Raw genomic sequence first — 53,998 nt, 5'->3', positions numbered from 1 at the left:
CTCACCGCCCCTAGTGGGTTGTTCTGCCACCTCTGCCTACCTCGGTACAGAGGACAGCTCATTCTCGCCGACAATCGGGCCCGCGCATGTCGCCTTGGCGCCATTCGTTGGCTGACTTCGTGCGTTTCCTCGCACGTGACGTCCGGTGACTCTGTGTATCACGCGGTACGACGCCGGGCAATGACGGCCCGGCGTGCCCCTGACCAGGTGTTAAGTAAGCCCGAGCCCGGCGGCCCCGCGGGTCACGAAGGAGCAGTCGGTGTAGCGGTAGGCGGTGCTGAGCCGCGCACCGTCGGCTCGATCGCGTACGGTGGCCCGCTTGTAGAGGAAGTGGTACTCGCCCGCCGGCAGCCTGAGCGTGGTCCTGGGGTACTTCCCGACGCCCGCCCGGCACGCGGCGTCGCCCTCGGTCTTGGTGGCGTAGATGCGGCACGACGGGCAGTCCTTGAGGTGGAGGGTGCCGGTGGTGGGGCCGGTGTAGAGGACCTCCAGGGCGCCGGGGCCGAGGTTGGCCACGACGAAGTCGACGGTTGCGCCGCCGCGGGTGGGGTGGGCCGGAGGCAGCCCGCGGCCGGCGGCGGGGCGTTCCTCGGCGATCTCCGCGGCGATGGCGATGTCCCTGGCCCGGTCGTGGTGCGCGTTGTCCGGGTACTTCCCGGCGAAGCCGTTCAGGGTCGCGGCCGCCTTCGCGAAGTCGGCGTCCTCGAACTGGTCCACGCCACAGGCGTACACGCCGCGTTCCACGGCGCGGTCGGCCGCGGCGCGCAGGCTCCGCGCGTCCACCCCGCCGCCCGGCAGGGCGTCCGCGGTACCGCCGAGGGCGCGCAGCGCGTCGACGTGGGGGCACGGGTCGGAGCCCGCGAGCGCGGCCGAGCGGGTGTCGACGGCGGCGCGCAGGGCGGGACCCACCCGCGCGGCCTGGTCCGACTCGGGGAAGGTGCGGAGGAGTTCGCTCAGCGGGGCGTTCGCGTCGGCGCTGCCGAGCGCGTCGGTCCCGCACCTGTACAGCGAGGCGGCGAGGCGGTCGTCCGGCCAGGTGGCGAGCTTGCCGAGGTGGCTTCTGCCAAGGATGCGCGGGACGGTCCGCAGGTGTTCGAGCGGGGCGACGGCCTCGCAGTACCGCTTGTCGGCGTAGGGCGCGGCGACGGACTCGTAGTACGCCTCGAGGCTGTCGGGCAAACGGGCCGCGGCCTTCGAGCCGCCGTGGTCCTCGGCGAGGCCGCGGTAGATGGCGAGGGCCTTCTCGTACCGGCGTTCGGCCGCGCCGCCGAAGGGCCGGCCGTCGAGCTCCGCGACGATGCGGTCGGCCTTGTCGAGGCGTGCGAGGAGCATGCGCTCGACCGCCTCGTCGTGCGCCGCCTCGTACGCGAACGCGCCCCCCACGGGTACGGCCAGCAGGACGACCCCGAGCCCGACCGCGACGGGCGCCCGCAGCGGGCGCGGCCACCGGTCCCGGTCCCGGCGGGCCCGGTGGGCGCCGTGCGCGGCGGCGAGGAGCAGCACGGCCGCGTAGGCGACGAGGACACCGACGGGGACGCGGTCGACATCGGCGGGCAGCGCGACGACGAGCAGGGCGGCGGTGGCCGCGCAACAGAGCGCGGCGAACGGGACCCGCCGCAGGACCAGGTAGCCGAGGCCGAGTCCGGTGAGGTTGAGGAGGGCTATGGCTGTGGGGTGGAGGGGGGTGGGGGCTGGGGGTGGGGATGGGGCGTACGGGGGTGGGGGAGGTGCTGTGGTCGGTCGTGAGGCTGGGGGTGGGGGCGCGGCTGATGGGGGTGTGGTGGGTGGCGGGGGTACGGGTGGGGGTGGGCCGAACTCGCCGGGCCGTTCGTCGGCCGGCTCCGCGGCGTGCTGATCCCTGGGCCCCATCTCCGGCTCCCCCCGGCCAATGACGTCGTCGCCGTCCCGTGACGCTCGGTCCACCCACCATCGAGGGTGGCCGAGGGTGCGTCAATTGGGCGTCGAGGAACCGCTCGAACCCCTGTGACCAGTACCTTTCTCCGGTCACAGGGGTCCCTGGGCCACCTCAGCCCGCGGGGGAGTCGCTGACCGCGGCGACCGGACCGATGGACAGCTTCGTGCCGCCGCCGTCCTCGCTCACCGGGAGGGTGCCGGCGGGCCAGGCGATGGTGACCGTCTTCGTCTCGTTGGGCGGGGTCACGAGGATTTTGGCGATGCGGACGCCGGAGCCGCCGGTGTTGTTGACGGGGAACGTGATGTTGAAGGCGGCGGAGTCGCCGTCCTTGAGGATCTCGGAGTGGGAGGGCTCGCCGTTGCGGTCCACGGAGATGGTGTCGCCGGTGGCCGCCTTCAGGTCGACGCCCGCGTAGCCGTTGATGGAGCAGTCACGGCCGCCGCCGTTCTTGAAGACGACGGTGACGACGCCTTCCGTCTTGTCGGTGGAGTTGTCGACGGCGGTCACCTCCAGCTCGTCGCTGCGGCACATGCCGACCTTGCCGCCCTTGTTCGAGCCGGTGCCGGCGGAGGTGCCCTGGCCGTTGCCGGCGTCGTCGCTGCTGCTGTTGCCGCTGCTGCCGCCGCTGGCGCCGCTGGCGCCCTGGTCGGACGAGCCGGTGGATCCGCCGGAACCGGTGGAGCCGCCGTCGGAACTGCCGCTCCCGCCGGTCGAGCCACTGGAGGAACCCGCGGAGGCCGCGTCAGCGCCGCTGCCGTCGTCCCCGTTGCAGGCGGTCAGGCCGAGGGTGCTGATCAGGGCGAGGCCGGCGAGAAGGGTCTTGGTGGCGTGGGCGTGCTTCATGAGGTCCCCGTGACTGAGTGGAGTGAAGTGAGGTGAGGTGGTTGCTGAAGGTGGTTGTGCCGGGCCGGGCTGTCCGGCCTGGTGAACAGCGAAGCGGGCGGTACTCGGAGGGGGCAAGGAGCACCGGACGATCAGGGACGCTGGAATGCGCGAAGGGGCTCTGACCTGCGGAAATGCCACCCGCCTGGAATGCCGCCATGGGACGCGACGATCACGCACAGGGCCGCCACGATCATGAACATGCCCTGCTGGGCCTGCCGGAGACGTCTCGACGGCGCCCGCCCTGTGGATGGCTGCATTCCGACGGGCGAGTTCGTGGGGTAGGGCCCCGGGGGGCAGGGGTTACGCGGACGGGGGCGAGGGTGGTGGTGAGCCGATGCCCTCCACGAAATGGTCGAACTCGCCGGCCTGCACGCCGAGCACGAAGGCGTCCCACTTCTCGCGGGTGGTCGTGACGACGTTGTCCGGGTCACTGGTCTCCCGGAGGTGGACGGCGTCTCCCTCCCCGAAGGCGATCTCGATCCAAGGGCCGGGGCCCTGCTCGCCCTCAGGGGCGGCCCGGATCCAGTCGAGGCCGGCGGGGACGGCAGCGGGTCGCGGGCTGCAGGACTCGTTCACGGCAGGGTCAGCGCCCTTTCTGCGTCGTGGGTCGGAGCTTGGCGCTCCGGATGAGCGCCGCGAAGGCTTCGGGGGCGGTGTGGAGTATCGCTTCGGTGGGGTCACTGCTCTCGGTGAGCCGGATCTGCCCTCCGGGGGCCGCGGACGCGTATACGCAGGAGTTGCCCTCCGAGCAGTAGGAGGACTTCTGCCAGTCGGTGTTCATCGAGGCTCCTTCACAGATCCTGCATGGCGGCGTGGATGAGGTCTCGGCTCTTGGCCGGGTCGAGGGCAACCGCGCCCAGGCGGTCGAAGAGGATGCGGTACTTGTGCAGTTGGGCTTCGGCGTCGAGGAACACCAAGCCGTGCGACTGGTCCAGGTGCACGGTGTCCAGCTGGGGTACGGGGCCGCGCGCGAAGTAGATCGACTGGCCCGACCCCGGATAGGCGCCGGCGTCGAAGGTGATGGCCCGCACGGAGACGTGGTCGCGTTCGCTCATGTCGAGCAGGTGCTGAAGCTGTCGCCGTGCGACGGCGGAACCGCCGACCTTCATGCGCAGGGCGGCCTCGTGAATGATCGCCTCGTACGGCATGGGGTCGTCGCGGTAGAGGACCGCTTGGCGCTTGATGCGGAACGAGACGCGGTGTTCGATGTCGGGCGGCGAAAGCTCGGTGACCGCTTGGCGGAAAATCTCTCTCGCGTACTCAGGGGTCTGGAGCAGGCCGGGGACGCGGGCGGTCGTGCTGTCGCGCAGCGACAGGGCGTGGTGCTCCAGCTCGGCCAGGTCGAGCAGGAGCCCGGGCAGCAGCTCTCGGTACTCCTCCCACCAGCCACGCCTGCGGTCGCCCGTCATACGGGCCAGGGCGTCGACGAGGGCCTTGTCCGGACAGTCGTAGTGGCAGGCCAGCATCCGTACGCGTTCGGGGCTCACCCCCATGCGCCCCGACTCCATGTTGCTGACCTGGTTCTGCTTCACGCCCAGCAGTTGACCCGCCTCGGTGGAGGTGAGTCCCGCCCGTTCGCGGAGTTTGCGCAGCTCTGCGCCCAAACGGAACTGACGGCCCGTTGGGTTGGATCTCACGGTTCGCTCGCCTCTCGCCCGCGATCGGTCACCCACATGAGTGGCAGACCAGCCCTTTTACGCGATATCGATAACGCTTTATCCGAGCCCCGCTACGTTATGGCTCAGGGCCCTCGCCCGGAAGAACCCCGCTCGACGGAGCGGCATCGTCACCGGGCATCATCCGGCAACTCCCCGCTCACCACGGAGACTTCCATGCGCCCAACCGTAGCCCCGCCCTGGACCTACACCCTCCACCTCCCGCATGATCCCCGGGCTCCCCGCATCGCCCGCGCCACCCTCCGCGCGGTCCTGGAGACCTACGGGCTCAGCGAACTCACGCCTACGGCTGAGCTGTTGGCGGGAGAATTGCTCAACAACGCGCACTGCCACACCGACGGCCCGTACGCACTGCGTCTCCGCGCCTCCTCCCCGGAGGGGGTCCGCGTCGCCGTGTGGGACTCCGACCCGCAGATCCCGCCCGGATTCACCGAAGACCGCGCCCCCGGCCACCACCCGTCGGAAACGGCGGAGAGCGGTCGGGGGCTGCACCTCGTGCGGGCCTGTGCCGACCGGTGGGGAGCCGCTCCCGAGCAGGCCGCGGGGAAACTGTTGTGGGCCGAGGTCACGCCCGCTTCCCCGTGGCGGTCGCGTACGTGCCGGTGATCCACCGCGGGCCGGGGGCCGGCGACTCGGGCGGCCCGGAGATTCGCCTCAGTCGGGGGTCGTTCCGGGGGCTCGGCGAGGGGTTCGGGCTCTACACTTGGCGCCGGTGGGCTACCGGTGGGTGAGGGGTGGTTGACGGTGCGTAAGGCGTGGCTGGTCGCGTCCGTCGGGATCGGCGGTGCCCTCAGTTTCATCGCGCTGCTCGTCGTCGGGACCTACATGGCCGCGGGGAACCTCGCCAACGGAGTGGGCGGTGGCTCCGTCGGGCTGGCCAAGGGGGCCGTGCCCGCGACCTATCAGCCCCTCGTGCAGAAGTGGGGCAATCTCTGCAAGGCGATCAACCCCGCGCTGCTCGCCGCCCAGCTCTATCAGGAGAGCGGCTTCAATCCGCGTGCCAAGAGCCCCGCGCAGGCGCTGGGGATAGCGCAGTTCATCCCGGGCACCTGGGCCACGCACGGCGTCGACGGGGACGGCGACGGGGACCGGGACATCTGGGACCCGCAGGACGCCATCCCCTCCGCCGCCTCGTACGACTGCAAGCTCGCCAAGTATGTGAAGGACGCTCCCGGCAGCCCTACGGAGAACATGCTCGCCGCGTACAACGCGGGCGCCTACGCCGTCATCAAGTACGGCGGCGTCCCGCCCTACCGCGAGACCCAGAACTACGTGAAGACCATCACGAACCTCTCCAAGAGCTTCGCGCGCCCCGTCGGCCGGGTCGCGCCCTCGCAACAGGCGGCCGGTGCCATCTACTACGCGCAGAAGAAGCTCGGCACCGAGTACCTGTGGGGCGGCAACGGCACCGCCGAGCAGAACGGGCGGTTCGACTGCTCCGGACTCACCCTCGCCGCCTACCGCACCGTCGGCATCACGCTGCCGCGCGTCGCCAACGACCAGTACAACGCGGGACCGCACCCCAAGAGGGACGAGCTGCTCCCCGGTGACCTGGTCTTCTTCTCGGACGATTTGACCAACTCCCGCGCCATCCGGCACGTCGGGATCTACGTCGGAGGCGGCTACATGATCGACGCCCCGCGGCCCGGCGCCGTGATCCGGTTCGACCCGATCGACACCCCGGATTATTTTGGCGCGACTCGTGTCACCGAGGACGGGGCCAAGGCCTTGCCGGAGAAGCCGTCAGAGGTCTGACGGTGCGGCGTGCGGAAGCAGGCGCGCGGCGTGATGTGGCTTGAACTCTCCGTTAAAAAACTCCCCTGAGCTGCGGCGACGAGTCTCTCTTCGGTAACGTCTCAGTGATCTTTCGGTGGAGAGTGGAACGTAGTGCGGGGGACTGGGCGTTCCCTTGACTGGACCGACCACGGGGGTTGATGGACAGGGCGCACAGAAAGGTGCGCCCGAGGGCTAGGAGACAAGGGGCCGCAGCGCCATGGCTGGACTCGATGAATCCGGGTCGAACCCCGACGTCAGCCTGCTCTACGACATCAACGGCCTGGCGAAGGACTCCCCGTCGTGGTTCGACGGCGCCATGGCGTTCGTCGGGGAGTACGGCCTGCTGCTCGCCCTGGTGCTGCTCGTCGTCTGGTGCTGGTGGGGCCAGCGCAAGCGCGCCACCCTCGACGACGCCGCCTCCTCGGTCGCCGCCGTCGTCTGGGCACCGCTCGCCGCCGGGATCGCGGTCCTGGTCAACATCCCCATCCGCGGCTTCGTGGAACGGCCGCGTCCGTTCCGCGTCCACCACGGCCTCGAACTCCTGGTGGACGGCAAGAACGACTACTCCTTCGTCAGCGATCACGCGACGCTCGCCATGGCCGTCGGCGCCGGGCTCTTCGTGGCCAACCGGAAGTTCGGGCTCATCGGTCTCGGCCTCGCCGCCCTGGAGGGCTTCTGCCGGGTCTTCATGGGCGTGCACTACCCCACGGACGTCGTCGGCGGCTTCGCGCTCGGCACCGCCGTCGCCCTGCTCCTCTCGCCGCTCGCCATGGCGCTGCTCACGCCGCTCACCAAGGTGATCGGGCGGACCCGGCGCGCGGGATGGCTGGTCTGGGACCGGAAAGTCGCCCCCGTCACGGCTCCCCTGAACGGGACCTCGTCGTCGGCCTCCCCGTCGGGCGCCACGGCCGACCCGGACGAGCGCGACCTCGCCGCCTAGCGGTTCTCGCCGCCCGGCGGAGCGGTTCCTGTGGCCCGCGCGGGTACGTGAGTACGTGCGCGCCTAGCGGTAGCGCTAGCGGTCCGTCCGGTCGGCGTCGGGCTCGCGGGACGGGCGGCGGCGCAGCAGCCAGACGCCGGCGCCCGCCGCGGCCCCGGTGACGGCCGCGGAGACGAGCGCAAGAGGGCCCGCCTCGGGATGCCGCGCCGCAGCCTCCGATGGGGCGGCGGCGCGTGGGGTGGCGTGGGCCGTCTCCAAGGCCGCCGCGGGGCCCGTGACGGCCAGTGTGAGGGCCGCCGCCGTCGCGGTGACGGCGGCTATTCGGGGGCGCTGCCCGCCGCGAGGGCGTGGGGTGTTGCGGGGTGTGGTCATGCCCTCAGCGCACGCCTGTCCAGCCGGGTGGGCCAGCCGAGGGCGTGTCGGGCGGGGCCGTTCGGGTCGCGGCGCCCGCCGGACGGGTGACGGGGCGTGGCCCCACGGCCCGGCGAGGACTACAGCGCCTGCGGGAAGTCGAAGAAGCGCTCCGGGTCGTACTGCTTCTTCAGCTTCTTCAGACGCGGCGCCGCGTCCCCGTAGTACGCCTCGCGCCAGTTCGTCAGGGTGGCGTCGGTGTAGTTCTGGTACGCCGCTCCCGACGCGTACCGCCCCATCGCCCCATGCGCCTTTTTCAGCCACGCCTGTGCGGGCTTGCCGGAGGTGCCCGCGCGCCACGACGCGATGTACTGCGCCAGCATCCGCGAGCGCCGGTGCACGAAGGCCGTCGCCGTCGGGTCGACGCGGTTGATGGCGCCGCCGAGCGCGGTGAGCGCGATGCTGCCCGCGCTCGCGCCCGTCACGTTCTCGATCTGGGAGAGCAGCGCGCGGATGCCCGCCGCCGACAGCGAGCGGTCGAAGAAGTCCGAACTCGCCGCGTACGTCTCGCGGTTGAGCGCGCCCGTAGAGGTACGGCCGGGCGTCGTGCCGGGCAGGTGGCACTGGGCGTCCGAGACGAAGGACGAGCAGCCCGCGTACACCTCCATCGCCTCCTTGTACGTACGCCGCTTCAACGAGACGCTGCGGGCGGGCGAGCCGATCTTGTCGGCGAGGCGGTCGACGGCGTTCTGGAGCTCGCCGTACGTGCCGAGGGAGAAGCACGCCACGGAGACGGTGGGCGTGCCGCCGGGGGAGTTCGCCAGGTGCGCCGAGGACCAGATCTCGTCCGGCTGCCCGGGGCCCCACTCCTGCCACGCCTTGATGACCGCGGCCGCCTTCGACCAGGGCCAGGTCATGTACGCGGAGACGCCCTGGGGCGCGGCGTGCGTACGGTACGTCAGCTCGGTGACGACGCCGAAGTTGCCGTTGCCCGCGCCGCGCAGCGCCCAGAAGAGGTCCTTGTGCTCGGACTTGGAGGCGGTCAGCTGCTTGCCGTCGGCCGTGATGAGCGTGGCGGAGGTGAGGCTGTCGCAGGTCAGCCCGTACGCGCGGGAGACCACGCCGTGGCCGCCGCCCAGGGTCAGTCCGGAGATGCCGACGGTCGGGCAGGAGCCGGCGGGGATGGTCACGCCCTTCGCGGCGAGCCCGCGGTAGACGTCGATGAGCTTGGCGCCGCCGCCGATCGTGGCGGTGCCCCCGCTCGTCCGTATCTTGCTCAGCTTCGACACGTCGATGATCAGCCGCCCGTTGCCGGACGACCAACCGGCGTACGAATGGCCGCCGTTGCGGATCGCGACCGGGGTGTGGTGGCTGCGGGCGTACGAGAGGGCCGTGCGGATGTCGTCGGGGTGCGCGACGTACGCGACGGCGGTGGGCCGCAGGTCGTCGTAGCGCGTGTTGTACAGCTGCCTGGCCGCCGCCCACTTGCCCTCGCCGGGCCGGACGAGGGTGCCGTCCAGATCGCGGGCGAGGGCCTTGAGGGTGGCGGGGGAGGAGGCGGCGGCGCTGGCCGTCCGCAGGGCGGTGGTGCCGCCACCGGTGCGTGACGCGGTACCGCCCGTGCCGGCGGCGGCGCCCTCGCCGCCCGCTCCCTCGCCCGTGCAGCCCGCGACCGTGGCCGCGGCCAGCGCGGCCGCCGTCGTGCCGATGAACGTACGTCGTTCCATGACGCCTCCCGTTGCTTCCCGAGGACGAGACGGTGTGCGGGGCTCCGGGGTTCCGTACGGGGGGCGGGGGTTGGCGGGTGGGCGGTGGTTCGTGGGACGGGGGGTGGTGGTTCGTGGGACGGGTGGGCTGTGAGGGGCGGGGGTGGGGGCCGGGGTCAGGGGGAGTCGGCGCGCACTTCGTGTTCGGTCGCGTCCGTGCGGGCCTTGCTGCGCGCCCTGCGGGCGGGTCCGCGCCAGCCGCAGACGCAGTGGGCCGCGACGAAACGGCCGTTCTCGACCGTCGTCGCGCGGTGGGGCGCGGGGGCTTCGGGGGCTGTGGGGCTGACGGGGCTTACAGGGCTTACGGGGTTTACGGGGTCTTCCTGGGCGGCCACCCGGCCACCGTACCGAGCCCGGGTGAACGGCCGGCGACGGTCGACGACGGCCGCCGCCACCGGCCGGTGCGCGTGACGGCTCCACGTACCGGTCGTTATGTGAAAGACGGGGGAACGGGCACGACAGGCGCGGGACGCTTGGGGGTAGGAAGGCGATGGTGCAGCGGCACAGGCGGCGCGCGGGCGGGCCGGACGCGGTGGTCGTCGCCGTGGTCGCGGCGGCGGGACTCGTGGCCGTCACGACCGGATGCGCGAACACCGGCGCCGCCGCCGACGGCAGCGGCGGCATCGACCCCGGCCACGCGGTGCGGCGGGCCGCCGACTCCCTGGTCCGGGCGGGCAGTTCGAAGGCGAACACCGCCATGGAGATGGCCAGCGGCGGCACGCGCGTCACCATCCGGGGCACCGGCTCCTACGACTTCCGGCACCAGCTCGGACGGTTCGAGGTGGTCCTGCCGCAGGATCCCGCGGGCAAGGCCGAGCACCGGCCCATCACCGAACTCCTGGCCGCCGGCGCGCTCTACATGAAGAACCGCGGGGCCGGGGTGCCGGCCGACAAGTGGGTGCGGATCGAGACACGTTCGCTCTCCGACGGGAACCTCGTCACCGGCGGCGCCACGGACCCCCTCGCGGCGGCGGAACTGCTGCGCGGGGCGCGCGAGGTGGGGTACGTGGGGGAGGAGCGCGTCGGTGGGGCGGATGTACGGCACTACCGCGGGGTCATCGACCTGCGCGCCGCCGCCCGGGCCGCCTCCGCAGGTCAGCGCGGTGCGCTGGGGGTCGCGGCGGCGAAAGGGTTCAGCAGGGGAAAGGTGCCGTTCGACGTCTACCTCGACGACCGGGGACGGGTGCGGAAGCTGCGCCAGCGGTTCACCGTGGCCGACGCGAACGTGGCGTCGACCATGCTGCTCTACGGTTTCGGGGCGCCCGTGAAGGTACGACTTCCGGCCGAGAAGGACATCTTCGCCGGGAAGATTGCCGAGCAGTAGTCGCGTACGGCTGGTGGAAATGGTCCGTCTGTGCCATGCGCGGTGCGCGACCCGCTCCCTACCCTAGGAAGTCGGTACCGGCGGGGAACGGGTACGCGGGTCGATGCGGCTGCTGCTCGGCACGGCGGGTCGATACGCGAGTCAGGAAGAGGTGATGAACGTGGCTCCGATGCGTGGCGGTTTGGCGGTTCAGGACCACGTCGCCCTCGCCGAGATCGAACTGTGCGGGGAGCTCATCATTGCGGCGAGCGCGGCGGCGGAGCGGTTGAGCGTCGACCGTATCGACGAGGTTCTGCGGGTCGCGGATGCGCGGGAGGCGGATGCGTACGTGGAGGACGTCCGCTAGGCGGGGGCCCGGCTCGGCCGTGACGCGGCTCACGGGCTGCGCCCGGGGGGTCCCCTGTCCGCCGCTTCGCGGCGATCTTTCCCACCCACCCACCCGTTTACCCCGCACCGGGGCGAAAAGCGCGGGCTGAGGGCCCGGTGCGGGTGACGGGAGCGCCGTCGGTGCGCAACAGCACAGGCCGGTGTTACCGACGGGCGGGCGGGCGGGGAAAAGCCCGCGAAGCGGGCACGCGGACACTTGCCGTGCCGGGGCGGGTGGGTGCTTGCGGTCAGGATGATCGAGCGGCCGGGCTGAAAGGGCGGGCGGGCGGGGAAAAGCCCGCGGAGCGGGCACGCGGGACCTTGCCGTGCCGGGGCAGGTGGGTTGCCGGTCCGCGGAGCGTAGGGGCGCGTCGTCCCGGCCCGCCCCGGCACGGGGCAACTCACCCCCCCACCCCGCGCGGCAGCGCTCACGTGCGGAGCATCCGCCCGATCGCCTTCGTCGCCTCCTCGACCTTCGCGTCGATCTCCGTACCGCCCTTGACCGCCGCGTCGGCCACGCAGTGCCTCAGGTGCTCCTCAAGGAGCTGCAGCGCGAAGGACTGCAGGGCCTTCGTGCCGGCGGAGACCTGCGTGAGTATGTCGATGCAGTACACGTCCTCCTCGACCATGCGCTGCAGGCCGCGGATCTGGCCCTCGATGCGGCGCAGTCGCTTGAGGTGTTCGTCCTTCTGCTTGTGGTAGCCGTGCACCCCGTGGTCGTGGTCGGAGGGCGCTGCGGGCTCTCCCGGGGTCGGCACGGCCGCGTCGGCCGCCTCGGTGGTCGTCATCGCGTCCTCCTCCTGGACTTGGTTGACCTGCTGACTGAACTCGCTGACCGGACCTGCTGAGCCTGGTGGGCCCGCCGGCCTTCGTGCGGGGCACCCCCGTCACGCGTACTCGTCACACGTACCCGCATTTCTGCGGTTTCGCATACCCCTACAGGGTATACGATAGCCGATTTCCCGGGGGGTGTGCTGATCACTGTGCCTGATGGGCGACACTGGGGGGCGGCCGGTTAGCCGTGGCCGGATGATGCGCCTAGCATCAGCCTGACCGCATCCAGAGCACCCCGAGGACCCCACGTGCGCTTTCGTCTGACCCCCAGGGAGACGAGCTTCTACGACATGTTCGCCGCATCCGCGGACAACATCGTCACGGGCTCGAAGCTCCTGATGGAACTGCTCGGAGCGGACTCTTCCGCGCGGGCCGAGATCGCAGAGCGAATGCGGGCCGCGGAACACGCGGGAGACGACGCGACGCATGCGATCTTCCACCAGCTGAACTCCTCGTTCATCACGCCGTTCGACCGCGAGGACATCTACAACCTCGCGTCGTCCCTGGACGACATCATGGACTTCATGGAGGAGGCCGTCGACCTGGTCGTCCTGTACCAGGTCGAAGAGCTTCCCAAGGGCGTCGAGCAGCAGATCGAGGTCCTCTCCCGGGCCGCCGAGCTGACCGCCGAGGCCATGCCGAACCTGCGGACCATGGAGAACCTCACCGAGTACTGGATCGAGGTCAACCGTCTGGAGAACCAGGCCGACCAGATCCACCGCAAGCTCCTGGCCCAGCTCTTCAACGGCAAGTACGACGCCATCGAGGTGCTGAAGCTCAAGCAGATCGTGGATGTGCTGGAAGAGGCCGCCGACGCCTTCGAGCATGTGGCGAACACTGTGGAGACCATCGCGGTCAAGGAGTCCTGAGGCACCGCCATGGACACCTTTGCCTTGATCGTGACCATTGGCGTCGCGCTCGGATTCACGTACACGAACGGTTTCCACGACTCCGCGAACGCCATCGCCACTTCCGTCTCCACCCGTGCGCTGACGCCCCGCGCGGCGCTCGCCATGGCCGCGGTGATGAACCTCGCCGGTGCCTTCCTGGGCAGCGGCGTGGCCAAGACCGTCAGTGAGGGGATCATCGAGACCCCGCACGGCGACAAGGGGATGTGGATCCTCTTCGCGGCGCTCATCGGCGCCATCGTGTGGAACCTCGTCACCTGGTACTTCGGCCTGCCCTCGTCCTCGTCGCACGCGCTGTTCGGCGGCATGGTGGGGGCGGCGCTCGCGGGCGGGATCGGCGTCATCTGGTCCGGCGTCGTCGACAAGATCGTCATCCCGATGTTCCTCTCCCCGGTGGTCGGCCTCGTCGTCGGTTACCTGGTGATGTGCGCGATCATGTGGATGTTCCGCAAGTCCAACCCGCACAAGGCCAAGCGCGGCTTCCGCATCGCGCAGACGGTCTCCGCGGCGGGCATGGCCCTCGGCCACGGTCTGCAGGACGCGCAGAAGACGATGGGCATCGTGGTGATGGCGCTGGTCATCTCCGACGTGCAGAGCGCGGACGCGCCCATCCCGATCTGGGTCAAGATCTCCTGTGCGCTGATGCTGTCGCTCGGTACGTACGCGGGCGGCTGGCGCATCATGCGCACCCTCGGCCGCAAGATCATCGAGCTGGACCCGCCGCAGGGCTTCGCCGCCGAGACGACCGGCGCGGGCATCATGTTCACCACGGCGTTCATGTTCCACGCGCCGATCTCGACGACCCACGTCATCACCTCCGCGATCATGGGTGTGGGCGCCACGAAGCGCGTCAACGCCGTGCGGTGGGGCGTCGCCAAGAACATCATCCTGGGCTGGTTCATCACGATGCCGGCGGCCGCGATCGTCGCCGCGCTGAGCTTCTGGATCGTGAACTTCGCCTTCCTGTAGGCGACGGACCGCCTCGCGTCCACGGAAAGGCCCGCCCCCCGGGAGCCAGGGGGCGGGCCTTTCTTGTTGGCCCCGCGGTGGCACCGCCATGCAGCACCGCGGGGAGTCGGGCAGGCCCTAGCCGAAGCGGCCCGAGATGTAGTCCTCGGTCGCCTGCACCGACGGGTTGGAGAAGATCCGCTCCGTCTCGTCGATCTCGACGAGCTTGCCGGGCTGGCCGACGGCGGCGAGGTTGAAGAAGGCCGTGCGGTCCGAGACGCGGGCCGCCTGCTGCATGTTGTGCGTCACGATGACGATCGTGAAGCGCTCCTTCAACTCGCCGATCAGGTCCTCGATGGCGAGCGTGGAGATCGGGTCGAGGGCCGAGCAGGGCTCGTCCATGAGGAGCACGTCCGGTTCGACCGCGATCGCCCGCGCGATGCACAGGCGCTGCTGCTGGCCGCCGGAGAGGCCCGAGCCGGGCTTGTTGAGGCGGTCCTTGACCTCGTTCCAGAGGTTCGCGCCCTTGAGGGACTTCTCGACGACGTCGTTCAGCTCGCTCTTCTTGTACGAGCCGTTGAGCCGCAGCCCCGCCGCGACGTTGTCGAAGATCGACATCGTGGGGAACGGGTTGGGGCGCTGGAAAACCATGCCGACCGTGCGGCGCACGGCCACCGGGTCGACGCCTGCGCCGTAGAGGTCCTCGTCGTCCAGGAGCACCTTGCCCTCGACCCGGCCGCCGGTGGTCACCTCGTGCATGCGGTTCAGGGTGCGCAGGAAGGTGGACTTGCCGCAGCCGGACGGGCCGATGAAGGCGGTCACCGAGCGGGGCTCCACGGTCATCGAGATGTCGTCGATCGCCTTGTGGGAGCCGTAGTAGGCGGTCAGGCCCGATACGTCGATTCGCTTGGCCATGGGGATCACTGCTTCTTTCGAGGGGGAGTGCGAGAGGGTCGCTGATCGGCCGCTCAGCGGCCCGTCTTGGGGGCCTTCCAGCGCGCTACGCCGCGGGCCGCCAGGTTGAGGATCATGATGAAGCCGATGAGGGCGAGCGCCGCGGCCCAGGCCCGGTCGTACGCCGCCTGGTTGCCCGCCGCGTACTGCTGGTAGATGTACAGCGGCAGCGACGCCTGCGAGCCCTCGAAGGGGTCCGTGTTGATCAGGGGGTTCACCCAGACCAGGAGCAGGACGGGGGCGGTCTCGCCGGCGATGCGGGCCACCGCGAGCATGACGCCCGTGGTGATGCCGCCGATCGCGGTGGGCAGCACGACCTTGAGGATGGTCCGCCACTTCGGCACGCCGAGGGCGAGGGAGGCCTCGCGCAGTTCGTTCGGGACGAGCTTGAGCATCTCCTCGGTGGAGCGCACGACCACCGGCATCATCAGGATGGCGAGCGCCATGGCGCCGGCCCAGCCGGAGAAGTCGAAGCCGAGGATGAGGATCCAGAAGCTGAGGACGAACAGGCCCGCGACGATCGACGGGATGCCGGTCATGACGTCCACGAAGAACGTGACGACCTTGGAGAGCTTCCCGCGCCCGTACTCGACGAGGTAGACCGCGGTGAGCAGGCCGATCGGCACGGCGATCAGGGAGGCGAGGAGCACCTGCTCCAGGGTGCCGATCAGCGCGTGGTAGATGCCGCCGCCGACCTCGTCGTCGGCGACGACGCCCATCGAGTGGGTCAGGAAGTAGACGTCGAAGACCTTGCTGCCGCGCTGCACGGTCTCGTAGATCAGCGAGGCCAGCGGGACGACGGCCAGCAGGAACATGACCCAGACCAGCGAGGTGGCGAGGCGGTCCTTGGCCTGCCGGGTGCCTTCGACGACGACGGCGAGGACGTACGAGCCGATGACGTAGAGCAGGGCGGCGATCAGGCCCCACTGGATGCGGCTCTCCAGGCCGGCCCCGGCTCCGACGGCGACCGCGACGGCGGCCGAGCCGAGTGCGACGGCGGCGGGGAACCAGCGCGGCAGGCCGGCCGCCTTGAGCGTCGAGGGCCGCGCGTCGAGGGTCCGGGGCGGGCCGGACGGGGTGGGTGTCGTGGTGCTCATGCGTTGGCCCCCGAGTACTCCTTGCGGCGCGCGATGATCAGGCGGGCCGCGCCGTTGACCAGCAGGGTGATCAGGAAGAGGATCAGGCCGGAGGCGATGAGCGCGTCCTGGCCGTACGAGCTGGCCTCGTTGAACTTGCTGGCGATGTTCTGCGCGAAGGTGCCGCCGCCGTAGTCGAGCACGGAGGCCTGGATCACGAAGGTCGGGGAGAGCACGGTGGCGACGGCGATCGTCTCGCCGAGCGCGCGGCCGAGGCCCAGCATCGAGGCGGAGATGATGCCGGAGCGGCCGAAGGGCAGCACCGACATGCGGATGACCTCCCAGCGCGTGGCGCCGAGGGCGAGCGCGGCCTCCTCGTGCATCTTCGGGACCTGGAGGAAGACCTCGCGGCTCACGTTGGTGATGATCGGCAGGATCATGATGGCCAGGAGGATGCCGACGGTCATCAGGGAGCGCGGGGCGCCGCCCTGGTACTCGAAGACGCCGGTCCAGCCGAGGTAGTCGTCGAGCCAGCCGTAGAGGCCGGTGAGGTTGGGGGCGACGACGAGGGCGCCCCACAGGCCGTAGACGATCGACGGCACGGCGGCCAGCAGGTCGATCACGAAGGCGATGGGGCCGGCCAACCTGCGCGGCGCGTAGTGCGAGATGAACAGCGCGATGCCGATGGCGACGGGGACCGCGATCACGAGGGCGATCAGCGAGCTCACCACGGTGCCGAAGACGAGGACGGCGATGCCGAAGTACGGCTTGCCGCCGGTGCTCGCACCGGCCGGGTCCCACTCGAAGGTGGTGAGGAAGTTGCCCGTGTTGTCGGCGAGGGCGAGGGCCGTGCGGTACGTCAGGAACGCGGCGATGGCGGCCATGATCACGAGGAGCGCGATCCCGGAACCGCGGGAGAGGCCGAGGAAGATCCGGTCGCCGGGGCGGGTGGCGCCGCGGGCGGCCGCCTTGCTCACGGGGGCCACCGGCCTGACGTCGTCGACCGGTGGCGGCGTGGTCGTGTTGCTGGGTATGTCCATGGGGTTCTCCGGTCTGCGGAGCTGCCGTGCGTGAGGCAGGCGCTCCGTGGCGGCGGTGCACCGGACGGTGCGGCCGGCCCGGTCCGGGAGGTGTCTCCCCGCGGGGCCGGCCGCACTCGGTTCAGCTAGCTCAGGCTCGCGACGGTGGAGCGGACCTTGGTGATGATCTCGGCCGGGATCGGCGCGTAGTCGTTGTCCTTGAGGACGTTCTGGCCGTCCTCGCTGGCGATGTAGGTCAGGAACGACTTGGTGGCGGCGAGCGTCTCGGGCTTGTTGCCCTTCTCGCAGACGACCTCGTACGTGACCAGGGTGATCGGGTAGGCGCCCTCGGCGGTCGGCTTGTAGTTCAGCTGCAGCGCGAGGTCCTTGCCCTTGCCGACGACCTTGGCCTCGGAGATCGCCTTGGAGGCGTTGTCGACGGTGGCCTTCACCGGCTCCTTGGCGCCCGTCTTCAGGTCGACGGTCTTGACGCCCTCACCGGCGTAGGAGAGCTCGAAGTACGAGATGGCGCCCGCGGTCTGCTTGACCTGGCCCGCGACACCGGCGGAACCGTTGGCGGACTGGCCGCCCTTGGGCTCCCACGACTTGCCCGGCTCGTACGGCCAGGCGTCGGGGGCGGCGCCCTTCAGGTACTTGGTGAAGTTGTCCGTGGTGCCGGACTCGTCGGAGCGGTGGAAGGCCTGGATCTTGGTGCTGGGGAGCTTGGCGTCGGGGTTGAGCTTCTTGATCGCCTTGTCGTCCCAGCTCTTGATCTTGTTGTTGAAGATGTCGGCCAGGGTCTTGGCGTCCAGGGTCAGTTCGTCGACGCCGGGGACGTTGTAGCCGATGGCGATCGGGCCGCCCACCATGGGCAGGTCGATGGCCTGGCTGCTCTTGCAGACCTTCTTCGACTTCTCGATCTCCTCGGGCTTCAGCGCCGAGTCCGAACCGGCGAACGCGGTCTGGCCCTGCGTGAACGCGGTGATGCCGGCGCCCGAACCCGTCGGGTTGTAGTTCAGCTGCACGTCCTTGCAGTTGGTCGTGTAGACCTTCCGCCAGGCGTCGATCGCGTTCTTCTGCGCGGACGAACCGGAGGCGGCGAGCTGCCCCTTGGCGTCGTCGCACTTGATGTTGGCGTTGGCGTTGGTCTCCTTGCCGCCACCGCCCGAGCTGGTGTCGTCGGAGCCGCACGCCGTGAGGGCCAGGGCGCCGGAGACGGCGAGGGCGCCGAGGGAGAGGGCGCGGAGCCGGTTCTTGCGCTGAAGCTTCACTTCGGGTCTTCCTTCCGGGAGCCGCCGACCCTTGCTGGCGGCGTGCGATGTCTTACGTCGTGTTGTAAGGCCGAAATTAGGCAGGGCAGGTGAAGCGGCCGATGGGCACGAGTGAACGGGGGGTGAACCTCGGCGGTCGGCCTGGTTAGCCCTTGCCTCACGAAAAGTAACGCTATAGCTACTGAGGGTGAGGCGGGCGTCGACGGGGTGGCGCCAGGCTGTGCCGGGTGGGTTCGGGCCGGGTGGCTGGATAGGCTCCGGGCATGATCGTCCCGTTTCTCGTCGGCGTCACCGTGCTCACCGCCGTCGCCGCCGTGGCCGCCTGGGTCTGCCTGGAGTTCCGCAGGGCGTGCCGGGAGCGGCGGCGCACGTACTCAGGCGCCGCCGCCGGACGTTAGCCGGGCGGGCGCCCGGCTCACCGCGGTTGGTCGGCGCTCACCGCCGGTCGCCCTCCGCCGCGCCGAGCGCCGTGAGCAGTTCGGTGACGAGTTCCGCGTCGCGCTCGCGGGTCAGCAGGCGGCGGGCCGCCTCCGGGGCCAGCCAACGCAGCTGTGACACCTCGGAGTTGGGGGCGAAAGTGCCGCCGACCGCCTCGGCCGCCCAGTAGCGCACCTCCTTGGGGTTCCCCTGCGCGTCCCGGTAGCGGGCGGTGGACAGCTCCGCGCCCAGCTCGCACCGCATGCCGGTCTCCTCGAGCACTTCCCGTACGGCCGCGTCGGCGGCCGGTTCCGCGCGCTTGAGCTTGCCCTTCGGGTGGGACCAGTCCCCCCACTTGGGCCGGTGGACGAGGGCGAGCTCGATGCCGCCGTCGGCGGCGGGCGCCGGGCGCCACAGGACGCAGCCCGCCGCCAGGACGGTGGTCTCCCGCCCCTCTTCCCGGCGGGCGTCTTCCTCGTACGTCACCGCGTCCTCGCCTTCTCGTGGTTCTCCTCGCGCAGCCACGCCCGCTGGAAGGCGAAACGTGCCGCCTCGACATCGTGCCGCTGGTCGGCGTGGAGCACACCCAGGGCGTACGCCGTGGCCGGCGCGATGCGCGGGGTCCGGGCCGCGTGGGCCGCCGCGGCGGCCGCGGACGCCGCCTCGCGGTGGACGTCCAGGGCGTGGCCCGCTTCGGCCAGGCGGGGGTCCAGCGGCGCGGGGCCGAGGAGGACCTCCTGGGCGTACCGGTGCAGGCGCAGCAGCGAGCGGACCGTCAGCCAGGGGGCGTCCTGCGCGTCGGGGGCGGCGTCCGCCGCGAGCCCGTGGACGAGGGCGCCGGCGTTGTAGGGGTGGCCCGCCTGGCCGAGGGGGAGCGCGGCGACGGCTTCGGCGAGGGCCGATTCGGCGGTGGCGGCGAGGCGGTCGAGGCCGTCCGTGGCGCCGCCGCCGTACGGAACCTCGCTGGCCAGGACGGCCACGTGGTCCGCCAGGGCGTGGAAGCGGGAGGAGCCGAGGGCCTGGAGGGCGGCGGAGTGGGCCCGGGTCCGGGCGAGCGTGAGCTGACGCTCCAGGAGGGCGGCGGCCTTGGCGGCGCCGACCGCGAGGCCGCGCGGGGTGCCGCCGGTGTCCCGGGCGCCCGCGTCCCGGGTGCCCGGCACCGAGGGTTCCGCCTGTGTCTGGGCCTGAGCCCGTCCCTGCACCTGGGCCTGCCCCTGCGCCTGTTGCCGTGTCCGTGCCGGGTCCCACCCGTTGCTCCCCCGGTGCCGCGCGGGCCCGGTGGAGCCCCCGGCGGCCCGTCCGCCCACCGTGGCCGCGACGGCGGCTTCGGCGGCTTCGGCGGGCGGGCCGCCCACCGGGACCGGGGTCTGCGGCGGGCCCGAGAGTCGGTGCAGGGCGTCCAGGAGCCGCTCCAGGCGCGCCGTGTACGCGTGTTCCTGCGCCAACGTGCCCGATATCCAGGCCAGTTCGGTGCGGAGCGAGGCGGACCACTCCGGGTCGAGGAGCGGGCGGAAGGTGTGCAGCGTGCCGCCGATGCGGCGGGCGGCGCGGCGCAGGGAACGCGCCGCCTCCAGGGCCTCCTCGGCGCCCCGCGCGTCCGTGGAGGACTCGCGGTGCAGCCGCAGCGAGCGCAGGAACTCCGTCGCCCGGCCCTGGAGATAGGCGGTCAGCGCCTCGTCCGAAGGGCCGGGGCCGGGCTCTTGCCCCGTACCCGTCGTCTCATGGTGTCGCTGTGCCACGCCGGCGCCTCCGGGCGTCTATGAGCATCTCCTGTACGTTCCGCAGGGGCCGGCCGTCCTGGTCCGCCGAGTGGCGGGTCCAGTTGCCGTCCGCGCCCAGGTGCCAGGAGGCGGTGGTGTCCGACATGCCGGTCTCCAGGAGCCGGCTGAGGGCCGCCCGGTGCGCCGGGTCCTGGACCCTGACCAGCGCCTCGATGCGGCGGTCGAGATTGCGGTGCATCATGTCGGCGCTGCCGATCCACACCTCCGGTTCGCCGCCGTTGCCGAAGGCGAAGACGCGGGAGTGCTCCAGGAAGCGGCCGAGGACGGAGCGCACCCGGATGTTCTCCGAGAGGCCCTCGACACCGGGGCGCACCGCGCAGATCCCGCGCACCCACACGTCCACCTCGACGCCCGCCTGCGACGCGCGGTAGAGCGCGTCGACGACGGCCTCGTCGACCATCGAGTTGACCTTGATGCGGACATAGGCGGGGCGGCCCGCCTTGTGGTGCTGCGTCTCCTTCTCGATGCGGGAGACGAGGCCGTCGCGCAGGGACCTGGGGGCCACGAGCAGCCTGCGGTAGGTCTCGCGGCGGGAGTAGCCGGAGAGCCGGTTGAAGAGGTCGGAGAGGTCCGCGCCGACCTCCGCGTTGGAGGTGAGCAGGCCCAGGTCCTCGTAGAGGCGGGCGGTCTTGGGGTGGTAGTTGCCGGTGCCGACGTGCGAGTAGCGGACGAGGGTGTCGCCCTCCTGGCGCACGACGAGGGAGAGCTTGCAGTGGGTCTTCAGGCCGACGATGCCGTAGACGACGTGGCAGCCGGCCTCCTCCAGTTTCCGCGCCCACTTGATGTTGGCCTGCTCGTCGAAGCGGGCCTTGATCTCGACGAGGACGAGGACCTGCTTGCCGGATTCGGCGGCGTCGATGAGCGCGTCGACTATCGGGGAGTCGCCCGAGGTGCGGTACAGCGTCTGCTTGATGGCGAGGACGTCCGGGTCGGACGCGGCCTGTTCGAGGAAGGCCTGCACGGAGGTGGAGAACGAGTCGTACGGGTGGTGCAGCAGTACGTCGCGTTCGCGCAGGGCGGCGAAGATGTCGGGCGCGGACGCCGACTCGACCTCGGCGAGGTCGCGGTGGGTGCCGGCCACGAACTTGGGGTACTTCAGCTCGGGCCGGTCCAGCTTGGCGATGCTGAAGAGGCCGGTGAGGTCGAGCGGGCCGGGCAGCGGGTACACCTCGGCCTCGCTGATCTTCAGTTCGCGCACCAGCAGGCTGAGCACGTTCGGCGCGATGGACTCCTCGACCTCAAGGCGCACGGGCGGCCCGAAGCGGCGCCGCATCAGCTCCTTCTCCAGGGCCTGGAGGAGGTTCTCCGTGTCGTCCTCCTCGACCTCCAGGTCCTCGTTCCTGGTGAGCCGGAACATGTGGTGCTCCTGGATCTCCATGCCCGGGAAGAGCTCCTGGAGGTGGGCGGGCGCGGCGATGACGTCCTCTATCGGGACGTAGCGCTGCGGGGAGGCCTCCAGGAAGCGGGAGAGCAGCGGGGGGACCTTCACGCGGGCGAAGTGCTGGTGTCCGGAGACCGGGTTGCGGACGACCACGGCGAGGTTGAGGGAGAGCCCGGAGATGTACGGGAAGGGGTGTGCGGGGTCCACGGCCAGCGGGGTCAGGACGGGGAAGATCTGCTGCCGGAAGAGCGTGAAGAGCCGGGACTGCTCCTTCTCGGTCAGCTCGGGCCAGCGCACCAGGTGGATGCCCTCGTCGGCGAGGCCGGGCGCGACGTCGTCCTGGTAGCAGGCGGCGTGCCGGGCCATGAGCTCGCGGGAGCGGTTCCAGATGAGTTCGAGGACCTCGCGGGGCTGCAGGCCGGAGGCCGAACGGGTGGCGACGCCGGTCGCGATGCGGCGCTTGAGGCCGGCGACGCGGACCATGAAGAACTCGTCGAGGTTCGAGGCGAAGATCGCCAGGAAGTTCGCCCGCTCCAGGAGGGGCGTCTGGGGGTCCTCGGCGAGTTCGAGGACGCGTTCGTTGAAGGCGAGCCAGCTGCGCTCCCGGTCCAGGAAGCGGCCCTGGGGCAGCTCGGCGCCGTCGTGCCCGATCTGGGCGTCCTCGTCGTACGCGTCGAGATCGGCGTCGATGTCGGGGTCGAGGTCGGAGACGGTGGCGGCGATGGTGGCCGGGCGGTGCGCGGCGATGGAACCCACGGAAGGCTGGGCGTGCTGGACAAGTCCCTGCGTGTTCTGCTGGCTCATACGACCATTCTTCCGCCCGGGCGCGACGATGGGCGCGTCGGAGAGCGCGGGAGCGATGCGGAGCTTCCCGTTCTCCGGGGCGGGGTCGGGCACGGCGGGCTGCATTGAGCGAGCTTCGCAAGCTTGTCTGAATCAGCGGTTACGGCGACATGACGTGCGGGACATCGGCCGAAGACCCCCGGGCGTCCGCGCGCCGGGGGTCTTCGGTGGCCGTACGGTTCAGGCCGCGCGGCGGCGCAGCACCCGGAAGGCGGTGTACGTGACGGCCGCGGCGAGGGCGAGGAGCATGCCGGTCTCCACCAGCTGGAGGGGCCAGAAGTGCGACGCCGGGTGGAAGTCGGCGTACCAGCCGGTGACTTGGTGCTCGGCGTAGCACGGTTCGGGGTCCTGCCCCGAGCCCCAGCACAGCGTCTCCGGCAGCCTGTTCCCGTCGGAGGTGAGCATGCCCCGTTCCCCCGGGAAGCCGCCGTCGGGCGTGGCCGGCGGGTAGGTCTGCGACCAGGTGACCGTCTTGCTGCCCCACAGGTGGGGGCGGGCCAGCGGCAGCAGCGTGACCGTGATGATCATGACGGCGAGGGTGGCCGACATCGCGCGCAGGGTGTTGCGCAGCAGGAGGGCGGCGAGTGCGCCGACGGCGACGCCGAGCAGGGCGTATCCGACGGCGACCGGGCCCACCGAGCCGTAGATCGCCCGCTCGTACCAGGGCGCCTTGCCGTATTCGAGCCCCGGTCCCGTGGTCCACGCCCAGCGCTGTACGGCGGCGAGCAGGCCCACCCCGGCGACCACGACCGCGGCGCTCAGGACGAGCCGGGTGGCGAGCCAGCGGGCCGGGGTCAGCGACTGGGTCCAGGCCAGCTTGTACGTGCCCGTCTCCAGCTCCCACGCGAGGAGCGGGCCCGCGACGAAGGCGCCGATCAGACAGGGCAGCGCGAGGACCGCCATGCCCATCAGGTCGAGGTTCCTGCCGAACTGCGCCTCGGCGTCGAGGTAGCCGCGGACCGGGCCGCCGCACTCCTTCGTGGTGTGCGCGATCGAGCAGTCGGACGCCGCGAACACGTCGGCCGCGTGCGCGACCCAGACACGGTCGGCGATCAGCGCGGCGGCGCCGAGCGCGAAGAGGGCGAGCGTGATCCACAGGGCGGTCCGGTGCTGGCGCACCACCGCGCGGTACGCGCCCGGCAGGGTGAAGGCGGCGCGGCGGGCCCGGGGACCGGCGGGCGCGGTCGTCAGCGCGGTCACGCGGTCACCGCCGAGGGGGCGGATGCCGTGCCCGGCGTGAGCAGGGCCGGGGCGTCCGGGGCGCGCAGGTGGGCGAGCAACAGCTCCTCCAGGGAGGGTTCTTCGGTGTCCCAGTCGTCGCCGACCGGGCCCTCGGGGCGGATCAGGGCGGTGAGGCCGCGGCCGGTGGCGCGGGACTCGACGACGGTGTGCGGGTGGAGCCGGGCGGCCGGGCCGCGTCCGGTGACCAGGCGGTGTGCGGCGGTCAGTTCGTCGATGGCGCCGCCGAGGCGGATCCGGCCCCCGGCGACGAGCAGCAAGTGGTCGCAGGAGTCGGCGAGTTCGGCGACGATGTGCGAGGACATCACGACGGTGGTGCCGTGTTCGGCCGCCTCGGCCATGAGCGTGCCCATCAGCTGGTGGCGGGCGAGCGGGTCGAGGTCGGCCATCGGCTCGTCCAGGAGCAGCAGTTCGGCCCGTTTGCCGAGGGCGAGGGCGAGCGCGACGCGGGTGCGTTCGCCGCCGGAGAGGGCGCGGACGCGCTCGGCCGGGTCGAGGTCGCCGCCGACGACGCGCTCGGCCGCGGCCATGTCCCAGCGCCCGGGGTTGAGTTCGGCGCCGAGCCGCAGGGTCTCCGCGATGGTCAGCCGCGGGTAGAGGGGCTTGTCCTGGGCGACGTACGCGATACGGGCGCGGGCCTTCGCGGGTGTGGTGCCGAGGACGGTGAGAGTGCCCGAGCTGGGGCGGTCCAGGCCCGCGGCGAGGGCGAGCAGGGTCGATTTGCCGGCGCCGTTCGGGCCGACGAGCGCACAGACGCGGCCGGCGGGCAGCCGGAACGAGCAGCCGTCCAGGGCGGGCCGGTGCCGCCCGTGGCGTCTGGTGAGTGCGACTGCCTCGATGGCGGTGTCGGTCATGCGAGCTCCCCCTCGGTGTCCTGTGCCCGGCTCCGGTCGCCGAACTGTTCGTCCAGTACGGCGTGGAACACTGCCGCCACGTCGTCCTTCTCCAGGCCGGCCCGGCGGGCCCGCGCCGCCCACTCGGCGAGCTCCCCCCGCAGGGGCGAGTCGGCCGGTGCGCTGCCGAGCGTCCGGCGGACGAAGGTGCCGAGGCCGCGGCGGGCCTCGACCAGGCCCTCCCGTTCCAGCTCCCGGTAGGCCTTCAGCACGGTGTTCGGGTTGATGGCGGTGGCCTCGACCACCTCGCGGGCCGTGGGCAGCTTGTCGCCGGGCTCCAGCAGGCCGAGGCGCAGGGCCTGGTGGGTCTGCTGGACGATCTGGAGATAGGTGGCGACGCCGCTGCGCCGGTCGATGCGGTACTCGACCACTGCCTTCCACCACCCTTTCACTAATTGAGTAGTGAAAGGGTGGTGGAAAGAAGGGGCGGCGTCAAGTGACGCCGCCCCTCGTCTTGTGGCCCTCGCGGGAAAACCGCCGGTCAGGACAGGTTCCGGGAGGCCGGAATCAGGACTCCGTGCGGTACATCAGGTCCGTCTCGTGGGTGACGAAGCCGAGCCGTTCGTAGACGCTCACGGCCGCCTTGTTGTCCGCGTCCACGTACAGCATCGCGGTCGGCAGACCGGCCCCCGCCAGGTGCCGAAGGCCGGTCGTGGTCAGCGCCTTGCCGAGGCCGCCGCCCTGCGCGCCGGGCCGCACACCGACCACGTACACCTCGCCGAGGCGCTCCTCGTCGTGCACCTTCGTCCAGTGGAAGCCGACCAGTTCGCCGTCCTTCTCCGCGAGGAAGAAGCCCGCCGGGTCGAACCACGGCTCCGCCTTGCGGTCGTCCAGGTCGCGCTGGGTGAGCGAGCCCTGCTCGGGGTGGTGGGCGAACGCCTCCGCGTTCACCGCGAGCCAGGCCGCGTCGTCCTGCCCCGGCACGAACGTACGGACCGACACGCCCGGCGGGAGCACCGGCTCGGGCAGGTCCAGGTCGGCCAACGGGCGGCGCATCTGGCGCAGTTCGCGGAAGAGCGCGAGACCGAGCACCTGCGCGAGGTGCCGGGCGGCGGAGTGCCCGCCGTGCGCCCAGACGCGCAGCCGCCGCCCCGACTCGGCGAGCAGCGCCGAGCCGAGCGCCCTGCCGTGCCCGTGCCCGCGCCGCCCGGGGTGGACGACGAGCTCGGCGGCGGGCGCCTCCACGGGGTCGGTGTCCTCCAGCTGCGCGTACCCGACGAGCTCGTCGCCGACGCTGAGCAGCAGGTGCCGCACGCCCTCGCGGGCGCCTCCCCGTAGCTGCAGCCTGCCCTGCTCGGAGACCGCCTGCTGGCCGTCCGTGCGGGCCGCCTCGGCGAGCAGCCCGAGCACGGCGTCGGCCTGCGTGGGGGAGAGGGCGGCGAGGGTGTCGATCTTCCGAAGGGGCGCGGGTGCCTCGGCGGGCCGGTCGTCAGTCATGGGTCGAGCGTACGGGGTGCGGCGGGGCGGCCCTGGGCACCTTCAAAGGACGCGCAACCAGGATGTGACCAGCAACCCTCTGTTGCGCTACGCGCGTTGACCCTAGGCTGCCGGACGGTCCCATTCGTCTCACACCATCCCGGGGGAACGCGTGTCCGCCATACCGAAGCACCGAAGGCCCAGGCGCCGCACCACCCGCGTCCTCGCCGTGGCGGCGGGACTCGCCACCGTCGGCGCGATGGCCGCCGCGCTTCCCGCCGGGGCCGGCCAGCACCACGGCGGCGCCCCGGGCGGCAAGCACCGCACGGTCGACGTGCAGCTGCTCTCCTTCAACGACTTCCACGGCAACCTGCAGCCGCCCGCCGGCTCCTCCGGCCAGGTCACCGAGAAGCAGGCCGACGGGACCGAGAAGAAGATCGACGCGGGTGGCGCCGAGTACCTCGCCACCTCGCTGCGCACCGCGCGCAAGGGCCACCCGTACACCGTCACCGCCGCCGCCGGCGATCTGATCGGGGCCAGCCCGCTGCTCTCCGGGCTCTTCCACGACGAGCCCACCGTCGAGGCGATGAACAAGCTCGACCTGGACGTCACCAGCGTCGGCAACCACGAGTTCGACGAGGGGGCCAAGGAGCTGGCCCGCATGCAGAACGGCGGCTGCCACCCCAAGGACGGCTGTTTCGAGAAGGACGGGCACGGCAAGGACAAGAAGTTCCGGGGCGCCGACTACCCGTACCTCGCCGCCAACGTCACGGACGAGAAGACCGGCAAGCCCATCCTGAAGCCCTACTGGGTGTGGAAGCACAAGGGCGTGAAGATCGGCTTCATCGGCGTCACCCTGGAGGGCACCCCGGACATCGTCTCCGCGGACGGCGTCAAGGGGCTGAAGTTCCACGACGAGATCGAGACCGTCAACAAGTACGCGAAGGTCCTCGACAAGCAGGGCGTGAAGTCCATCGTCACCCTCATCCACGAGGGCGGCGTCCCGGCCACCCAGTCGTACAACTACGACTGCGACTCCCCGGGCGCGGGCGACGGCATCTCGGGGCCGATCACCACCATCGCCAAGGGCATCAGCCCCAAGGTCGACGCCCTGGTCACCGGCCACACGCACAACGCGTACGTCTGCACGATCCCGGACCCCGCGGGCAAGCCGCGCATGGTGACCTCGGCTTCCTCCTTCGGCAAGCTCTACACCGACACCACGCTCACCTACGACCGCAGGACCAAGGACATCGTCCGCACCAGCGTGCGCTCCCCCCGGGCCGCCAACCACGTCGTCAGCCGTGAGCAGGCCAAGGCGCCCGACATGACCTCGCTGATCCAGCGCTGGGACAAGCTCGCCGCGCCCGTCGCCAACAGGCCCGTCGGGTTCATCTCGGCGGACATCCCGGGCCGCGGCGCGGGCGTCCCCGAGTCCCCGCTCGGCGACCTCATCGCCGACGCGCAGCTCGCGCACGCCAAGTCGCTCGACCCGAAGGCCGTGCTCGCCCTGATGAACCCGGGCGGCATCCGCTCCGACATCGTCTACAAGGCGAGCGGCGGCGAGGGCGACGGCGTCGTCACATACGGCGAGGCGTTCACCGTGCAGCCCTTCAGCAACACCGTCAACCTCGTCGACCTGACCGGCGCGCAGCTCGTCACCGGGCTGAAGCAGCAGGTCAGCGGCGCCAACGAGGCCTCTCCGAAGATCCTCCAGGTCTCCGCCGGGCTGACGTACACGCTGGACATGACCAAGACCGGCGCGGACCGTGTCGTCACCGGCTCGATCAGGCTGAACGGCGAGCCGATCGACCCGGCGGCCACCTACCGCGTCGCGATGAACTCCTTCCTCGCGGGCGGCGGCGACGGCTTCGCCGAACTCGGCAAGGGCACGAAGCCGCTGGTCGGCAGCGACGACCTGAAGGCGTTCAACGACTACATGAGCGCCAACTCCTCGGCCCAGAAGCCGATCGCGCCGCCGAAGGCGGACCGGATCACCATCGTGAAGTAACGCACGTCACGCGGGTTTCCGGCCGGTGGCCCGGACGTGACGTGAGCTTGAAAACAGTGCGTTAAAACAACCGGCCGAAACCGGGTGTTACCGGATGTAAGGCTTGGGGTGGGGTGTGAACGTATGGTGAGATCACTTGATGCGTTCCCCCCACCGCATGGCCACGCGACCTTCGGAAACCCCCCTCGACGACCGCACCGACCAGACCGCAAGGAACGACAGCCGCGACCGTCCCCAGCGGCACGCGGGCCCGCACGACACCGCTGAACTGCCCGCCGCCACGTACGTCAACCCGTACGACGAGCTGGCCGCGCTCGCGCCCAACCCCCTGGAGGAGTTCCTCCACGAGGAGAAGAAGGACAAGCCCGCCGAGGCCCCCTGGACGCCGCCGAACCACCGCCGCGGCAGCCGTCGCAGCCGCGGCCGCGGCCGCCGCCGCACCCGCTTCGCGGGCCTGCCGCTCGCCGCGAAGGCGCTGGTCGCCGTCCTCGTCGCCACCGCGTTCCTCGCGCTCGGCGACCGCTGGGCCCTGCTCTACGCCGAACACGAGGCCGCGGAGAAGCTCAAGGACCAGATGCACCTGAGCGCGGCGCCCGAGGTCGACATCGAGGGCTTCCCCTTCCTCACCCAGGTCCTCGACAAGCGCGTCGACAAGGTGAAGGTCACCGTCCCCGACGTCGCGGCCGACCGCGTCTCCCTCGCCAAGGTCTCCGCGACCGCCACGGACGTCACGATCAACGGCGACGGGCCCACCTCGATCACGGGGGCCGACATCGGCGAGATGAAGGGCGAGGTACTGCTCTCCTTCGACGACCTCAACCGCGAACTCGGCGCCTCCCAGGTCACGTTCACCGGCCGCGGCCACGACGAGGTGCTCGCCCGCGGCACACTGCCCGTCGCCGGCCACGACCTGAAGGTCCGCGCCGACGCCCGCATCCAGCGCAACGGCGAGCGCGGCATCTCCACCGACATCGGCGGCATGCGCCTGCAACTCGGCGACCTGGCGACCTACCGCCCCGGCACGCGCGAGAAGGAAGGCCTGCACCTGTCGAAGAGCTCGGCCGACAAGGTCGCCGAGGAGACGGGCAAGGCGAAGGCGCTGCTCTCCGTCCCGGCCATCGTCGAGCGGCTCGGGGTGCCGCGGAGCGTCGTCCGGGGCGCCCTGAAGAGCGACGCCAAGCTCAACGAACTCACCGGCTCGCCCCGGTTCGTGAACGACGTCATGGGCCTGAACCTCATCGACGTCGCGATGGGCCACCCCGAGCTCCTCAAGAAGCTCGGCCTGGACCCCGCCCTCCTCAAGGGCCTCGCCGGCCTCACCCGCCCCGTCCTTGCCGACCGCCTCACCCTCGCCTTCCAGCTGCCGAAGCTGCCGGGCACGGGGACCATGGCGCTCCAGGACGTGAAGGTCGAGAAGGACGGCATCCGCGTCCGCATCGCGGGCGCCGGCATCGGCCTGGGCCGCTAGGCGGTCTTCACTCCCGCCCCCGTCCCGGGGGGCTCCTTTGCTACAGCCCGGGAGGCGGCGTGGGCGCCCCCGGCAGGCGGACCGAGGCCTCCGTGCCGCCGCCGGGGGCCTCCCGCAGGGTGACCTCGCCGCCGCACTGCTGCACCGTGCGCGCCACGATCGACAGGCCGAGGCCCGAGCCGGGCAGGGAGCGCGCGGAGGGGGAGCGCCAGAACCGGTCGAAGACGTGCGGGAGTTCGTCGGCGGCGATGCCGGGGCCGTGGTCCCGCACCTTCAGGTGGCCCCGGTCGAGGGTGACCTCGACCGTGCCGCGCGGCGGGCTGAACTTCACGGCGTTGTCCAGGATGTTGACGACGGCCCGCTCCAGCGCCGGCGGCTCCGCCCGCACGTACCAGGGCGCGAGCTCCGCGGTGATCCGCAGTTCGGGGCCGCGCAGCCTGGCCCGCTCGATGGCCGCCCTGGTGAGCTCGTGCAACGCGACCACCTGCACCTTGCCGCCGCCCCCGTCGCCCGCGTCGGGACGCGAGAGCTCCTGGAGGTCACCGATGAGCGCGGCCAGTTCGGTCATCTGCGCGGTGACGGAGGCCAGCAGCGCCTTGCGGTCGTCGGGCGGGATCGCCCGGCCCGTCTCCTCGCTGCGGGCGAGCAGTTCGATGTTGGTGCGCAGGGAGGTGAGGGGTGTGCGCAGCTCGTGGCCCGCGTCGGCGATCAGCTGCTGCTGGAGGTCGCGCGAGGAGGCGAGCGAGGCGGTCATGGAGTTGAAGGACTCCGAGAGGCGGGCGATCTCGTCGTCGCCCTCCACGGGGATGCGCAGGCCCAGGTCCTCGGTGCGGGCGACGTGTTCGACGGCGGCGGTCAGCCGGTCCACCGGTCGCAGCCCGGTGCGGGCCACCCACAGGCCTGCGCCCCCGGCGCCGAGCACGCCGACGCCCGCGACGAGGAGCAGGATCAGGGCGAGGTTGTCGAGGGTGTCGTCCACCTCGCTGAGCGGGCGGGCCACCGAGACGGCGAGGGGCAGCCCGGGGTAGTCCTCCAGCGGGTAGGTGTAGACGCGGTACTTCTCGCCGTCGGCCGCGGTGGTGTTGTGGTAGGTCGCGGGCCGGTCGCGGCCGGCCACGGCGGTGTCCGCGCCGTTCACGTCGATGGACTGGCGGCCCAGGATGACGCAGTTCGTGCCGTTCTTGGCGACGACCTGGATGGTCTGCCGGTACAGGTCGGGCTCGTCGCGGCCGGGGATCTCGCGCAGACAGCGGGCGTCGCCGGCGGCCGCGTCGATGTCGAGCCGCTCGATCACGACGCCCGGCTTGGGGCGGTTGGCGCTCAGCGCGTCGTCCAGCGAGTCCAGCAGCGTGTTGCGCACCACGAACCAGCAGGTCACCGCAGCCGCGGCGACCGCCACCGCGACCGCCGTCGCCACGAGCAGCGCCAGCCGCGAGCGCAGCGGAAGGCCGCGGAACCGCCGGACGAGCCCGTTCACTCGCCGCCCCGGAGCACGTACCCGACGCCCCGCACCGTGTGGACGAGGCGCGGCTCGCCGCCCGCCTCCGTCTTGCGGCGCAGGTACATGACGTACACGTCGAGGGAGTTGGACGACGGCTCGAAGTCGAAGCCCCACACCGCCTTGAGGATCTGTTCGCGGGTCAGGACCTGGCGCGGGTGCGCGAGGAACATCTCCAGGAGCGTGAACTCCGTGCGGGTCAGCTCGACGGTCCGCGCGCCCCGCGTCACCTCGCGGGTCGCCAGGTTCATCCGCAGATCGGCGAAGGAGAGCAGGTCGCCGTCGGCGGCCTGCCCGGCCGGCGCGTACGAACTGCGGCGCAGCAGCGCCCGGATGCGGGCGAAGAGCTCGTCCAGCTCGAAGGGTTTGACGAGGTAGTCGTCGGCGCCCGCGTCGAGCCCCGTGACGCGGTCGCCGACGGTGTCGCGGGCGGTCAGCATCAGGATGGGGGTGGTCGATCCGGTGGCGCGGAGCCTGCGCGCGGCGGTGAGGCCGTCCATGCGGGGCATCTGGATGTCGAGGACCACCAGGTCGGGGCGGTACGCGGCGGCCTTCTCCAGCGCGTCGGCGCCGTCGACGGCGACCTGGGTGCCGTATCCCTCGAAGGCGAGGCTGCGCCGCAGCGCCTCCCGCACGGCGGGTTCGTCGTCCACGATCAGGATGCGCTGCTGTTCGCGGTCACCGGCGCGGTCGCCTTCGGCGGGGCTCATGGGCTTCGGACTTCCTCGGGTACGGGGTGGACGGGGCCGCTATCAGCCTCGCACGCGCGCGCGGGGCGCGCGGCGCGCCGTGGGGCGTACGTCGGCGGGGGCCGCCACCTCGGGGGCGCGGGCCGCCCGCGCGCCGTGCAGCTCCCGCGCCACGGCGAGCGGCAGTCCGAGCCCGGCGGGGCCGGTGCCGGGCCCGCCCCAGCCGATGGTGACGGCGAGGGCGTGCCGGACGCGGTTGACGGTGACGGAGGGGAAGGTGGTGGCGGACATGGCGGCCTCCTGGTGGGTCGAACGGGCGGTCAGGTCCTGGCGCCGGACCGCAGCGTGCCGAGGTCGTCCTTGACCGTGTCGATCGGGATGGCGAAGCCGAGGCCGACGCTGCCCGACGCGGACTCGCCGGAGCCCTGGCCCCCGGACGAACTGGGCGAGTACATCGCGGAGTTGATGCCGATGATGTTGCCGTTCATGTCGATGAGGGCGCCGCCGGAGTTGCCGGGGTTGAGGGAGGCGTCGGTCTGCAGCGCCTTGTACGTGGTCTTCGACGAGCCGGTGTCGCCGTTGAACTCCTGGCCGCCGAACTCGAAGGGCCAGCCGCCCTCGGGGCTCTGCGGCCGCTGCTGGCCCTCGCCGGTGGAGACCGTGACGTCCCGGTCGAGGGCGGAGACGATGCCGCTGGTGACGGTGCCGGTCAGGCCCTCGGGGGAGCCGATGGCGACGACCTCGTCACCCACCTTGACGTTGTCGGAGTTGCCGAAGGTCGCGGGCTTGAGCCCGGAGGCGCCCTTCAGCCGGATGAGCGCGAGGTCCTTCTTGCTGTCGGTGCCGACCACCTCGGCCCGGTAGGTCTTTCCGTCGTTCGTCCGCACCTTGATGGAGGTGGCGCCCGCGATGACGTGGTTGTTGGTGACGATCTCGCCGTCGCTCCTGGTGATCACGCCGGAGCCCGTCGACTTCCCCTGGTCGGTGGCGGCGCTGATCTCGACGATGCTCGGGCTGACCGCCTCGGCGACCCCGGAGACGGTGCCCTTCTTGCTCGTCGGCACGACGTTCGTGCTGGTGGCGGAGGAGCCGGTGTCCCGGTCGGTGAGCGTCTGGACGGCGTAGGCGGTGCCGCCGCCCACCGCGGCCGCCGCGAGGGCGACGGCCGTGAGCAGCGCCGCGGGACCCCTGACCCGGCGCCGCCGCGCCCCGGGCGCCTGCGGGGGCTCCGGCGCGTGCGCGGGCGGGGGCGGATACGCGCCGTGCCCGGGAGCACCGTGCGCGTGCGCGCCCTGCGTACCGCCGTGGTGCACAGGCGCTGCCGACTGCTGCTGGGGGTACTCGCCGCTGGGGCGGAAGGTCTCGGTCATGCCCATGAGATTGCCGGGCGCAGATGAGAGCTGCCTGAGTACGTCCTGAGAAGCCCGGCAGAAGTGCGTATGCCCGATATAAAGGCCGCCGGGGCGCGTCCGGTGAAGCGGGGGGTTACGCGCAGCCGCAGGAGTGCCGCACGACCAGCCGGGACGGGAACAGCTTCAGGCGCTCGCGGCGCGAACCCGCGACCCGCAGGCCGTCGTCCAGGACCAGATCGACCGCGGCACGCGCCATCGCGGGCCGGTCCGAGGCCACCGTCGTCAGCGGCGGGTCGGTGAGCCCCGCCTCCTTGACGTCGTCGAAGCCCGCGACGGCCAGCTCGCCCGGCACGTCGATGCGCAGCTCCCGCGCCGCCCGCAGCACGCCGATCGCCTGGTCGTCCGTGGAGCAGAAGATCGCGGTGGGCCGGTCCGGGCGGGCCAGCAGCTCCAGGCCGACCTGGTAGGCGTCGTAGCGGTTGTACGGGGCCTCGAAGAGGCGGCCCTCGATGGAGCGGCCGGCCTCCCGCATCGCGCGCCGCCACCCCTCGACGTGGTCGGAGACCGGGTCACCGACGGTCGGGGTGTCGGCCGTGCCGCCCACGCAGGCGACGTACTCGTGGCCGTGCTCCAGGAGGTGGCGGGTGGCGAGCTGTGCGCCGCCGACGTCGTCCGTGACGACCGCGACGTCGTCGATGGCCTCGGGCCGCTCGTGCAGCAGCACCACGCGCGCGTCCCACGCGTCGATCTCCGCGGCCGCCTGGTCGGTCAGGCCGTGGCTGACGAGGATGAGGCCGGAGACCCGCATGCCGAGGAAGGCGCGGAGGTAGTGCGTCTCGCGCTCCTCCACGTAGTCGGTGTTGCCGACGAGGACCATCTTCCCGCGCTCGGACGCCGCCTGTTCGACGGCGTGCGTCATCTCCGCGAAGAACGGCTGACGCGCGTCCGGCACGATCATGCCTATGAGGTCCGTGCGCCGCGAGGCCATGGCCTGGGCGACCCGGTCGGGCCGGTAGCCCAGTTCCTTGATCGCTGCGAGTACCCGCTCGCGCGTGGCCGGGGCGACCGGCCTGGGTCCGTTGTTGATGACGTAACTGACGACCGCGGTCGACGTACCCGCAAGTCTTGCCACATCATCCCGAGTCACCTTGGCCACGCGCGGAGTCTACGCGGATGGAACTACCGCTGGGCAGGGCGTACGGCAGCTTCCTTCGGAGCGGACCGCGCGGTGCTCGCCCCGGCCTTCTCCTCCCCGGCCGCCCGTTCACCCTTCTCCGGCTTCTCCGGTTTCTCCGGCTTCTCCGGCACGACGAAGCGGTAGCCGACGTTCCGCACGGTGCCGATCAGCGACTCGTGCTCGACGCCGAGCTTCGCGCGCAGGCGCCGCACGTGCACGTCGACCGTGCGCGTACCGCCGAAGTAGTCGTAGCCCCAGACCTCCTGGAGCAGCTGCGCGCGGGTGAAGACCCGGCCCGGGTGCTGCGCCAGGTACTTGAGCAGCTCGAACTCCTTGAAGGTCAGATCGAGGACCCGGCCCTTCAGCTTCGCGCTGTACGTCGCCTCGTCCACGGAGAGATCACCGTTGCGGATCTCCATGGGGGAGTCGTCGGAGGTGATCTGCTGGCGGCCCATCGCGAGCCGCAGGCGCGCCTCGACCTCGGCGGGCCCCGCCGTGTCCAGGAGCACGTCGTCGATGCCCCACTCCGCGGTGACGGCCGCGAGGCCGCCCTCCGTCACGACGAGGACCAGCGGACAGCCGGGTCCCGTGGAGCGCAGGAGCTGGCAGAGGCTGCGCACCTGCGGCAGGTCGCGGCGGCCGTCGACGAGGATCACGTCCGCGCCGGGGGTGTCGACGAGGGCCGGCCCCTCCGCCGGGGCGACGCGCACATTGTGCAGGAGCAGGCCGAGAGCGGGGAGCACCTCCGTCGACGGCTGGAGGGCATTGGTCAGGAGCAGCAGCGAGCTCACCGCCGACCACCTGCCCGGGTCGTCCTGTGTTCGTGCACGTTTCGCTCGCCCATGACGTCGGTTCCTCCTCGGTCCCTGCGAGGACGTATGCGGCACTGCTTCGTACTGAGCTTCGTACAGTTTTCGGGAGCCCGCGCCCGGAGCCCCCGGAAAGCACGAAAGGACCCGGGGGCTGCGTTGCCCGGATCCTCTGTCCAGCACAATAGCCCACATGCGTTCCGGTCCGGGAGGTCAACAGGCGCGATCTTCTGTGCCTCCGCTCACTCACGGTCAATGCGGCGTTCGCCGCCACGCCACGCTCCGTACCCGCGACGGGGTGGCCATCGAGGCCGCGTACGACCCGGGACCCGACCCCGCCGGAGAGGTCGCGATCGTCCTCGCGCACGGCTTCACAGGCGGCCTCGCCCGGCCCCATGTGCGCCGCATCGCGGGCGTATTCGCCCAGCGTGCGGCCGTGATCACCTTCTCCTTCCGGGGCCACGGCGGCTCCGGCGGGCACTCCACGGTCGGCGACCGCGAGGTGCTCGACCTGGCGGCTGCCGTCGCGTGGGCGCGTTCCCTCGGGCACGCGCGCGTGGTGACCGTCGGCTTCTCGATGGGCGGCTCGGTCGTGCTGCGGCACGCCGCACTGCACAGGGGGCGCACGGAAGCGCGGACCGACGCGGTCGTCGCGGTGAGTGCCCCCGCCCGGTGGTACTACCGGGGGACGGCCCCGATGCGGCGGCTGCACTGGGTCGTCACCCGGCCCGCCGGGCGGGCGGTCGGCCGCTTCGGACTGCGGACGCGAATCCACCCGCACGAGTGGGACCCCGTCCCCCTCTCGCCGGTCGACTCGGTCCCCCTCATCGCCCCGACGCCGCTGCTCATCGTCCACGGCGACCGCGACCCGTACTTCCCGGTCGACCACCCGCGGATGCTCGCCGCCGCGGCCGCGGGCGGGGCCGAGCTGTGGCTCGAGGAGGGCATGGGCCACGCCGAGCACGCGGCCACGGACGAGCTCGTCGCACGGATCGCCGTGTGGGCCACGGCATCATGGACGTCGGCAACCGCCGACTGAAAGGGGAGTCGCATGGTGAACGGCACCATTCGTTACTGGGCCGCTGCCAAGGCGGCCGCGGGCACCGCCGAGGAGCCGTACGCGGCGGCGACGCTCGCCGAAGCGCTGGACGCCGCCCGTGAGCGGCACCCCGGCGAACTGGTCAGGGTCCTCATGCGCTGCTCCTTTCTGGTCGACGGCGACCCCGTCGGGACCCGCGGGCATGAGACCGTACGGCTGGCCGAGGGCGGCACGGTCGAGGTGCTCCCGCCGTTCGCAGGAGGATGAGCACCATGTCCGATCAGCCCTATGAGGGGTACGAGGGGTACGAGCCGTACGCCCGGCAGCACCCCGGGCAGCAGCCCGGGCAGCAGCCCTATCCGGAACAGCAGCAACAGCCGTATCCGGAACAGCAGCCGTATCCGGGAGCGCAGCCGTACCCGGAACAGCAGCAGTACCCGCAGCAGCAGGCCTACCCCGAGCAGCAGCAGTACGGGGAGCCCCAGCAGTACCAGGGGCAGCAGCATCCCGGGCAGCAGCAGCCGTATCCGCAGCAGCCGTACTACGCCGAGCCGCCGCAGCAGTACGCCCAGGAGCAGTACACCCAGCAGTGGGAGGGGCAGACCTGGGAGACGCAGGTGCAGCCCCCGGCCGCCGCGGTGGACGTGACGGAGACCGCGTACCTGCCCCCGCAGGCGTACGGGCAGCCCGCGTCCCCGCAGGCGCCTCAGGCCTCGCATGTCCCGCAGCCCCCGCGGGCAGCGGAGGCGGCCCCCGACGGCCCGTCCGACGGCCCGTCCGGCAGCCCCTCCTACGGCCCCGCCACCACCACCGGCAACCCCCGCGTCACCGACGCCCAGCGGGCCCGCGCCGAAGGGCGGTCGCCGATCATAGAGCCGGGGATGCAGCCCGCCGCGCTGACCGCCCTGCTCGGGCTGCTGCTCGCCGCGGGCGCCGCCGTCGGGCAGTACGCGCTGCTCGTACCGCTGGTGCTGCTCCAGGCTGTGACCGCCGCCGGGTGGTTCCGGCTCAACGGCATGTGGCCGGCCCGCCAGGGCATCGCGCTCGCCTTCCTCGGCGGGGCCGTCGCGGACGGCGCGCTGCTGGCCGTCGGCAAGGAGAACGCGCCGGGCGCCATCCTCGGCACCCTCGGCGTCTGGGTGCTGTTCGTGCTGGTGCTGCAGCTGCGCAGTCGCGCCGGTGCCGACGAGCGGATGTACGGGCTGATGGCGACCGTGGCGTCGTCCGCGCTCGCGATCGTCGCCGCCGGGCACCTCGCGGCCGCCTCCGACGCCGTCACCGTGGGCGGCATCGCGGTCGCCGCCGCGATCCTCGCCCGCGCGCTGCCGCTGCCCACGCCGGCCTCCGTGGTCGTCGCGCTGCTCGCGGCCGCCGGTGCCGGGGTCGCCGTCGGCGGCATGACGGAGTACGGCGGCAAGGGCGCGCTGCTCGGTCTCGGCGCCGGGGTCTGCGCGCTGATCGGACACCGCGTCGCGAGCTACGACTACCCGTCCCGCTTCGTGCACATGACGGCGGGCGTCGCGCTGCCGCTCGCGGCCGCCGCCCCGGCCGTCTACGTCCTCGGCCGCGCCATCGGCTGACCCCCCGATCCCCGGCTGCCGACGGATCGTCACAGCTGATCGACAGGTCCCCCGCCGGGCTCTTCGGCCGGGGACCTGTCCTTTAGGCTCGCCCAACGACAGTCGACACGGGGGACAAGGTGGGGGAAGACCGGACATGAGCAAGCGCGCCGTACGAATACTGCTGATCGTCGTCATCGTCCTCGGAGGGCTCTTCGTGGCGGCCGACCGGCTCGCCGTGAACTTCGCCGAGAGCGAGGCCGCGGAGAAGATGCGGACCAGCGAAGGGCTGAGCGAGTCCCCCGACGTCTCCATCAAGGGCTTCCCCTTCCTCACCCAGGTCATGGGCGGCGAGCTCGACGACGTGGAGGTCGGCATCAAGGACTACGACGCGAAGTCCGGCTCCGACTCCATCCGCATCGCCGACCTCACGGCCCACATGAAGGGCGTGGAGTTCTCCGGCGACTACAGCTCCGCGACGGCCGCGACGGCCACGGGCACGGCCCGCGTCTCGTATGACGAGCTCCTGAAGGCCAGCAAGTCCGAGCCGGTCGAGCTGCCGCTCGGCGCCACCGGCAAGGTCGTCGGCCTCTCCGACGGCGGCAACGGCAAGATCAAGGTCGAGGTCGAGGTCAGCAAGGGCGGCGCGAAGCTGCCCAAGCCCGTCCACGTGCTCAGCTCGGTCCGCGTCGAGGGCGACGACATCCGGGTCCACGCCGACGAGATCCCGAAGAACCTGGAGGTCCTCGGCGTCTCCATCCCGCTCCCCGAGGGCATGGTCCGCGACGTCACCGACTTCGACCAGAAGATCGACGACCTGCCGGCCGGGGTCAAGCTGCAGAAGGTCGAGGCGGCCCCGGACGGTGTGGACATGACCGTGACCGGCTCGAACGTGCGGCTCGCGGGCTGACGGCGGCGCCTTGAGGGTGCGTCGTCCCGCAGTACGAGACGTCGGCGTCCGGCGGGCGGATGTGACGGGGGCGACACCGGGCCCGGGGCCCCGCCGGGGCGGCCCCGGGGTTCAACGAATCCCACATCGTGGATGATCCCGTCTCAGTATGCGGAGCACCGGTGACACGGCCGCCCTTCCGTCCCTACGATCGACGCATGCAACGACAGGCGGATCTCACGAAGCGGCGGGCAGTGGACCTGTGCCGCGTCGCCGCCATGCTCTGTCGCACCTTCTAGCGAGGGCCCGCCCCTCGTTTCCCCCGGTCCTGTTCGACGCCCATCCGACAGGCCAACCCGCGCCGTACGCCGAGCCACCCGTGCCTCCCCGCACCACGGCCCGTACCGGCCGCCCCCTCGTGCACCGCAGCACAGCCGCACCGCACCGCCGCAACTGCCCCGGAGGAGAAAAGCATGAGCCGCAGCGACGTCCTGGTAGACGCCGACTGGGTCGAGGCCCACATCGAGGACCCCAAGGTCGTCATCGTCGAGGTCGACGAGGACACCTCCGCGTACGACAAGAACCACATCAAGAACGCGATCCGCATCGACTGGACCAAGGACCTCCAGGACCCGGTCCGGCGTGACTTCGTCGACCAGGAGGGCTTCGAGAAGCTCCTCTCGGCCAAGGGCATCGCGAACGACTCCACCGTCGTCCTCTACGGCGGCAACAACAACTGGTTCGCGTCGTACGCCTTCTGGTACTTCAAGCTCTACGGCCACCAGGACGTGCGGCTCCTCGACGGCGGCCGCAAGAAGTGGGAGCTGGACTCCCGCGACCTGGTCGACGGCTCCGAGGTCCCGAACCGCCCGGCCACCGACTACAAGGCCAAGCCCCAGGACACCTCGATCCGCGCCTTCCGCGACGACGTCGTGGCCGCCATCGGCGCGAAGAACCTGGTCGACGTGCGCTCGCCCGACGAGTTCAGCGGCAAGCTGCTCGCCCCGGCCCACCTCCCGCAGGAGCAGTCGCAGCGTCCGGGTCACGTCCCGTCCGCGCGCAACATCCCGTGGTCGAAGAACGCCAACGACGACGGCACCTTCAAGTCCGACGAGGAGCTCAAGGCCCTCTACGAGGACGAGCAGGTAGACCTCGCCAAGGACACGATCGCCTACTGCCGCATCGGTGAGCGTTCGGCCCTGACCTGGTTCGTCCTGCACGAGCTGCTCGGCCAGACCAACGTCAAGAACTACGACGGCTCCTGGACCGAGTACGGCTCGCTCGTCGGCGTGCCGATCGAGCTCGGCGCCAACAAGTAGACCTCCCTCTTCTCCCTTCCCCTCAGGCCCCTCAGGAGTACCCATGTGTGGAGCAAAGGCCGGCGGCCCCGACGCTTCGACGATCAAGCCCGGTGAGACCACGATCCAGGGCCAGGTGACCCGCGACGGCGAGCCCGTCAGCGGATACGTGCGCCTGCTCGACTCGACCGGCGAGTTCACCGCGGAGGTCCCCACCTCGGCGACCGGACAGTTCCGCTTCTACGCCGCCGAGGGCACGTGGACCGTCCGCGCGCTGATCCCCGGCGGGACGGCGGACCGCACGGTCGTCGCCCGGACGGGCGGTCTCGCGGAGGTCGCGATCGCCGTCTGAGCGCCCCGCACCGCATACGGCTGAAGGGCCGCACCCCAGGGGGTTGGACGCCACTGGAACGGGGTGCGGCCCTTCGGTCCGTTCCGCCCCGGCCCGGGCGCCGCCCTTCGGTCCGTTCAGGCCTACGCTGGAACCATGTACACACGCCGACGCCACGTGGCCGCCTTTTGATGCGCCGCTCGCGCCGTTCGGCCCTGGCGGGCCTCGCAGGCTTCGTGGCGCTGCGCCGGACTCCGTCCGTCGGGTGGGTGTGGGGGTGGCGGTCTCCGTCGGTCTCCGGCGCGTGATTCCGCCGTACGCTGGAACCATGTACACCCGCCGACGCCACGTGTACTTCGCCATGATGGGCAGCTGTATCGGGCTGTTCGTGCTGGCGTGGGGAGTCGTGCGGCTCTGGTCGGTGCCCGTCGCCGTCGGGATGTGTGTCGTGGCGATGGTGATACCGCCCGTCGCCGCCATGGTCGCCAACCGGCGCGGGCCCGAGGACCGGTGGTGGGACGACCCCAGCGGTGACCCGAAGTCCGACGAGTGGTGGGACGAGCTGGACGGCAGGCGCCGCCGCCCGTAGGCGGCCGGCACCCGTGCCCGAGCGGCCGACCTCACAGAGAGGGACCGGCGCCGCCCGACTACAGTGGGACCGGCTCTGATACCCGCCCCATCCGCTCATCGAGGAGCACCCGTGCTTGAGGCCACCTTCTCCGCCCTGCTGGTTCTCGTCTGCGTCGGCGTTCTCGCCTTCGTCGGCCTGACCGTGAAGAAGCTGTACCAGGGCCAGCGCTGACCGCGACCCGCCGCCCACCCTCACCTCCACAGATCGCCTGAGCTTCCCATGATCGAGATTCCGTCCGACCTGAACCCCGACCTCGTCCCCCTCGCCTTCCTCCTCGGCAACTGGGCCGGCGCGGGCGTCACCGACTTCCCCGGCGCCGAGAAGGCGAATTTCGGCCAGGAGGTCTCCTTCACGCACGACGGGCGGGACTTCATCGAGTACCGCTCGTACACCTGGGTGCTCGACTCCGAGGGCAACAAGGTCAAGCCGCTGGAGACCGAGTCCGGCTTCTGGCGGATCGACAAGGACCGCAAGGTCGAGGTCGTGATGGTCCGCGACGACGGTGTCGTCGAGGTCTGGTACGGCGAGCTGGCCGACAAGAAGCCGCAGATCGACCTGGCCACGGACGCCGTCGCGCGCACCGCCGCCTCCGGCCCCTACACCGGCGGCAAGCGCCTCTACGGCTATGTGAAGGGCGACCTGATGTGGGTCGGCGAGAAGCAGACCCCCGAGGTGCCGCTGCGCCCCTACATGTCGGCGCAGCTGAAGAAGGTCGTCACCCCCGAGGAGGTCGCCGCCATGGCGCGCAACCTCGGTGATCTGCCCGACGACGGCATCGCTTTCTTCAAGTAGACCCCGGACGGAAGGCCCTAGACTTGGCGGCGTGGCGAGCACCGACTCCGACTGGAAGAGCGACCTGCGTCAGCGCGGCTACCGGCTGACGCCGCAGCGCCAGCTTGTCCTGGAGGCGGTCGACGTCCTGGAGCACGCGACCCCCGACGACATCCTCTGCCAGGTGCGGAAGACGGCGTCGGGGGTGAACATCTCCACGGTCTACCGGACCCTGGAGCTCCTGGAGGAGCTGGGCCTGGTCAGCCACGCCCACCTCGGCCACGGCGCGCCCACCTACCACCTGGCCGACCGCCACCACCACCTCCACCTCGTCTGCCGGGACTGCACGGACGTCATCGAGGCCGACACCCAGATCGCGGCGGAGTTCACCGCCAAGCTGCGCGACACGTTCGGCTTCGACACCGACCTGAAGCACTTCGCGATCTTCGGGCAGTGCGAGAAGTGCCGGAACCTCGCGGGGGAGCGGGCGGGCCAGGAATAAGCGCCGACGCGGCCAGGTCGTACTCTTTGTGAACATGAAGAGCCCCCTGTTGTCCCTGCCCGGCGCCGTCCCCGCCGAGGGCGTGGACGAAGGCGTCGCCGCCCACTACGGCGAACTGTTCCGAGAGCAGCGCGCCCTCGCCGACGGCACCGGTTTCGTCGACCTCTCGCACCGCGGTGTCATCACCGTCACCGGCTCCGACCGGCTGAGCTGGCTGCACCTGCTGCTCACCCAGCACGTCAGCGAGCTGCCGACCGGCCAGGCCACGGAGGCGCTGATCCTCTCCGCCAACGGCCACATCGAGCACGCCCTGTACCTGGTCGACGACGGCGAGACCGTCTGGGCGCACGTGGAGCCCGGCACGCAGGACGCGCTCATCGCGTACCTGGAGAGCATGAAGTTCTTCTACCGCGTGGAGGTCGCCGACCGCACGGACGAGTTCGCCGTCGTCCACCTGCCGGCCGGTTCGATCGCCGCCGTCCCGGACGGTGTCGTCGTACGCGAGACCGCCCACGGCCGCGATCTGTTCCTGCCGCGGATGGACCTCGCGTCGTACGCCGCCGAGAACGGCCCCGCCGCCGGACTCCTCGCCTACGAGGCGCTGCGCGTGGAGGCCCACCGGCCGCGCCTGGGCTTCGAGACCGACCACCGCACCATCCCGCACGAGCTGGGCTGGATCGGCACCGCCGTCCACCTGCAGAAGGGCTGCTACCGCGGCCAGGAGACGGTCGCCCGAGTCCACAACCTGGGGAAGCCGCCGCGCCGCCTGGTCTTCCTGCACCTGGACGGCAGCGAGGTGCACCTGCCCGCGGCCGGTACGCCGCTGCACCTCGCGAGCGAGGGCGCCGAGGGGCGCAAGCTGGGCTTCGTCACGACGGCCGTGCGCCACCACGAGCTCGGGCCGATCGCCCTCGGCCTCGTCAAGCGCAACGTGCCGCTGGACGCGGAACTCGTCGCCGGCGACACGGCCGCCGCGCAGGAGGTCGTGGTCGAGCCGTAGCCCCGTCCCGGGGCGGGGCGGTCACATCTCCAGGAGCACCGTGAACGGGCCGTCGTTCGTCAGGCCCACCCGCATCTGCGCCCCGAACCGGCCCGTCGCCACCGTCGCCCCCAGCGCGCGCAGCCGCGAGACGACCTCGTCGACCAGGGGCCCGGCGACGTCGCCGGGGGCCGCCGCGTTCCACGTGGGGCGGCGGCCCTTGCGGGCGTCGCCGTAGAGCGTGAACTGGCTGATGACCAGGAGCGGCGCGTCGATGTCGCTGCACGACCTCTCGTCCGAGAGCATGCGCAACGTCCAGAGCTTGCGGGCCAGTTGGGCCGCCTTCTCCTTGGTGTCGTCGTGGGTGACGCCCACCAGGACGCACAGCCCCTCGCCGTCGATCTCGCCGACCGTCTCGCCGTCGACGACGACGCTCGCGCCGTCGACCCGCTGTACCACTGCTCGCATACGGCCATCATGCCGTGGCGCGTGGGGCGCCCGGGAACGCGCCCCGATCCCCCCATCCGGGGCCCATTCCGGGCACTCGCTCACATAGCGGCCACTCGGGGTGGCACCATGCACACACGCGGTGCACCGCGTCGGCCGGTCGAGGGGACGGGTAGAGGCAGATGAGCACACCAAGTACGGGGCAGTCGCCCGGCCGCGTCTCGCTGCGGCGTACGCAGGTCCCGAGGCCGCCCACGCAGCGCACGGGCAGCGGCAGGGCGCTGCCGGACGCGCCGGACCACGACCTGACAGCGCTGCGCCTGCCGGAGCTGCGGGTGCTGCGCAGGGCGGCCCAGCAGGACGAGGCCGATCTCAGCTATGTGCGGCGGCTGCTGCAGGGCCGTATCGACATCCTGCGGGCGGAGATCGCGCGCCGGGGCGAGCGATCGCGCCCGGCGGCCGGCCCCGAGCGCGCGGGGGTCTCGGGGCCGGGGGGTGCCGGGGGGGCTGGGGGGCCTGAGGCGTCCGGGGGTGTCCGCGGTTCCGAGGGCAGGTCGGGGGGCGTGGGCGGTCGCGATAGTACGGGCGGTTCCGGCACTACAGGCGGCCCCGCGGGGACGGTCGTGAGCAGGCTTCCGGAGATCCTCACGGACGCGCCCGCCCGCCACCGCTCCTCCGCCCGGCACGTCACGCTGGGCACCCCGCACGGCGAGGAGTACCGCCTGCTGGCCACGGAGATGCTCGCCGAGGTCGAGCTCTCCGACCTGGCGGCCCGCACGGACGACGAACTGCACACGGCCATGGGCCGTCTCGTCCGCTATGAACAGCAGGTGTCGCGCCGGCGGCAGTCCCTGCAGCGGACGACGGACGACTGCAGCGCGGAGATCGCGCGCCGGTACCGCGTGGGCGAGGCACAGGTCGACGACCTGCTCTCGTGAGCGTGACGAGCTTGGTGGGCGCGGCCCGCGCGGGCCCCGGGCGGGAAAGAATCGGAGTGCGCCGCCGGGGGTGTGCTGCCTAGCGTGGGCGCATGACTGATGTTGACGTGAGAGCGGTTGCCGACGCCGAGTTCCCGGTCTGGGCGCGGGCCGTGCACGCCGGGTTCCTGAAGCCCCTGGCCTCCATATCGGACGAGACGGTCGACCTCATCCGCTCCCGCGTGGCTCCCACCCGCACGCGGGGCGCCTTCGACGGCGACCGCTGCGTGGGCACCTTCCGCTCCTTCCGGCAGGAGGTGACCGCGGTGGGCGGCGCCCTCGTCGTGGCCAACGCCGTGACGGGGGTGACCGTGGCGCCCACGCACCGGCGCCGGGGCATCCTCAGCCGGATGATGGAGGCCGACCTCGCCGAGGCCAGGGAGCGCGGCGACGTCGTGGCCACCCTCAACTCCGCGGAGTACCCGATCTACGGCCGGTTCGGCTTCGGCCCCGCGACCTGGGCCACCGAGTGGACCATCGATGTGCCCCGCTCCGGACTCGACCCGCGCTGGTCGGGTCCCGCGGATGCGGGTGCCCGCATCGACCTCGTGGACGGCGACGACGTGCGCAAGTACGGCCCTGAGCTGCACGAGCGGTTCCGGGCCGCCCGGCACGGCGCGCTCAACCGCGACGAGGACTGGTGGCTGCGCAACACCGGCATGCAGGCCACGCCCGAAAACCCGTGGCAGGAGCCGTTCCACGCCCTCTACCGCGATCCGTCGGGACGCGTCGACGGGCTCGTCTCGTACCGTACGACGAACGACGAGTGGGGCGGCTCCAGGCTGCCGGAGAACAGGCTGACGGTGCTCGGCATGACCGCCGTCACGCCCGCCGCCGAACGCGCCCTGTGGCACTTCGTCTGCGCCATCGACAAGGTCGTCGCGGTCGACACGGGCCTGCTCGCCCCCGACGACCTGCTGCCGCACCTGCTGCCCGATCCGCGCGCGGCCAGGATCGTCCGGCACGCGGACTGGCTCTGGCTGCGGATCCTGGACGTCGTGGGGGCCCTTCAGGCGCGTACGTACGAGGCTTCGGGCTCGCTCGTCCTGGAGGTCGTCGACGCGGGCGGCCTCTCCGGCGGGCGCTACCGCCTGGAGGTGGCGCCGGGGAGCGGGACGGACCACGCGGCCGTCTGCGCCCCGACCACCCAGAGCCCCGACCTCACGCTGGGCATCGGGGAGTTGAGCCAGCTCTGGCTCGGGGACGCGTCCGTCGTGCGGCTCGTGGCCCTGGGGCAGGTGACGGAGGAGCGGGCGGGTGCGGGTGCCGCCGCCGACGTGCTGTTCCGCACGGCCAGACGGCCGTGGTGCCCGGACCTCTTCTGACAGCTTCTGAGAGCCTCTGACAGCTTCTGACGGCGGCGGGCCCCGGCCCCCCGTAGCGGGGGCCGGGGCCCGGTTTGCAACGACTGACCGGACTCCCGGCTCCCCTCCGGATGGGAGCCCGGTCAGCCGGGACCGTGGGACGTGGGTGCGGCGGTTCAGCCCGACTGGGCGAGGAGCAGGACGAGGAGCCCGGCCCCGACGCCGCTGAGCTTGACGTTCTGGGCCTTGATGCCGATGGTCAGCAGGACGAAGGCGACGATGCCGAGCGGTCCGTACTTCCACTGGATGAGCTGCTCGAAACCGATGGCGAGGGCGGCGACGGCGATGGCGATGAGCGGCATGACGTTCCCTCCTTCGGGATCGGGGCGGCGGACCCCGTTGAGCCGATGACCAACTGGCTGCCACTGAGCGGTGGTTCGGTGCGGCTGCCGACGGCTGGTGGCCAACCCAGGGAGGGTCTGACCATGTCGCCGAAGTTGGCTACCAACTTCAACTGACTTATCTCCGCTGGGAGTCGACTCATAACCACCTTTCCTGCAACTCCCGTAAGATGGCGCGAAGTTGTACTGTTTGGTTGTGAGCACCGAACACGCCGCGGTCAACGGGCGCAAACGGACGCAACGCTCCCACCACGAGGTGGCCGACGCGCTGCGCGACCGGATCAGGTCCGGGTCACTGCGGCCGGGGCAGCGCATGCCGACCCAGGCCGAGCTGGCCGTCGAGTTCGGTGTGGAGCGCGGGGCGGTGCGTGAGGCCCTGCGCATCCTGCAGCGGGAGCATCTGCTGTCCAATGTGTCCAAGGGCAGCCCCGCCACGGTCGCCCGGGCGTCGGAGCGCGCGCCCGCAGGCCCGGACGGGGTGCGCCCGCAGCCCACGATGGTCGGCCTCGCCCCACGCATCACCGCCGCCTTCGAGGCCCCGCACGTGGAGATAGACGCCCTCTGTCTGACCTCCATCTCCCTCACCATGGCCATCGGCGAACCACTGCGGCAGATCCACGCCGGAGAGCGGAAACCGGCCAAGGTCGACGTCCGGGTGCTCCTGCCGAGCCGTGACATCGACCTCGCCTTCCCGGCGCCGGTCGGCGGCGGCCAGGACGAGGGCAGTCAGGTGCACAGGCGCTGGCTCTCCCAGCGCAACGCGCAGGGCCAGGTGCTGCGCCACAACCTGCTGGCGCTGCGCTCCTCGCACGGCATCGACGTGACGGTGCAGTTCCGCGCACTGCCGTTCACGCCGCCGGTGAAGCTGTACCTGATCAATGGCGCGGAGGCGCTCTTCGCCTACTACACGCTCACCAAACGGGACGAGGAGATCGGGAAGGAGTCGCTGGAGATGTACGACGCGCAGGGCACCCAGTCGATGCTCTTCCCGTTCCATCAGGGGGACGGGCTGCGGGACACGACGTTCGTGGAACAGTCCCACCTGTGGTTCAACGCGCTCTGGAACACGATCAGTCAGGACCTGGAGCTGGCGGCGGGCTGAGGCGACCGCCGCCGGTCCGGTCCGGTCAGCCGGCGGGGCCCGTCACCATCAGGGCGAGGACGACGGCGCCGATGGAGCTGCAGGTGGGGTTCTTCGCCCGGACACCCACGGTCAGCAGGAGGAGGCCCACGATGCCCATCGGGCCGTACTTCCACTGCACGAGCTGTTCGAGGGTGACGGCGACCACGGCTGCGAGGAGGGCGAGAGCGGGCATGGTGGTTCCTCCTTCTGCCATCTTGAGTCAGTTGGCAACCAACTCTGCTGTGGTTGTCCCCACTTGGTCGGAGTAGATAAACAACTTCCCATCAACTGCCCGGAGATGGCGGTCAGTTGTATCGTCTGGTCGTGACCCAGGAGAACGTGGCAGTGAACGGCAGAAGAAAACTCTCACCCCAGGACATCGCCGACACCCTCCGCGACCGCATCCGGGCGGGCGAGCTCAAGGCCGGCGAACGCCTGCCGACCCAGGCCGAACTGGCCGAGGAGTTCGGCGTCGAACGCGGAGCCGTCCGGCAGGCGATGAAGAAGCTCCAGAGCGAGGGCCTCCTCTCCAACGTCAGCAAGGGCAGCCCGCCACGGGTCGCCGAGGCCGGCCCCCCGGCCGCCGTGAGCGAGGGCCCCCAGCCGTCCATGGTGGCGCTCGCCCCCCGCCTCGCCGAGGCGTTCGCCCACCCCCACGTCACGATCGACGTGGTCTCGTACACCGCGGAGACCCTGATGATCGCGCTCGGCGAGCCGGTCCGCCTGATCCACGAGGGCCGGCTCCGCCCGGAGTCCATCAAGGTCCGCATCCTCCTGCCCAGCAGCGACATCAAACTGGCGTTTCCGGTGCCGCGGGAGGGGGACGGGGAGACGACCAGGGAGCGGCTCCATCAGCGCTGGCTCTCCCAGCGCAACGCGCAGGGCCAGGTCCTGCGGCACAACCTGCGCGCGCTGCGCTCCTCGCACGGGATCGACGTCGACGTCAGGTTCCGCGCGCTGCCGTTCACCACCCCGGTCAAGCTCTACCTGCTGAACGGGCAGGAGGCGCTGCTGGCCTACTACACCCTCACCGCCAACTCGGTGGAGGTCGGGGAGAACGGCAGCAACCCCGAGATGATGGACATCTGGGACGCCGGCGGCATCAAGGCGCCCGTCTTCTCCTTCGAGCGGAGCGCGGCCGCCGCCCGCGACACCCTCTTCGTCGAGGAGTCGCAGAACTGGTTCGACGCCCTCTGGGAAACCATCACCACGGACCTGACACTCTCTTAAATGACTCCTGACCCGACGCAGACTGACGCGACACGCACCGACCAAGCGTCAGACGAGAACGAATCCGTGCGCAAAATGATCGAGCAGGCCCGGTTCGTGCTGCTCGACTTCGACGGCCCCATCTGCCGGCTCTTCGCGGGGCTCTCGGCCACGAAGATCGCGGACGAGCAGATCCGCTGGCTGGCGGCCCAGGGGCTGCACGGCCTGCTCACCGACGACATGCGCGGGGAGACCGACCCGTTCGCCGTGCTGCGCGCCGTCGCGGCCCGCCACCCCCGCAGCGACCTGGTCACGGAGCTGGAGGAGCGGCTCACGCAGCACGAGCTGAGTGCGGTGCCCAGCGCCTGGCCCACCCCGTACGCCGACGCGGTCATCCGCACCTGGACGGCGGTCGGCGTGCGGCTCGCCATCACCACCAACAACTCCGCGCGCACCGCCTCCCGTTACCTCGCGACCCGCGGCCTGACGGCCTGCTTCGCCCCGCACATCTACGGCCGCACCCAGGACCTCCACCAGCTGAAACCGCACCCGCACTGCCTGACCAGGGCGCTGAGCGCGATGGGCGCGGCCCCCTCCGACGCGCTCATGGTCGGCGACGCGCCCTCGGACTTCGCCGCGGCACGGGCGGCCGGGGTCGGCTTCCTCGGCTTCGCCCGCAACGAACGCAAGGCCGCGCTGCTCCGCGAGGCCGGGGCCAGGGACGAGGACCTCGTACCGTCGTGGGAGCAGGTGCTGCGGTTGCTGCGGAGCAATGGACGGCCCGCGAAGGGGTGATTTCGTCCACATCGGTGGTTGTGGCGGGACGCGGCCCGGCCCGGGGCTAACCTCTGCGCTCATGTCGTCACCTCTGAGGCGCCGGGCCCGTGCGGCGCTGGCGCGCCGACTGGGCGATTCGCTCCGCGGCAATGCCGGCGGTCACCTCCTCGCCGGCCACCACCACACCAACCGCGTCGTGCCGATCAGCTGGCCGCTCGCCCTGCTGCTCGGCACGCCCCCGTTCGGGGCGCACGCGAAGTTCCGCACCCCGATACCGGCGCCGGAGGTCTGCCCGCGGGCCTGGCCGAGGGAGTCCGACGTACTGGCCGTCGTCGCCCGCCACCTGCCCGAAGTCCCTCGCTGCCTGGCCGACTTCGGCACCGGTTCGGTGCACGAGTACCGGCTCGGGGAGTGCCTGGCCGAGCTGGCGCCTTACGGCCGTCCGGTCGGCCAGCGCGTCATGGGGGAGCTCGCCGAGTTCTTCGCCAGGACGGCGTCCGTGCCGGTCCGTGAGCTGCCGCCGCTGCCCGGCGACTGGCCGGAGGACGGCGACAGCACGGCCTTCCTCCATCGCCTCGCCGACTGGACCGAGCAGCGGGTGCGGCGGGCCAACGAGCGGCGGTTCGGCGTGCTCTTCGACGGTCTGGGCATCCCGCGCGATGCCCTCGCGGAGTTCAAGCGACGCCGGGACCGGCTCACCGCACGCCCGTTCCGCCTGCTCCACACCGACGTGCACCGGGCCAACGTGCTCGTCGAGGGCGCGCGCGTGACCGTCATCGACTGGGAGCTGGCCCTGTACGGCGACCCGGTGCACGACCTCGCCACCCATCTCGTACGCATGGAGTACGACGCGGAGGAGCGGGAGCTGATGGTGAAGCTCTGGGCGGAGGCGATGGCCGGCGCGGGGCACGGCGAGCTGACGGCGGGGCTCGACGACGACCTGCCCGCGTACCTGGAGTTCGAGTACGCGCAGTCGGTCTTCCCCGACCTCATGCGGGCCGCCCTGACCCTGCCCCGGGCCCCCGGGGACGCCGACCTCGCCGCCACGGCGGCGCGCATGTGCCGGTCCGTGCGACGGGCCGCGCAGCCCCTGCGCCTGGAGGCCGTGCCCGACGAGGAGCGGGCGATGGCGGTCCTGGCCCGGTGGCACGGCTCAGCGGGCGCGGCCCCCCGGTGAGGGCGGCCGCCAGACGGGGCGGGGGATCACGGGGGCCGCGGGTTTGACCTCGGCCAGGATGTCCCAGAGGTTCTGGAACCAGGCCATGTGGTAATTGGCCACCTGCCGCGTCGACTTGGTGCGCGAGCGCACGCTCCAGCCCACGTAGCGGGCGTCCCCGTGCTTGATGCCGAAGCCCGCCGCGTCGAGGATCTCGTGCTCCTGCCCGCCCCGCGTGAAGGTCTCCCGCTTGATGCCGTACGTCCCGTAGATCGCCCGCTCCTCATTGAGGATGTACAGCTTGGACTGGGGGCCGTGCGGGGACTCGCGCACCTCGCACTCGATGGCGATGCCGCGGTGCCTGCGGTGTATCTCGTCCAGCAGGGCGCACAGCCCGTCCCAGTTCTTGAGCGTGAAGTCCTCGCGCATCCGCTCCCGGTTCTCGGGCGAGTCGCCGAAGGTGCGCACGCCGTCCGCCGTGGCGGGCGCGAGAGCCCCGGGCAGGTTCATCGGCGAGTTGAGGTGGACCGCGATGATGCGCAGGGTGAGGCTCTTGGGCCGCAGCGAGCCGTCGGCGACCTCGATGAGCCGGTCCCTGACGACGTCGAGCGGGGTCTGCATGGTGAAGCCGGAGAAATAGATCTGCACGTCCTTGGCCTCGAACGCCTCACGGACCGGTTCGCCGAGGTCGCTCAGGGTGCCGAACACGTCGACGCCGGAGACCTCCCGGTCGGAGGAGTCGGTGATCGCGTCGAAGAGGATGAGGGCGACGACCGCGGCGAACGAGCCGCCGAGGAACGGGCGGCCCCGCAACGCGTCCCCCACCGGTTCGACGAGCTCGGCGGCGACACCGAGGACGGCGACACCCGCCAGGAGCCCCTTGACGGCCCCGGACTTCATCGCCGCGAGACGTCTCCTCAGCCGGTCCAGTGCCGACTGTCCGTCGCTTCTCCCCGGTCCGCGTGTGGGCAACCCCGGCCTCCCCCAGGTAGTGGCGCCCCATCATCGCTCTCGCAACTCCCGCGCACCAGAGGCCCGTTCACTCACCCGAGCCTGCCCGCGGCCCGTCTCAGGGGAGCCAGGGAGACGCCTGTCCACACGGCACCCTCCTGCCGCATCCGCTCCGCGACGGCGGTGTTTCGCGCGTACCCGGCGAAGGGCACGCCGACGGCGTCCGCCGCCGCGAGATCCGTGAGCTGGTCGCCGACGAGGAGGCACTCCCCGGGGGCCGCCGCCAGATGCCGCAGGGCGCGCCGCACACAGTCGGGGTCGGGCTTCATGTGGCGCAGTTCGAGCGGGTCGCGCCCGAAGACCCCGTCGAACCGCCCGCCCAGACCGACTTGTTCGAGGAACGCCCGCACCGGGCCCGGCGCGTTGTTGCTGACGATCACGAGCCGCTTGCCCAGCCGCGCCAACGCCTCCACCAGCCCTTCGACGTCTCCGTCGAGCCGGGCGCGGGGAACCGCGCGGTACTCGTGGTCCGTCACGATGCCCTCGGCGAGTTCGAGCGTCTTCTGCTCCTCGTCGTTCGGCGTCCCGGCACGGAACACCTCACTCCTGAGGAGCTGCAGGATGCCGTGCGGGTCCCGGGAGTCTCGTACGGCGGGCGGCAGCCGCACGTCGTGCTCACGGAGCAGGGCCTTGATCTCGTCGGCGATCGACTCCGTGCGGTAGCCGTCGAAGAAGCGGGTCACCGGCCCGTCGAAGTCGAGGAGGAGGGCGCGGGCGCCCGTGAGGAGGCCGGGCAGGGTGGCGTCCGGGTCGGGGGCGCCGCCTGCGGTCCTCTGGGAAGTCACCTCAGCAAGTGTGGACCACCGGGTGCCGCGCGGCCACCGCGCACGGCCGCCGCCTCAGGGGGGCCGAGCTCGTACTGGCGAGCGTCGGGTCGCCCATGGGGGGCTTCTGGACGGGCACTTGAGTGACTACCGGGCCGGGGCTCGAGGACGCACCAGTATCCTGCTCCACTCCTTGCTCATCTCCTTGTTCACCTCTTTGCTCATCGGATCAGTCCCAGGCTGAAAGACGGACCATGACATCCGAATCGACTTCCTCGGCCCGGGAACGCGCCGCTCTGGTGGGCGGCGGCGAGCGCGCCCTCGTCGGTCCCCTCAAGGGGTACCACCACGAGACCTACGTCTTTCCGCTGCCAGAGGGGCCCGGCGCCACCGCGCCGTCCCGCTGGAAGTGCCGCGAGCCCCGCAGGAACCTCCTCTGGTTCGACCGGCGCTGCTTCACCTCCGAGGAGGAGCTGGTCCGGGCCCTCGCCGGGCACATCACGCGGATCCCGGAGGTCATCGAGGTCGGCGAGATCGGCCTGCAGAAGTTCATCGAGGGCCGCACGCTCGGCTCGCGCCACCGGTTCGGCGACGTCGTGCCGGAGCCCCTGCTCCGGCAGATCGTCGAGCTGTTCGAGGAGCTGGCCGCGGTCGACCCGGAGAAGCTGTCCGTGGAGCGCCGGTGCGTGGCCGAGGACCGGCCGGCCGACGGTGACACCAGGGGGTTCCTGGAGCGGCTGATCTGCTTCACCGAGGAGCAGGTCTACCGCCGCAACGCCGACCGGTTCGCGGAGCTCTTCGACGCGCTCGGGGTCGACGGCAGCTGCTTCGGGCGACTGAGAAGAAACGTCTCACGCATGACGCCGCGGCCCTTCGGGCTCCTCCACGGCGACCTGCACAGGGAGAACTTCATCGTCGACCCCGACGGCCGCCTCTGGGCCATCGACTGGGAGCTGGCGATGGTCGGCGACCCGCTGTACGACCTGGCCACCCACCTGTATCTGATGCGGTACCGCCCGGAGCAGGAGGAGGACATGACGCGGCGCTGGTGCGAGGCGGTCGAACAGGTCAGGCCGGGCAGCTCGGCCGGTTGGCGGGACGACCTCCCGCGCATCCTGGAGTACAAGCGGATGCAGTCGGTGTTCACCGACGTCATCCGCGCGGCCCTCACCCTCGACACGCGGCCGGGGCTCTCCTGGTGGCCGCTGATCAACGCGGGCCGCAAGGTCCACGGCGTCCTCACCCGCGCCCGCGCCTCCCTGGATCTGGACGAGGTGCCGGGGCAGTGGCAGATCATGGAGGCCCTCAGGGGGTGGACCCGCAGGGACGCGGACCGGGAGAGACACCGTGGCGCCAAGTGGGTAGACCGCCCGTAGAGCGGTTCGTTTCGCCGGGGGTGAGCCATGACCGTGCGGCACTTCGCGTGCGAGCGGGCCGCCGGGTGCGGGGGCAGGCCGGAGAGCGCCGTTGTCCGCGCGCTGCTGCTCGGAGCCTGCGCGCTCGGCGTCGCCGCCCACTTCGTGCGCCCGGTGCGGGACGCCCTGGAGGGCAAGGTCTACCTGGGCGGGGCCGCCGTCGCCCTCGCGGGCTACGTCTTCTACGCCGAGGTGCGCCGGCTGGACGCCCCGGCTGCCGAGGGGCCGGGCGCGGACGGGCCGGGCGGGGATGGGGTGGGCACCGAGGGGCAAGAGTCCGGTCTGGAGTCGTACTTCGACCGTGCCCTGGAGGCGGCGGCCGACCGGCCCACGCGGGTCGACGCCATCGGCCTCACCGCCGAGACGGTGCTGCGCCCCCTCGGCCGCAGCCTGGAGTCCCTCGGCGACGGGACGCGGCACAGGGTGTGCGTG

59 protein-coding genes (1 of these 59 only partly in view) are annotated in these 53,998 nt (G+C 71.6%); 28 read left to right on the top strand and 31 right to left on the bottom strand.

The features are described 5' to 3' along the window. Positions 1-210 precede the first annotated feature (210 nt). The 5 genes from ACZ7DY_RS28245 to ACZ7DY_RS28225 form a co-directional block, all read right to left on the bottom strand. Positions 211-1,869, bottom strand: a complete 1,659-nt coding sequence (locus ACZ7DY_RS28245; RefSeq protein WP_471139835.1) for a hypothetical protein — start codon at positions 1,867-1,869, stop codon at positions 211-213. Positions 1,870-2,026: 157 nt separating this feature from the next. Then, positions 2,027-2,758, bottom strand: coding sequence for a DUF4232 domain-containing protein (locus ACZ7DY_RS28240; RefSeq protein ID WP_471139832.1), 732 nt, complete (start codon positions 2,756-2,758; stop codon positions 2,027-2,029). Positions 2,759-3,100: 342 nt separating this feature from the next. Continuing rightward, entirely contained in the window at positions 3,101-3,376 is a 276-nt protein-coding gene (locus ACZ7DY_RS28235) for a DUF397 domain-containing protein (protein WP_471139829.1), read from the bottom strand. Between the two features lie 7 nt (positions 3,377-3,383). Then, positions 3,384-3,581, bottom strand: coding sequence for a DUF397 domain-containing protein (locus ACZ7DY_RS28230; protein WP_471139826.1), 198 nt, complete (start codon positions 3,579-3,581; stop codon positions 3,384-3,386). Between the two features lie 10 nt (positions 3,582-3,591). Further along, positions 3,592-4,437, bottom strand: a complete 846-nt coding sequence (locus ACZ7DY_RS28225) for a helix-turn-helix domain-containing protein (protein WP_471139824.1) — start codon at positions 4,435-4,437, stop codon at positions 3,592-3,594. 195 nt (positions 4,438-4,632) lie between these two features. Between ACZ7DY_RS28225 and ACZ7DY_RS28220 the strand changes: the two genes are divergently transcribed. The 3 genes from ACZ7DY_RS28220 (at position 4,633) to ACZ7DY_RS28210 (ending at position 7,192) form a co-directional block, all read left to right on the top strand. Then, on the top strand, positions 4,633-5,082 hold the full coding sequence (locus ACZ7DY_RS28220) for an ATP-binding protein (protein ID WP_471139821.1): 450 nt from the start codon (positions 4,633-4,635) through the stop codon (positions 5,080-5,082). Positions 5,083-5,220: 138 nt separating this feature from the next. Beyond that, positions 5,221-6,231, top strand: coding sequence for a C40 family peptidase (locus ACZ7DY_RS28215; RefSeq protein WP_471139818.1), 1,011 nt, complete (start codon positions 5,221-5,223; stop codon positions 6,229-6,231). 238 nt (positions 6,232-6,469) lie between these two features. Further along, positions 6,470-7,192, top strand: coding sequence for a phosphatase PAP2 family protein (locus ACZ7DY_RS28210; RefSeq protein ID WP_471139816.1), 723 nt, complete (start codon positions 6,470-6,472; stop codon positions 7,190-7,192). A 75-nt stretch (positions 7,193-7,267) separates the two neighbouring features. Here ACZ7DY_RS28210 and ACZ7DY_RS28205 read toward each other — a convergent pair whose 3' ends face one another. The 3 genes from ACZ7DY_RS28205 to ACZ7DY_RS28195 all read right to left on the bottom strand — a co-directional run bounded on the left by ACZ7DY_RS28205 (position 7,268) and on the right by ACZ7DY_RS28195 (position 9,644). Beyond that, a complete protein-coding gene (locus ACZ7DY_RS28205) occupies positions 7,268-7,564 on the bottom strand; it encodes a hypothetical protein (RefSeq protein WP_471139814.1) in 297 nt (98 codons plus the stop codon). A gap of 119 nt (positions 7,565-7,683) precedes the next feature. Next, entirely contained in the window at positions 7,684-9,270 is a 1,587-nt protein-coding gene (locus tag ACZ7DY_RS28200; RefSeq protein WP_471139811.1) for an FAD-binding oxidoreductase, read from the bottom strand. 155 nt (positions 9,271-9,425) lie between these two features. Continuing rightward, positions 9,426-9,644 carry a hypothetical protein gene (locus ACZ7DY_RS28195; RefSeq protein WP_471139809.1) on the bottom strand — a complete coding sequence of 73 codons (219 nt, stop codon included), beginning with the start codon at positions 9,642-9,644 and terminating at the stop codon, positions 9,426-9,428. A 155-nt stretch (positions 9,645-9,799) separates the two neighbouring features. Between ACZ7DY_RS28195 and ACZ7DY_RS28190 the strand changes: the two genes are divergently transcribed. Continuing rightward, on the top strand, positions 9,800-10,633 hold the full coding sequence (locus ACZ7DY_RS28190) for an SCO4651 family lipoprotein (protein ID WP_471139807.1): 834 nt from the start codon (positions 9,800-9,802) through the stop codon (positions 10,631-10,633). A 154-nt stretch (positions 10,634-10,787) separates the two neighbouring features. Continuing rightward, entirely contained in the window at positions 10,788-10,979 is a 192-nt protein-coding gene (locus ACZ7DY_RS28185; RefSeq protein WP_471139945.1) for a hypothetical protein, read from the top strand. A gap of 448 nt (positions 10,980-11,427) precedes the next feature. Here the strand turns inward: ACZ7DY_RS28185 and ACZ7DY_RS28180 are convergent, their stop codons facing one another. Next, positions 11,428-11,787, bottom strand: coding sequence for a metal-sensitive transcriptional regulator (locus ACZ7DY_RS28180; RefSeq protein ID WP_471139804.1), 360 nt, complete (start codon positions 11,785-11,787; stop codon positions 11,428-11,430). Between the two features lie 294 nt (positions 11,788-12,081). Between ACZ7DY_RS28180 and ACZ7DY_RS28175 the strand changes: the two genes are divergently transcribed. Both ACZ7DY_RS28175 and ACZ7DY_RS28170 read left to right on the top strand, forming a co-directional pair. Beyond that, complete coding sequence (locus ACZ7DY_RS28175) at positions 12,082-12,702, top strand: DUF47 domain-containing protein (RefSeq protein ID WP_030784908.1); 621 nt, start codon at positions 12,082-12,084, stop codon at positions 12,700-12,702. A gap of 9 nt (positions 12,703-12,711) precedes the next feature. Further along, entirely contained in the window at positions 12,712-13,710 is a 999-nt protein-coding gene (locus tag ACZ7DY_RS28170) for an inorganic phosphate transporter (RefSeq protein ID WP_471139803.1), read from the top strand. Between the two features lie 117 nt (positions 13,711-13,827). On the opposite strand, the gene pstB is transcribed toward ACZ7DY_RS28170, so the two are convergent. From pstB to pstS, 4 genes are all read right to left on the bottom strand, one after another. After that, positions 13,828-14,604 (bottom strand): phosphate ABC transporter ATP-binding protein PstB, encoded by a 777-nt coding sequence (gene pstB / locus ACZ7DY_RS28165; protein ID WP_471139800.1) that lies wholly within the window; start codon positions 14,602-14,604, stop codon positions 13,828-13,830. 53 nt (positions 14,605-14,657) lie between these two features. Beyond that, a complete protein-coding gene (gene pstA / locus ACZ7DY_RS28160; protein WP_471139797.1) occupies positions 14,658-15,740 on the bottom strand; it encodes a phosphate ABC transporter permease PstA in 1,083 nt (360 codons plus the stop codon). Further along, a complete protein-coding gene (pstC, locus tag ACZ7DY_RS28155) occupies positions 15,737-16,759 on the bottom strand; it encodes a phosphate ABC transporter permease subunit PstC (protein WP_471139794.1) in 1,023 nt (340 codons plus the stop codon). Before pstC ends, pstA begins: the two co-directional genes overlap by 4 nt. A 125-nt stretch (positions 16,760-16,884) precedes the next feature. After that, positions 16,885-18,009, bottom strand: coding sequence for a phosphate ABC transporter substrate-binding protein PstS (gene pstS, locus ACZ7DY_RS28150; RefSeq protein ID WP_471139792.1), 1,125 nt, complete (start codon positions 18,007-18,009; stop codon positions 16,885-16,887). A 263-nt stretch (positions 18,010-18,272) separates the two neighbouring features. On the opposite strand from pstS, the gene ACZ7DY_RS28145 reads away from it, so the two are divergent. Further along, positions 18,273-18,407, top strand: coding sequence for a hypothetical protein (locus ACZ7DY_RS28145; RefSeq protein ID WP_471139789.1), 135 nt, complete (start codon positions 18,273-18,275; stop codon positions 18,405-18,407). Positions 18,408-18,444: 37 nt separating this feature from the next. Here ACZ7DY_RS28145 and ACZ7DY_RS28140 read toward each other — a convergent pair whose 3' ends face one another. From ACZ7DY_RS28140 to mshD, 7 genes are all read right to left on the bottom strand, one after another. Beyond that, on the bottom strand, positions 18,445-18,912 hold the full coding sequence (locus ACZ7DY_RS28140) for an NUDIX hydrolase (RefSeq protein WP_471139786.1): 468 nt from the start codon (positions 18,910-18,912) through the stop codon (positions 18,445-18,447). Continuing rightward, positions 18,909-20,165 (bottom strand): CHAD domain-containing protein, encoded by a 1,257-nt coding sequence (locus tag ACZ7DY_RS28135; protein WP_471139783.1) that lies wholly within the window; start codon positions 20,163-20,165, stop codon positions 18,909-18,911. Before ACZ7DY_RS28135 ends, ACZ7DY_RS28140 begins: the two co-directional genes overlap by 4 nt. Further along, the gene (locus ACZ7DY_RS28130; RefSeq protein WP_471139781.1) at positions 20,146-22,497 is read right to left on the bottom strand and encodes an RNA degradosome polyphosphate kinase; all 2,352 of its coding nucleotides are present in this window, start codon (positions 22,495-22,497) and stop codon (positions 20,146-20,148) included. The genes ACZ7DY_RS28135 and ACZ7DY_RS28130 overlap by 20 nt, the downstream gene beginning before the upstream one ends. Before the next feature lie 114 nt (positions 22,498-22,611). Further along, entirely contained in the window at positions 22,612-23,631 is a 1,020-nt protein-coding gene (locus ACZ7DY_RS28125; RefSeq protein ID WP_471139779.1) for an ABC transporter permease, read from the bottom strand. After that, positions 23,628-24,524 carry an ABC transporter ATP-binding protein gene (locus ACZ7DY_RS28120; protein ID WP_471139776.1) on the bottom strand — a complete coding sequence of 299 codons (897 nt, stop codon included), beginning with the start codon at positions 24,522-24,524 and terminating at the stop codon, positions 23,628-23,630. Before ACZ7DY_RS28120 ends, ACZ7DY_RS28125 begins: the two co-directional genes overlap by 4 nt. Further along, on the bottom strand, positions 24,521-24,934 hold the full coding sequence (locus ACZ7DY_RS28115) for a GntR family transcriptional regulator (RefSeq protein ID WP_471139773.1): 414 nt from the start codon (positions 24,932-24,934) through the stop codon (positions 24,521-24,523). The genes ACZ7DY_RS28120 and ACZ7DY_RS28115 overlap by 4 nt, the downstream gene beginning before the upstream one ends. A gap of 136 nt (positions 24,935-25,070) precedes the next feature. Next, a complete protein-coding gene (gene mshD / locus ACZ7DY_RS28110; protein WP_471139770.1) occupies positions 25,071-26,000 on the bottom strand; it encodes a mycothiol synthase in 930 nt (309 codons plus the stop codon). A 151-nt stretch (positions 26,001-26,151) separates the two neighbouring features. On the opposite strand from mshD, the gene ACZ7DY_RS28105 reads away from it, so the two are divergent. Both ACZ7DY_RS28105 and ACZ7DY_RS28100 read left to right on the top strand, forming a co-directional pair. Beyond that, complete coding sequence (locus tag ACZ7DY_RS28105; RefSeq protein WP_471139768.1) at positions 26,152-27,990, top strand: bifunctional metallophosphatase/5'-nucleotidase; 1,839 nt, start codon at positions 26,152-26,154, stop codon at positions 27,988-27,990. A 139-nt stretch (positions 27,991-28,129) separates the two neighbouring features. Continuing rightward, complete coding sequence (locus tag ACZ7DY_RS28100; RefSeq protein WP_471139765.1) at positions 28,130-29,458, top strand: LmeA family phospholipid-binding protein; 1,329 nt, start codon at positions 28,130-28,132, stop codon at positions 29,456-29,458. Between the two features lie 40 nt (positions 29,459-29,498). On the opposite strand, the gene ACZ7DY_RS28095 is transcribed toward ACZ7DY_RS28100, so the two are convergent. The 6 genes from ACZ7DY_RS28095 to ACZ7DY_RS28070 all read right to left on the bottom strand — a co-directional run bounded on the left by ACZ7DY_RS28095 (position 29,499) and on the right by ACZ7DY_RS28070 (position 34,965). Beyond that, entirely contained in the window at positions 29,499-30,935 is a 1,437-nt protein-coding gene (locus ACZ7DY_RS28095) for a HAMP domain-containing sensor histidine kinase (protein ID WP_471139763.1), read from the bottom strand. Further along, positions 30,932-31,666, bottom strand: a complete 735-nt coding sequence (locus ACZ7DY_RS28090; protein ID WP_471139760.1) for a response regulator transcription factor — start codon at positions 31,664-31,666, stop codon at positions 30,932-30,934. Before ACZ7DY_RS28090 ends, ACZ7DY_RS28095 begins: the two co-directional genes overlap by 4 nt. Positions 31,667-31,708: 42 nt before the next feature. Beyond that, the gene (locus tag ACZ7DY_RS28085; RefSeq protein WP_471139757.1) at positions 31,709-31,936 is read right to left on the bottom strand and encodes a hypothetical protein; all 228 of its coding nucleotides are present in this window, start codon (positions 31,934-31,936) and stop codon (positions 31,709-31,711) included. 29 nt (positions 31,937-31,965) lie between these two features. Then, a complete protein-coding gene (locus ACZ7DY_RS28080; RefSeq protein WP_471139754.1) occupies positions 31,966-33,015 on the bottom strand; it encodes a S1C family serine protease in 1,050 nt (349 codons plus the stop codon). A 115-nt stretch (positions 33,016-33,130) separates the two neighbouring features. Then, complete coding sequence (locus tag ACZ7DY_RS28075) at positions 33,131-34,153, bottom strand: LacI family DNA-binding transcriptional regulator (protein ID WP_471139752.1); 1,023 nt, start codon at positions 34,151-34,153, stop codon at positions 33,131-33,133. A 23-nt stretch (positions 34,154-34,176) separates the two neighbouring features. After that, positions 34,177-34,965: a response regulator transcription factor gene (locus tag ACZ7DY_RS28070; protein WP_471139749.1), complete on the bottom strand. Its 789-nt coding sequence runs from the start codon at positions 34,963-34,965 to the stop codon at positions 34,177-34,179. A 211-nt stretch (positions 34,966-35,176) separates the two neighbouring features. Here ACZ7DY_RS28070 and ACZ7DY_RS28065 point away from each other — a divergent pair, with 211 nt between their 5' ends. The 10 genes from ACZ7DY_RS28065 (at position 35,177) to ygfZ (ending at position 43,003) form a co-directional block, all read left to right on the top strand. Continuing rightward, on the top strand, positions 35,177-36,022 hold the full coding sequence (locus tag ACZ7DY_RS28065; protein WP_471139746.1) for an alpha/beta hydrolase family protein: 846 nt from the start codon (positions 35,177-35,179) through the stop codon (positions 36,020-36,022). Between the two features lie 12 nt (positions 36,023-36,034). Then, positions 36,035-36,289, top strand: a complete 255-nt coding sequence (locus tag ACZ7DY_RS28060) for a MoaD/ThiS family protein (protein WP_471139744.1) — start codon at positions 36,035-36,037, stop codon at positions 36,287-36,289. Between the two features lie 5 nt (positions 36,290-36,294). Continuing rightward, entirely contained in the window at positions 36,295-37,602 is a 1,308-nt protein-coding gene (locus ACZ7DY_RS28055; protein ID WP_471139741.1) for a hypothetical protein, read from the top strand. A 136-nt stretch (positions 37,603-37,738) separates the two neighbouring features. Further along, positions 37,739-38,491, top strand: a complete 753-nt coding sequence (locus ACZ7DY_RS28050; RefSeq protein WP_471139738.1) for an LmeA family phospholipid-binding protein — start codon at positions 37,739-37,741, stop codon at positions 38,489-38,491. 452 nt (positions 38,492-38,943) lie between these two features. Beyond that, positions 38,944-39,789, top strand: a complete 846-nt coding sequence (locus ACZ7DY_RS28045; protein ID WP_471139736.1) for a sulfurtransferase — start codon at positions 38,944-38,946, stop codon at positions 39,787-39,789. Positions 39,790-39,832: 43 nt separating this feature from the next. Beyond that, complete coding sequence (locus tag ACZ7DY_RS28040) at positions 39,833-40,120, top strand: DUF1416 domain-containing protein (RefSeq protein WP_471139733.1); 288 nt, start codon at positions 39,833-39,835, stop codon at positions 40,118-40,120. Positions 40,121-40,427: 307 nt separating this feature from the next. Beyond that, a complete protein-coding gene (locus ACZ7DY_RS28035) occupies positions 40,428-40,688 on the top strand; it encodes a DUF3099 domain-containing protein (protein WP_471139730.1) in 261 nt (86 codons plus the stop codon). A 261-nt stretch (positions 40,689-40,949) separates the two neighbouring features. After that, complete coding sequence (locus ACZ7DY_RS28030; RefSeq protein ID WP_471139727.1) at positions 40,950-41,522, top strand: heme-binding beta-barrel domain-containing protein; 573 nt, start codon at positions 40,950-40,952, stop codon at positions 41,520-41,522. 31 nt (positions 41,523-41,553) lie between these two features. After that, positions 41,554-42,003, top strand: coding sequence for a Fur family transcriptional regulator (locus ACZ7DY_RS28025; protein ID WP_471139725.1), 450 nt, complete (start codon positions 41,554-41,556; stop codon positions 42,001-42,003). A 34-nt stretch (positions 42,004-42,037) separates the two neighbouring features. Continuing rightward, complete coding sequence (gene ygfZ, locus ACZ7DY_RS28020) at positions 42,038-43,003, top strand: CAF17-like 4Fe-4S cluster assembly/insertion protein YgfZ (RefSeq protein ID WP_471139722.1); 966 nt, start codon at positions 42,038-42,040, stop codon at positions 43,001-43,003. Between the two features lie 21 nt (positions 43,004-43,024). On the opposite strand, the gene dtd is transcribed toward ygfZ, so the two are convergent. Further along, positions 43,025-43,450, bottom strand: a complete 426-nt coding sequence (dtd, locus tag ACZ7DY_RS28015) for a D-aminoacyl-tRNA deacylase (RefSeq protein WP_471139719.1) — start codon at positions 43,448-43,450, stop codon at positions 43,025-43,027. Between the two features lie 161 nt (positions 43,451-43,611). Between dtd and ACZ7DY_RS28010 the strand changes: the two genes are divergently transcribed. After that, the gene (locus tag ACZ7DY_RS28010; RefSeq protein WP_471139716.1) at positions 43,612-44,367 is read left to right on the top strand and encodes an RsiG family protein; all 756 of its coding nucleotides are present in this window, start codon (positions 43,612-43,614) and stop codon (positions 44,365-44,367) included. Between the two features lie 92 nt (positions 44,368-44,459). After that, complete coding sequence (locus ACZ7DY_RS28005) at positions 44,460-45,731, top strand: GNAT family N-acetyltransferase (RefSeq protein ID WP_471139713.1); 1,272 nt, start codon at positions 44,460-44,462, stop codon at positions 45,729-45,731. Positions 45,732-45,886: 155 nt separating this feature from the next. Here ACZ7DY_RS28005 and ACZ7DY_RS28000 read toward each other — a convergent pair whose 3' ends face one another. Beyond that, entirely contained in the window at positions 45,887-46,072 is a 186-nt protein-coding gene (locus tag ACZ7DY_RS28000) for a hypothetical protein (RefSeq protein WP_471139711.1), read from the bottom strand. 229 nt (positions 46,073-46,301) lie between these two features. Here ACZ7DY_RS28000 and ACZ7DY_RS27995 point away from each other — a divergent pair, with 229 nt between their 5' ends. Then, positions 46,302-47,213, top strand: coding sequence for a FadR/GntR family transcriptional regulator (locus tag ACZ7DY_RS27995; protein ID WP_471139708.1), 912 nt, complete (start codon positions 46,302-46,304; stop codon positions 47,211-47,213). Between the two features lie 25 nt (positions 47,214-47,238). On the opposite strand, the gene ACZ7DY_RS27990 is transcribed toward ACZ7DY_RS27995, so the two are convergent. Then, positions 47,239-47,427: a hypothetical protein gene (locus ACZ7DY_RS27990; RefSeq protein ID WP_471139705.1), complete on the bottom strand. Its 189-nt coding sequence runs from the start codon at positions 47,425-47,427 to the stop codon at positions 47,239-47,241. A 125-nt stretch (positions 47,428-47,552) separates the two neighbouring features. Between ACZ7DY_RS27990 and ACZ7DY_RS27985 the strand changes: the two genes are divergently transcribed. From ACZ7DY_RS27985 to ACZ7DY_RS27975, 3 genes are all read left to right on the top strand, one after another. After that, complete coding sequence (locus ACZ7DY_RS27985) at positions 47,553-48,464, top strand: winged helix-turn-helix domain-containing protein (RefSeq protein ID WP_471139942.1); 912 nt, start codon at positions 47,553-47,555, stop codon at positions 48,462-48,464. 75 nt (positions 48,465-48,539) lie between these two features. Then, positions 48,540-49,238: an HAD family hydrolase gene (locus ACZ7DY_RS27980; protein WP_471139939.1), complete on the top strand. Its 699-nt coding sequence runs from the start codon at positions 48,540-48,542 to the stop codon at positions 49,236-49,238. 61 nt (positions 49,239-49,299) lie between these two features. Next, positions 49,300-50,397 (top strand): phosphotransferase family protein, encoded by a 1,098-nt coding sequence (locus ACZ7DY_RS27975; protein WP_471139702.1) that lies wholly within the window; start codon positions 49,300-49,302, stop codon positions 50,395-50,397. Here the strand turns inward: ACZ7DY_RS27975 and ACZ7DY_RS27970 are convergent. Next, positions 50,374-51,276: a hypothetical protein gene (locus tag ACZ7DY_RS27970; protein ID WP_471139699.1), complete on the bottom strand. Its 903-nt coding sequence runs from the start codon at positions 51,274-51,276 to the stop codon at positions 50,374-50,376. The two genes, ACZ7DY_RS27975 and ACZ7DY_RS27970, sit on opposite strands and share 24 nt — an antisense overlap. Before the next feature lie 143 nt (positions 51,277-51,419). Then, positions 51,420-52,172, bottom strand: coding sequence for an HAD family hydrolase (locus ACZ7DY_RS27965; RefSeq protein WP_471139697.1), 753 nt, complete (start codon positions 52,170-52,172; stop codon positions 51,420-51,422). 233 nt (positions 52,173-52,405) lie between these two features. Between ACZ7DY_RS27965 and ACZ7DY_RS27960 the strand changes: the two genes are divergently transcribed. After that, complete coding sequence (locus ACZ7DY_RS27960; RefSeq protein WP_471139694.1) at positions 52,406-53,527, top strand: phosphotransferase; 1,122 nt, start codon at positions 52,406-52,408, stop codon at positions 53,525-53,527. A gap of 27 nt (positions 53,528-53,554) precedes the next feature. After that, positions 53,555-53,998, top strand: partial view of a hypothetical protein gene (locus ACZ7DY_RS27955; RefSeq protein ID WP_471139692.1) — the 5' portion only. 393 nt of this gene lie beyond the right edge of the window; the window shows 444 of its 837 coding nt (coding positions 1-444); the start codon lies at positions 53,555-53,557; its stop codon lies off the right edge, out of view.

The organism is Streptomyces sp. NPDC037013 (assembly GCF_055607265.1).
The sequence above is the reverse complement of the archived record's forward strand: the minus strand, read 5'-3'. Positions and strand labels throughout refer to the sequence as shown.

Coding starts and splice junctions, on each gene's coding strand:
- ACZ7DY_RS28245 (WP_471139835.1), bottom strand. CDS start 1,869: ATGGGGCCCAGGGATCAGCACGCCGCGGAGCCGGCCGACGAACGGCCC.
- ACZ7DY_RS28240 (WP_471139832.1), bottom strand. CDS start 2,758: ATGAAGCACGCCCACGCCACCAAGACCCTTCTCGCCGGCCTCGCCCTG.
- ACZ7DY_RS28230 (WP_471139826.1), bottom strand. CDS start 3,581: ATGAACACCGACTGGCAGAAGTCCTCCTACTGCTCGGAGGGCAACTCC.
- ACZ7DY_RS28220 (WP_471139821.1), top strand. CDS start 4,633: ATGCGCCCAACCGTAGCCCCGCCCTGGACCTACACCCTCCACCTCCCG.
- ACZ7DY_RS28210 (WP_471139816.1), top strand. CDS start 6,470: ATGGCTGGACTCGATGAATCCGGGTCGAACCCCGACGTCAGCCTGCTC.
- ACZ7DY_RS28205 (WP_471139814.1), bottom strand. CDS start 7,564: ATGACCACACCCCGCAACACCCCACGCCCTCGCGGCGGGCAGCGCCCC.
- ACZ7DY_RS28200 (WP_471139811.1), bottom strand. CDS start 9,270: ATGGAACGACGTACGTTCATCGGCACGACGGCGGCCGCGCTGGCCGCG.
- ACZ7DY_RS28190 (WP_471139807.1), top strand. CDS start 9,800: ATGGTGCAGCGGCACAGGCGGCGCGCGGGCGGGCCGGACGCGGTGGTC.
- ACZ7DY_RS28185 (WP_471139945.1), top strand. CDS start 10,788: ATGAACGTGGCTCCGATGCGTGGCGGTTTGGCGGTTCAGGACCACGTC.
- ACZ7DY_RS28180 (WP_471139804.1), bottom strand. CDS start 11,787: ATGACGACCACCGAGGCGGCCGACGCGGCCGTGCCGACCCCGGGAGAG.
- ACZ7DY_RS28170 (WP_471139803.1), top strand. CDS start 12,712: ATGGACACCTTTGCCTTGATCGTGACCATTGGCGTCGCGCTCGGATTC.
- pstB (WP_471139800.1), bottom strand. CDS start 14,604: ATGGCCAAGCGAATCGACGTATCGGGCCTGACCGCCTACTACGGCTCC.
- pstA (WP_471139797.1), bottom strand. CDS start 15,740: ATGAGCACCACGACACCCACCCCGTCCGGCCCGCCCCGGACCCTCGAC.
- pstC (WP_471139794.1), bottom strand. CDS start 16,759: ATGGACATACCCAGCAACACGACCACGCCGCCACCGGTCGACGACGTC.
- ACZ7DY_RS28145 (WP_471139789.1), top strand. CDS start 18,273: ATGATCGTCCCGTTTCTCGTCGGCGTCACCGTGCTCACCGCCGTCGCC.
- ACZ7DY_RS28130 (WP_471139781.1), bottom strand. CDS start 22,497: ATGCAGCCCGCCGTGCCCGACCCCGCCCCGGAGAACGGGAAGCTCCGC.
- ACZ7DY_RS28120 (WP_471139776.1), bottom strand. CDS start 24,524: ATGACCGACACCGCCATCGAGGCAGTCGCACTCACCAGACGCCACGGG.
- mshD (WP_471139770.1), bottom strand. CDS start 26,000: ATGACTGACGACCGGCCCGCCGAGGCACCCGCGCCCCTTCGGAAGATC.
- ACZ7DY_RS28100 (WP_471139765.1), top strand. CDS start 28,130: ATGCGTTCCCCCCACCGCATGGCCACGCGACCTTCGGAAACCCCCCTC.
- ACZ7DY_RS28090 (WP_471139760.1), bottom strand. CDS start 31,666: ATGAGCCCCGCCGAAGGCGACCGCGCCGGTGACCGCGAACAGCAGCGC.
- ACZ7DY_RS28085 (WP_471139757.1), bottom strand. CDS start 31,936: ATGTCCGCCACCACCTTCCCCTCCGTCACCGTCAACCGCGTCCGGCAC.
- ACZ7DY_RS28080 (WP_471139754.1), bottom strand. CDS start 33,015: ATGACCGAGACCTTCCGCCCCAGCGGCGAGTACCCCCAGCAGCAGTCG.
- ACZ7DY_RS28065 (WP_471139746.1), top strand. CDS start 35,177: ATGCGTTCCGGTCCGGGAGGTCAACAGGCGCGATCTTCTGTGCCTCCG.
- ACZ7DY_RS28060 (WP_471139744.1), top strand. CDS start 36,035: ATGGTGAACGGCACCATTCGTTACTGGGCCGCTGCCAAGGCGGCCGCG.
- ACZ7DY_RS28055 (WP_471139741.1), top strand. CDS start 36,295: ATGTCCGATCAGCCCTATGAGGGGTACGAGGGGTACGAGCCGTACGCC.
- ACZ7DY_RS28050 (WP_471139738.1), top strand. CDS start 37,739: ATGAGCAAGCGCGCCGTACGAATACTGCTGATCGTCGTCATCGTCCTC.
- ACZ7DY_RS28045 (WP_471139736.1), top strand. CDS start 38,944: ATGAGCCGCAGCGACGTCCTGGTAGACGCCGACTGGGTCGAGGCCCAC.
- ACZ7DY_RS28040 (WP_471139733.1), top strand. CDS start 39,833: ATGTGTGGAGCAAAGGCCGGCGGCCCCGACGCTTCGACGATCAAGCCC.
- ACZ7DY_RS28035 (WP_471139730.1), top strand. CDS start 40,428: ATGTACACCCGCCGACGCCACGTGTACTTCGCCATGATGGGCAGCTGT.
- ACZ7DY_RS28030 (WP_471139727.1), top strand. CDS start 40,950: ATGATCGAGATTCCGTCCGACCTGAACCCCGACCTCGTCCCCCTCGCC.
- ygfZ (WP_471139722.1), top strand. CDS start 42,038: ATGAAGAGCCCCCTGTTGTCCCTGCCCGGCGCCGTCCCCGCCGAGGGC.
- dtd (WP_471139719.1), bottom strand. CDS start 43,450: ATGCGAGCAGTGGTACAGCGGGTCGACGGCGCGAGCGTCGTCGTCGAC.
- ACZ7DY_RS28010 (WP_471139716.1), top strand. CDS start 43,612: ATGAGCACACCAAGTACGGGGCAGTCGCCCGGCCGCGTCTCGCTGCGG.
- ACZ7DY_RS28005 (WP_471139713.1), top strand. CDS start 44,460: ATGACTGATGTTGACGTGAGAGCGGTTGCCGACGCCGAGTTCCCGGTC.
- ACZ7DY_RS28000 (WP_471139711.1), bottom strand. CDS start 46,072: ATGCCGCTCATCGCCATCGCCGTCGCCGCCCTCGCCATCGGTTTCGAG.
- ACZ7DY_RS27990 (WP_471139705.1), bottom strand. CDS start 47,427: ATGCCCGCTCTCGCCCTCCTCGCAGCCGTGGTCGCCGTCACCCTCGAA.
- ACZ7DY_RS27980 (WP_471139939.1), top strand. CDS start 48,540: ATGATCGAGCAGGCCCGGTTCGTGCTGCTCGACTTCGACGGCCCCATC.
- ACZ7DY_RS27975 (WP_471139702.1), top strand. CDS start 49,300: ATGTCGTCACCTCTGAGGCGCCGGGCCCGTGCGGCGCTGGCGCGCCGA.
- ACZ7DY_RS27970 (WP_471139699.1), bottom strand. CDS start 51,276: ATGAAGTCCGGGGCCGTCAAGGGGCTCCTGGCGGGTGTCGCCGTCCTC.
- ACZ7DY_RS27960 (WP_471139694.1), top strand. CDS start 52,406: ATGACATCCGAATCGACTTCCTCGGCCCGGGAACGCGCCGCTCTGGTG.